The following is a 57,671-nucleotide window of genomic DNA, read 5'->3' as shown; positions in this document are numbered from 1 at the left end:
CGACGGAGCCGTCGGCCCCGGCTTGCACGTTGTGCGGGGACTCCACCCCGGTCAACGTCGTGACGACTTCGTTCGTGGCCGCGTCCAAGACAGTGAGACTGTCGCCCTCCTCGTTCGCCACCCACACCGTTCCGGTCATGCCCCCACCGCTCGAAGGAGCGGAGGCGGTCGCCGTGGTGGCTTCCGGTGGTGTGCCGTTGGAACAGGCCGCCAGGCCAACCATCATTAGAACAGCCAGACTGGTGACGGCGAGCCGTCGATTCATCAAGATCCTCACTAGACCTTTCGGGTCGAACCAATTAGGAGAAGAATTGTGGCGGACCGAAGATGTGGAGCGGGATTGACGTGTGATTAAAAGCCTCGACGCCACGGACCTCCAGTCCTGTCAGCACCCATCGGCTTGAGAACGCCCCCTTGGCAGTAGGACTCAACACGATCCTACGGTGATCAAATCGTCGCCCTTAAACTCAGCGACCAAACCTGTTTCGGCCCGATCTTCACCAAATCTTCAATGATAGGTCGGGATGCTCGACGACACCCGTCACGAGACCTCCCGGCTGAGCTGCCAGGTCGAGTGGTCGGAGGACCTCGACGGCGCCGCGGTCACCATCGCCCCCCGAGTGGTGACCCACCGGAACCTCTGAGCCCTCGAATATCGAACGCATATCGGTCACACCGTGCTCTACCTTCCGAGTACACCGGTCCAAGACGGATCGGCTACGCATCCCTCACAGCACTGGCAGCAGGCCTTCCACCCTTCCGGGGAACCCTCGAAGGTCGGAAGGTTTCAGGGAGAAGGAGCAGGCTCGGTGCACTCCCCCAGGCCTGCTCCGCCTGGCCAGCGCCCCTCCCCCGGCACGATGTGACTGTCTTGAAGCAGGCCTTCGGGACAGCAGTCTCTCGATCCACTACGGGAAAGACTTCATGAAATCTTCATCGTTACCTGCTCCTTATCGCTTCCCCGTGACCTAGACTGACCCTATACCCTAGGAGGGTATAGAAGAGGTGAGGGCCGTGAGTATTCAGGGCTGGGTGTTGGTGGTTGTGGTGGTGGTCGTTAGTGCCGTGTTGCTCTGGTTCTTCTTCGGTCCGAAGAAAACTCGCCGGGCCGAGCTGGAGGCCGGGGTGCAGACGGTCACCGTGACGGTCAAGGGCGGGTACAGCCCGGACCTGATCCAGGTGGCCCCCGGAGTGCCGGTCCGGCTGGTCTTCGACCGGCAGGAGACCGGGGACTGCTCCTCCCGGGTGGTCATCCCGGATTTCCAGATCAACCAGCCGTTGCCCGCCTATGCGCGCACGGCCGTGGAGTTCACCCCCACCGAGCCGGGCGAGTACGGCTTCGCGTGCGGGATGAACATGCTGCACGGCCGCCTCCGCGTCGTCAACGAGCACGACAGCACCTCGCCGGCCCCGATCTCGGCGGCACCGGCTCACGCCGCGGGCACGGCCACCCACGGCGACGCCGCCTCCACAGGGCCGACGCGCACCACCGTGGCCGAGGTGACCCACGCCCGGATGGACCACGGTGCGCAGACCGCGCAGCTGACCATCCGCGGGGGCTACCACCCCCAGCTGCTGCGCGTGGCAGCCGGGGTGCCACTGCGGCTGGAGCTGCTACGGCAGGAGGACAGCGCCTGCTCGGAGCGGTTTGTGGTGGCCGATGCCGGGGTGGACACCGCGGTCCCGGCCTTCGGCAGCACCGTGGTCGAGATCCCCGGGCTACCGGCCGGGCGCCACGAGGTCAGCTGCGGGATGAACATGCTGCACGGCACCCTCGAGGCCCTCGAGGACTCGGCCGACGTCGAAGGCTCCACTGAAGGGGCCGGCGAGCACTCCCACGACCATGTCGTGGTCCAGGAGGACACCCGAACCTCTACGGCCCCACTGCCGGGGCAGGAGCCCCCGCACGGGCACGGCCCGGTGGAGGAGCCGGAGGACACCGAGGCGAAGGAGCGAGCGGCGGAGATCGCCGATCTGCGCCGCCGGGTGATCGTCGGGTCCGTGCTGAGCCTGCCGGTGGTGGCGGCGGTGATGGCCATGGAGCTGTTCGGCATGGCCTGGGTGCCGCCGGTGCTGATGAATCCGTGGTTGCAGCTGGCGCTAATCACCCCGGTGATGCTCTACACCGGTTGGCCCATCCACAAGACCGGGTGGCTGGCGCTGTCCCACCGCACCGCGGACATGAACTCGTTGATCACCTTGGGAACGATCGCCGCCTACAGCTACAGCCTGGTCGTGACCATCGCCCCGGGCCTCGTGCCGGCCGAGGCCCGGTACGTCTACTACGAGGCGGTCGGGGTGATCATCACCTTGATCCTGCTCGGGCGCCTGCTGGAGACCAAGGCCAAGGCCGGGACCGGGGAGGCCATCCGCACCCTGATCGGGCTCCAACCGCACACCGCCCGGGTCATCCGCGAGGGACAGGAGCGGGAGATCCCCTTGGGGGAGGTCGTGGCCGGCGACGTCGTCGTGGTGCGCCCCGGGGAGAAGCTGCCCGTGGACGGGCAGGTGCTGGAGGGCACCTCGGCGGTGGACGAGTCGATGGTCACCGGTGAGCCCATCCCGGTGACCAAGACCGCCGGGGACACCGTGATCGGCGCGACCATCAACCAGACCGGTTCTTTCCGCTACACCGCCACCAAGGTCGGCTCGGACACCATGCTGGCCCAGATCATCTCCCTGGTCCGGCAGGCCCAGGGCTCCAGGGCGCCGATCCAGCGGCTGGCCGATCAGGTCTCCAGCTACTTCGTGCCCGCGGTGATCCTCATCGCCCTGTGGTCCTTCGTGGTCTGGGCGCTGGTCGGTCCCCCGCCTGCGGTGGTCTTCGCCCTGGTGGCGGCCGTGTCGGTGCTGATCATCGCCTGCCCGTGCGCCCTGGGGCTGGCCACTCCGCTGTCGATCACCGTGGGCACCGGCAAGGGGGCCACCGCCGGGATCCTCATCCGCTCGGCCGAGGCCCTGGAGACGGCCCACAAGCTGGACACCATCGTGCTGGACAAGACCGGCACGATCACCAAGGGGACTCCCGCCCTGACCGATGTGCTGCCCGCCCCGGGCTTCACCGACGCCGAGGTGCTGGCTCTGGTGGCGGCGGTGGAACGCTTCTCGGAGCACCCTCTGGCCACCGCTATCGTCGCCGGGGCGCAGGAGCGCGGAGTGTCCGTGCCCGAGGCCACCGCTTTCGACTCCGTCACCGGCCAGGGGGTCCGCGCCCTGGTGGGCGGGCGCCAGGTGCTGGTGGGCAACCGGCGTCTGCTCACCGGGGCAGGCATCGACGCCGATGTGCTCACCGCCCCCGCCCAGGAACTGGCCGCGGACGGGAAGAGCCCGATGCTGGCCGCCGTCGACGGGCGCCCGGCCGGGGTGATCGGGGTGGCCGACACCCTCAAGGAGGGTTCCGTGGGGGCCGTGGCCGCGCTGCGCGACCGCGGCATCGAGGTGGTGATGATGACCGGGGACAACCGGGCCACCGCCGCGGCCATCGCCCGCCAGGTCGGCATCGACCGGGTGGTGGCCGAGGTGCTGCCCGAACACAAGGCCAGTGAGGTCAAACGCCTGCAAGACGAAGGGCGCGTAGTGGGGATGGTCGGGGACGGCATCAACGACGCCCCCGCCCTGGCCCAGGCCGATGTGGGCTCGGCCATCGGCACCGGCACCGACGTGGCCATCGAGGCCTCCGACATCACCTTGATCTCCGGGGCGCTGTCCGGGGTGGTCACCGCCGTGGACCTGTCCCGGGCCACCATGCGCAACATCCGCCAGAACCTCGTCTTCGCGTTCGTCTACAACGGCGTCGGCATCCCCATCGCCGCCGGTGTGCTGTACCCGTCCCTGGGCTGGACGCTGAGCCCGATGATCGCCGCGGCTGCGATGGCCTTGTCCTCCCTGTCGGTGGTGGCCAACGCCAACCGGCTGCGCGCCTTCACCCCTCGCCCCGTTCCCGACCTCGCCCACGCCCCCGTCACCACCGACCCGGTGGTGGAAGTCGGGCGCGAGGACACCACAAAACCCGGAACACCCCCAAGGGAGGAAGCCATGCCCGAGAACACCACAACGGTCGTCGACCCGGTCTGCGGGATGAACATCGACCCGGTCACCGCGGCCACCAGCGTCGAGCACGAGGGCCGCACTTACCACTTCTGCTCGACCCGCTGCGCCCAGTCCTTCCAGGACGCCCCGGCCAGATACACCAGCACCCAGTGAACGAGGCTGCGCCCGTAGCCCTGAAAGGAGCACGGGGGCAATACGTAGGACCACCAGGAGTCGCCATGGAACCCACCATCGACATGACAGCTGTGGTGCGGCGCCTGAACCGCATCGAGGGACAGGTCCGTGGCATCACCCGGATGGTCGAGCAGGACCGGTACTGCATCGATGTCCTTACCCAGGTCGCTGCGGTGTCCGGGGCCCTGCACGAGGTGGCGCTGGTCTTGCTGAAGGATCACATGAGCCGCTGTCTCATCCAAGCTGCCGACGCCGGCGGCCCCGCGCAGGAGGCCAAGCTCCAGGAAGCAGTGGACGCTATCGCTCGGCTGGTCCGTGGCTGAAGAAGAACTACTGATGAGGGTCGAACCGGCCAGAGCCTTCCGGAGCCGCCTGGCCCGAGCGAACCAAGGCACAGCTTGACTGCTTTGGCGTGGACCGTCTTGAGAGGCCGCCCACGGGCATGGGGATTCGCAAACACTCCGCAGAGATTCGTTTGATGAGAAAAGAGGACAGCATGAGCGATCACGAGACCACGGCCGTCATGGAGGTGCAAGGCGTGCACTGGGCCTCGTCGAAGGCCGTTGCTGAAGCCGCGTTGTCGCGCCGGCCGGGGGTGCTGCGAGTGGAGGCGAATCCTGTCTCCCAGACGGCCAATGTCACCTACGATCCCGGTCTGACCTCGATCAAGGATCTGACCTGGTGGGTGCGGGAGTGCGGTTACCACTGCGCGGGCCAGTCGGTGCCCGAGCACGTGTGCGACCCGCTTGAGGAGGACGGAACCGTCGCTGGACGGGCCGGTCACCGGGTCACCGGTGACCGGCCCGGATCGAGGCTGAACCCCACGGACCAAGGCGAGGACGCCCCCGCCGGACACGGGCAGCACGTTGTTCGTGACGCCCAGGAGGTCATGGGCCATGGCGGCGGTGGCATGTCGATGGAAGCCATGATCCGTGACATGCGCAATCGGTTCCTGGTGGCCGCCCTGCTGTCGGTGCCGATCACGTTGTGGTCCCCGATCGGGCGGGAGGTCTTGGGGTTCACGGTCCCGGCCCCGTTCGGTTTACGCGATGACGTCCTTGCGCTGATCCTCTCCCTGCCGGTGATTTTCTACTCGGCCTGGATCTTCTTCGACGGCGCCTACCGGGCGCTAAAGGCCCGCACCCTGGACATGATGGTCTTGGTGGCCGTGGGGGTCGGCGCCGGCTGGGTCTACAGCCTGATCGTGACATTGACCGGTGGCGGCGAAGTGTTCTACGAGGCCGCCACCGTGCTGGCCACCTTCGTGCTGCTGGGGCACTGGGTGGAGATGCGGGCCCGTGGCGGGGCCAACGACGCGGTCCGCACCCTCCTGGAGCTGGCACCCTCCAAGGCGCTGGTGATCCGTGACGGGAATACCGTGGAAATCCCCACCGCCGAGGTCATGCCCGGGGATCTGATGCTGGTACGCCCCGGCTCGAAGGTCCCCACCGACGGTGTGGTCGAGGACGGCGAGTCCGAGATCGACGAATCCATGGTCACCGGCGAAAGCCTGCCGGTGGCCAAGTCCACTGGCTCCGAGGTCATCGGGGCCTCGGTGAACACCACCGGGACCTTACGGGTGCGGGCGACGAAGGTCGGGGCGGACACCGCCCTGGCGCAGATCGTGGCGCTGGTCCAGGAAGCCCAGAACTCCAAGGCACCCGGTCAACGTCTGGCGGATCGGGCCGCGTTCTGGCTGGTGTTCGTGGCGCTGATCGGCGGATCCGGCACCTTCCTTGTCTGGTGGCTGGCCGGGGCCAGCATTGCCCAAGCAATCCTGTTTGCCATCACCGTGGTGGTCATCACCTGCCCCGATGCCCTGGGGCTGGCCACCCCCACCGCGATCATGGTGGGAACGGGTTTGGGCGCCAAACGAGGCGTGCTGTTCAAAAACGCCACGGCCTTGGAAACAGCCGCACGGATCGACACGGTCGTGATCGACAAGACCGGGACCCTGACCAAGGGCGAGCCGGAGGTCACGGACTTCATCACCCACGGGATCGGCGAGGACGAACTCCTGGGCCTCGTGGCGGCCGTCGAACGCGAATCTGAGCACCCGTTGGCTGCCGCGGTGGTGAACTACGCCGAGGACCGCGGCGTCCCGGCCCTGACTGCCAGCAATTTCCGCAACGTCCCGGGCCACGGCGCCGGGGCCACCGTGAACGGGCGGCAGGTTTTCGTGGGTAACCGCAAACTGATGGTGGCCGAGAGCGTCGACATCACCCCGGTGGCCGAACAGCGCGAGGCCCTGGCCTCGACCGGGCGCACCGCGGTGCTGGTGGCCGTGGACGGAGCGGCCGCTGGGGTGATCGCCCTGGCTGATGCCGCCCGGGAGACCGCCGCTCCCGCGGTGGCCGCGATGCACGAGGCAGGGATCGAAGTCGTCATGCTGACCGGTGACAACGAGGCGACCGCGAAGCGGATCGCCGCCCAACTGGGCATCGACACTGTCATCGCCGAAGTCCTACCCGAGGACAAATCCGCCAAAGTGGCGGAACTGCAAGCGGAGGGCAAACGGGTCGCCATGGTCGGGGACGGGGTCAACGACGCCCCGGCCCTAGCCAAAGCCGACCTGGGCATCGCCATCGGCGCCGGCACCGACGTGGCCATTGAAACCGCCGACGTGGTGCTGATGCGCTCCGATCCGTTGGACGTGCCGATCGCCCTGCGGATCGGCGCTGGCACCGTGCGCAAAATGCGCCAGAACCTCACCTGGGCCATCGGCTACAACGTGGTCGCCCTGCCGATCGCCGCCGGGGTCTTCTACCCGGCCTACGGCATCATGCTCAGCCCGGAGATCGCGGCGATCTCGATGTCGGGCTCCAGCGTCATCGTGGCGGTGAATGCCTTGCTGTTGAAGCGGCTGCGGTTGCCGGAACCGCCGGAGTCGACGTCGGCAGCCCGGGTCCAACCAGGCCTGGCCCCCGCGGGAAGCCGGTAGGACAGCTCCGGCGCCTGGCGATGACCATGCACTGTTCGTGCGAGATGAAGGGGAAGAACCTGATGACGACTCCCAAGACAACGCTCCCTCCCCCGGTGGCACAGGCACCGCTGAGCGAGGAGGAACTGGACCGGCTGGACGCATGGTGGCGGGCGGCCAACTACCTGTCGGTGGGGCAGATCTACCTTCTGGACAACCCACTGCTCAAGGAGCCACTGTCCCTGGAGCACATCAAACCCCGGCTGCTGGGCCATTGGGGCACCACCCCTGGGCTGAATCTGATCTACGCGCACCTGAACCGGGTAATCAAGGCCCGAGCCCTGAGCGCGATGTACGTGACCGGACCAGGCCACGGCGGCCCGGGGCTGGTGGCCTGCGCGTACCTGGACGGGACCTACAGCGAGGTCTACCCGGACATCGGCCGGGACGCCGACGGGCTACGGCGTCTGTTCCGCCAGTTCTCCTTCCCTGGCGGGATCCCCAGCCACGTGGCCCCGGAGACCCCCGGATCCATCCACGAAGGCGGGGAACTGGGCTACTCGCTGATGCACGCCTACGGGGCGGCCTTCGACAACCCCGACCTGTTGGTGGCCTGCGTCATCGGCGATGGGGAAGCCGAGACCGGGCCGCTGGCGGCCAGCTGGCACTCTAACAAGTTCCTCGACCCCGTCCACGACGGAGCCGTCCTGCCGATCCTGCACCTGAACGGCTACAAGATCGCCAACCCGACCGTGCTGGCTCGCATCCCCGAGGAGGAGCTGATGAGCCTGCTGCGCGGATACGGGCACGAACCGTACCCGGTCAGTGGGAGCGATCCGGTACAGGTGCATCAACGGTTCGCGGCCGTGCTCGACGAGGTGCTCCAGGAGATCCGTCGCATTCAGGACCAGGCCCGGGAGGGCACCGTAACGGAGCGCCCGCGGTGGCCTTTGATCGTGCTGCGCACCCCCAAGGGGTGGACCGGGCCCGCGGAGGTGGACGGGTTGCCCACCGAGAACACTTGGCGCTCCCACCAGGTGCCCCTGTCGGGTCTGCGGGAGAACCCCCAGCACCTGCGCCAGCTGGAGGAGTGGTTGCGTTCCTACCGGCCCGAGGAACTCTTCGACGCCGACGGTGCTCTGGTCCCGGAACTGGCCCAGCTGGCTCCGGAGGGCGCCCACCGGATGAGTGCGAACCCGGTCACCAACGGGGGCACCGTGCTGCAGCCCCTGCGGCTGCCAGATTTCCGGGACTACGCCGTCGATGTCCCCTCCCCGGGCACGACGGTTCACGAGGCCACCCGGGTGCTGGGCACCTGGTTGCGGGACGTGATCCGGGACAACCCGCGCACCTTCCGTCTGATGGGACCCGACGAGACGGCCAGTAACCGGCTCAACGCGGTCTTCGAGGTCACCGACCGGGTCTGGCAGGCGCAGATGCTGCCCACCGACGAGGGGCTGGCTCGCTCCGGCAGGGTGATGGAGGTGCTATCCGAGCACCTGTGCCAGGGGTGGCTGGAAGGATATCTACTCACCGGCCGGCACGGGTTTTTCTCCTGCTACGAGGCGTTCATCCACATCGTGGACTCCATGGTGAACCAGCACGCCAAGTGGTTGAAAGTCGCCACGGAGATCCCGTGGCGCCGGCCGATCGCCTCGCTGAACTACCTGCTGACCTCTCACGTGTGGCGCCAGGACCACAACGGCTTCTCCCACCAGGACCCCGGCTTCATCGACCACCTGGTCAACAAGAAAGCCGAGATCGTGCGCGTCTACCTGCCCCCGGACGCCAACACACTGCTGTCGGTGGCCGACCATTGCCTGCGCAGCCGCGACTACATCAACCTCATCGTCGCCGGCAAGCAACCGGCCCTGTCCTATCTGTCCGTGGACGAGGCCGCATTGCACTGCCGACGCGGTGTGGGCATCTGGGAATGGGCCGGCAACGAAGCACCAACCTCTCCCGGCACCGCCCCATCCGCAGGCAACCAGCCGGGCAGCGCCCCGGTGCTGCCCGATGTGGTGATGACCTGCGCCGGGGACGTCCCCACCCTGGAGATCCTCGCGGCCGTGGATCTGCTGCGCCAGCATTTGCCAGACTTGGTCGTGCGTGTGGTCAACGTGGTGGACCTGATGCGCCTGCAACCGGCCAGCCAGCACCCGCACGGGCTGCAGGAGGCGGAGTTCGACGCAATCTTCACCACCAGCCGTCCCGTGGTCTTCGCCTACCACGGCTATCCGTCCCTGATCCACCGGCTGACCTACCGCCGGACCAACCACGGCAACTTCCACGTACGCGGCTTCCAGGAGGAGGGCACGACGACCACCCCTTTCGATGTGGTCATGCTCAACGACCTGGACCGGTACCACCTGGTCATCGACGTCATCGACCGGGTTCCCGGCCTAGCCGAGGCAGCCGCCCCGCTGCGGCAGCGCATGCTCGAAGAACGGTTGTGGGCCCGCGCCTACACCCGGGCCCACGGAGAGGACGACCCGAGGATCAGCGGCTGGCGCTGGCCCTACGCCCCGGCCAACGCCAGCGACCCAAGCGGACAGGGATGCTGCTGATGCGCCTGGAGCACCTCGTGCCGGCCCTGGCGAGCACGGACCAAGGGTATCGTGCGGTCATCTTCGACATGGATGGGGTCGTCACGGACACCGCCGGGGTGCACGCCCGGGCCTGGAAGGCCCTCTTCGACGAGATCCTCCCCGCCCTGTCCCCCACAGTGCAGGAACTCTTCGACGCGGACACAGACTACCGGGCCTACCTCGACGGGCGCCCCCGCCGGGACGGGGTGCGCACGTTCTTGGCCGCCCGCGGGCTCAGCGTACCCGAGGGCGGGCCCGGTGACGGTGCGCAGATGCTCACCGTCCATGGGCTGGCCGCCCGCAAGCAGGAGCTCTTCGCCGCGGAGCTGACCCGGCAGGGAGTCAGGGCGTTCCCCGATGCCCTGGTGGTGTTGCGCGCACTGGTCTCCCGGGGCGTGCCCACAGCCCTGGTGACCTCCAGCCGCAACAGTGCCTCGGTACTGGAGGCGGCCCGGGTGGGGCACCTGTTCACCGTGCGCGTCGACGGCACCGACGCGCACCGGCTGGGGATGCCGGGCAAACCGGATCCGGCCGTCTTCCTGGAAGCGGCCCGCCGCCTGGAGGTAGCACCGGCCGAGGCCGTGGTGATTGAAGACTCCACCGCCGGGGTCACCGCCGCCGCCGCCGGGGGGTTCGGCCAGGTGGTGGGGGTGGACCGGACCGGGAATGCCCATGAGCTGACGGCAGCCGGTGCCCACCTCGTGGTGGAGGACCTCCGGAGGGTGCCGCTGGTACCTCTGGCCGAGGACGGTCTGCAGATGGAGCATCGAGGGCCGTGGTGCGGCGGGGCGGTCACCGCCGCGGCCGACGGGTGGCGACTGGTCTATGACCGGTTCGATCCGGTCCAGGAGGGTACCCGGGAGGCCCTGTGCACGCTGGGCAACGGGTACTGGGCCACCCGCGGGGCGGTACCGGGCAGCACCGCCGACGGGACCCACTACCCCGGGACCTACTTCGCCGGCGTCTACAACCGCCGCACCACCGATCTGGCCGGGCACCAGGTCGAGACAGAGCACTTGGTCAACGCCCCCGACTGGACGTACCTGAGTGTGCGCCCGGCCCAGGGGACCCTGTTGCATCCGGGGTGCCCGGAAATGATCGCTCACCACCAAGTCCTGGACCTGCGCCACGGGGTGCTGACCCGCACCAACCGCTACCGTGACGCCACCGGTCACACCACCCGGGTCACGTCGCGTCAACTCCACAGCCTGGCACGTCCGTATGTGGCCGCCCTGGAGGTCACAGTGGAGGCCGAAGACTGGTCCGGGGAACTGATCGTCGAGTCCACCGTCAACAGCGCGGTGTCCAACCGCAACGTGATCGCCGATCGCGAGTTGGCCAACGAACACTGGGGTCCGGTGGAATCCCGGGAGCTGGACGCAGAAACGGTGCTCTGCCAGGCGACCACCACCCAGTCCGGCATCACCGTGGCCACCGCCGCCCGCACCCGGGTCTTCCCCTGCTCCGCCCAGACCGGCCGGCGCCTGGCCACGCGCCATGGCCATGGCCATGGCCATGAGATCACGCTGATGTTGCGCCCCGGACAGCCGGTGACGCTGGAGAAGACCGCGGTCGTGGCCACCTCCCGAGACCGGGCCCTGTCCACCCCTGCCCTGGACGTGGGCTCGAAGATCGATGAGGCACCCAGGTTCGCTCTGCTGCTGGCGGAACAGGGGACGGCCTGGGCGGAGCTGTGGGATCGCTTCGGCATCGACCTGGAGGCCGGGGCTGCCCAGGAGCTGGCGTTGAACCTGCACCTCTTCCACGTGCTGCAGACGGTCGCGGCAACGGGCCCGGACCTGGACGCCGGCCTGCCCGCCCGTGGGTTGCACGGCGAGGGATATCGCGGCCACATTTTCTGGGATGAGCTCTTCGTCTACCCCATGCTCACCCTGCGCCGCCCCGAACTGACCCGGTCCTTCCTGCTCTACCGTTATCGACGCCTCGGGGCGGCCCGGGCAGCGGCCCGTCAAGCAGGGCTGGAGGGGGCGCTGTTCCCGTGGCAGTCCGGTAGCGACGGGCGGGAGGAGACGCCGACGGCGCTGTTCAACGTCCGCAACGGACAGTGGATGCCGGACAACTCCCATCGGCAGCGCCACGTCGGGTTGGCCGTGGCCTACAGCGTGTGGCAGTACTACCAGGCCACCGACGACATCGGCTTCCTCACCGACTACGGCGCGGAGATGATCATCGAGGTGGCCCGGCTGGTCAGCAGCCTGGCCGTCCACGACCCCGTCGAGGACCGTTTCGACATCACGGGGGTGATGGGCCCGGACGAATATCACGACGGCTACCCGGACGCTCCGGGCCAGGGGGTGCGCAACAACACCTACACCAACGTCTTGGCCGCCTGGGTCCTGGCCCGCGCCGGGGAGATCGTCGATTTGCTGGCCGGCCACGACTGCGACCCGTTGTGGCGCCAGCTGCATCTGCAGCACCAGGAAATCGACCGCTGGAACCAGATCAGCCGTCGAGTGCGCATCCCCTGGCACGCGGACGGCGTCATCAGCCAGTTCGAGGGCTACGAGGATCTGGAGGAGTTCGACTGGGCGGCTTACCGCGCCCGCTACGGCAACATCGGCCGGCTGGACCTCATCCTCCAGGCCGAGGGCGACTCCACCAACCGCTACAAGCTCTCCAAACAGGCCGACGTGCTGATGCTCTTCTACCTGTTCTCCGCCGAGGAACTGCGGAACCTTCTCGCCCGCCTGGGCTACACCCTGCCCCCGGAGCTCATTCCCCGCACGATCCGCTACTACCTGGCCCGCACCAGCCACGGCTCGACGCTGAGTCGGCTGGCCCACGGCTGGGTGCTGGCCCGCACCGATCGGGCCCGGTCCTGGGCCCTGTTCGAACAAGCCCTGCAAGCTGACCTCGCCGACACGCAGGGCGGGACCACCCGCGAAGGCGTTCACCTCGGGGCCATGGCCGGAACCGCCGACATGGTGATGCGCTGCTACGGGGGCGTGGAGATCCGGGAGGAGGCCCTGTGGCTGCACCCGGTGCTACCGGATGGGCTGGGCGCGGCCTCCTTCCAGCTCAGGTACCGGGGCCAGCCGATCAGCATCAGCCTCAGCCGGCACACCATGGCGATGCGTCTTCATCCCTGTTCGGCCGCACCCATCCGGGTGTGCGCCGAAGGCCTGGAGAGAACTCTGCGCCCCGGTCAGGTCTGGGAGGTGCCGCTCACCCCAGCATCATCCCCGGCCCAGCCAGGCGGTTCCAGCGGGTGCACTACCTCCACGGTGGGGAGCCGAGACGATGACTAACACCCACGCCGAGCGGTACCAGCAGATCACCGAAATCCTGGCCCGTCACGGACTGGGCTTCCTGGTGGGGGCGGCAGGCCTGCAACGGTGGGTGCCTTTCGAGCGCGGTCTGCTGGGGCACGAACAGCGCGCGGAACCGTACACGAACCCCGAGCACCTGCGCCTGGCCCTGGAACAACTGGGACCGGTCTTCGTCAAGCTCGGGCAGGTGCTGTCGACCCGGGCTGATCTGCTGCCCGAACCGTACCGGCAGCAACTGTCCCTGCTACAAGACTCCACACCGCCGGTGCCCGGGCGGATCATCACGGACCTGATCGTCGGCGAGCTCGGTCACGCCCCCTCGGAGCTATTCGCCGCCTTCGATGAAGAACCTCTGGCCAGTGCATCCCTGGGGCAGGCCCATGCGGCCCGCCTGGCCGACGGCACCGAGGTCGTGGTCAAGGCGCGTCGACCCGGGGTCGCCGCACAGGTCCAAGAAGACCTGGAGATCCTGCAGAACATGGCCGCCCGGGCCAGCCGCCATTGGGAGGCCGCCGCCGACTACGACCTGACCGGCATTGCCGAGGAGTTCGCCACCACGCTGCGGGCGGAACTGGACTACCTCACCGAAGGACGCAACACCGAACGTTTCGCGGCGAACTTCGCCGACAACGACACCATCCGTGTCCCCCGGGTCTTCTGGGAGACCACCACCTCCCGGGTGTTGACCCTGGAACGGATGCACGGGCTGAAGATCAACGACCTGGCGGGGCTCGATGCCACCGGGACCGACCGTGCGGCCCTGGCGACCCGCGCGACCGGTGCGGTGGCCCAGATGGTGTTCCGGGACGGCTTCTTCCACGCCGACCCGCACCCGGGCAACCTCTTCGTCGAACCCAACGGGCGCATCGCCCTGATCGATTTCGGCATGGTCGGGGACATCGACGAGCAACTGCGTGACCGCCTCGGAGCGCTGCTGCTGGCCCTGGTGCGCCAGCATCCCCGGCGGATCGCCACCGCCCTGGTGGAGCTGACCACCTCCCGCCGCCCCGTCAAACTCCCCGCCCTGACCGAGGACCTGGCCCCCGTCGTCGCCCTCTACTCCGGGCGGACCCTGGGTGAGGTCAAGGTGGGGAACCTCATCAAGGAAGTTCTCGCCATCCTGCGCCGTCACCACCTGCAGTTGCCACGGGAGCTCTCCTTGTTGCTGAAAATGCTGCTAATGGCCGAAGGTATGGGGACGACGCTGGACCCCCAGTTCCAGCTGGGTGAAGTCCTCCGCCCGTACGCCCACGGGCTGGTGCTGGAGCGCTACTCCCCCTCCGCCATCGCCGGACGCCTGTCCCAGGCAGGGGCCGATGTCGTGGATCTCACCGCTGAGTTGCCCGAGCAGCTACGCCGCGTCCAGGCCATACTCGAGGCCGGGGGCCCCGAACTGCACCTGCGCACCGTAGAACTGGACCCTCTCATTGACCGCCTCGAGTCGGCAGGCCAACGGTTAGGCCTGGCGATCCTGGCGGCCGCCTTCGTGCGAGGACTCGGTGATCTGGCCGCAACGGACCCGGTGCGGCGCCGATCCTGGCAACTACCGGTGCTCAGCACGGGTCTGGGCGCGACCGGCTCCCTGGGCGCCTACCTGGCCTGGTCGGCGCACCGGCAACGACGCCGCCGGCCCTGACCGCGGACCAGTACCCATCCACACCACCGACCACCAGCAATCCCTTCCACGAAAGGAACCATCATGGACCAGACCATACGAGTGGGCGTCAACGGCTACGGGGTGATCGGCAAACGCGTGGCCGATGCGGTCACCGCCCAACAGGACATGGAACTGGTCGGGGTCAGTGACGTGATCTCCGACTACCGGATCACCGCCGCCGTCTCCCGCGGCATCCCCGTCTACGCCTCCACCACCGAGGGCGTCGCGGCGATGCGCTCAGCAGGCATCACCCTGACGGGGGAACTGCATCAGCTCCTCGACGCCGTGGACGTGATCGTGGACTGCACCCCGGCCAAGATCGGGGCGAGCAACCTCGAGCACTACCGGGCCCACGGGGTCAAGGCCATCTTCCAGGGTGGGGAGAAGCACGCTCTCACCGGCCACTCCTTCGTCGCTCACGCCAACTACGCCACCGCCCTCGGCCGGGACACCACCCGGGTGGTCTCCTGCAACACCACCGCCACCGTCCGTACCCTCACTGCCCTGAAGGACGTCGGGTTACTGACCAAAGCACGCGGGGTGCTCATCCGCCGGGCCACCGACCCCTGGGAATCCGATCACTCCGGGATCATGAACACCATCGTCCCAGAAACGGCCATCCCCAGCCATCAAGGACCCGACGCCCAGACGGTCGTACCGGACCTCGACGTGGTCACCATGGCCGCCAAGGGCGCCCACACCCAGAATCACCTGCACTACTGGACCATCGACCTCACCCGCCCCGCCACCTCCGAAGAAGTCCTCGAGGCGCTGAGTGCCATGCCGCGCATCGCCCAGGTCCGCAGCAGCGACGGGATCGTGGCACCCAACAGCACCATCGAGCTGATGCGAGACCTCGGCCGGCCCCGCGGGGACATGTACGAGGTCGCCGTGTGGGCCGACATCCTCACGGTGCGCGGCGAGGAACTGTTCTGCACCTACACCGTCGACAACCAAGCGGTGGTCATCCCGGAGAACATCGACGCGATCCGGGCCCTGGCCGGCACCGTCACCGACGGGGCCGAATCCATGAGCCGCACCGACACCTCCCTGGGCGTGCGCGCCGACTTCCTCACCCCCGCACCGCACCCGGACCGCATCTACCCTACGGCGAGGGCACGGACGTGAGCGCCGCAAAGACCTTCCGAATCGTGGTCGGGGTGGATGGTTCCCCCGAGTCTTTGAGGGCGTTGGAGTGGGCGGTCGCCGAGGCCCGGTTGCGCCAGGGGCAGGTGCATGTGGTGACCGCCTGGCAGCACCCGGCCATGGTGGTCGGCGACGACGACCATGACTGGGATCCAACCAGATACGAAGCGAGGGCCCGGCGACTCCAGGACGAAGCGCTGCGCAGCGTCCACGCCGGTCCGGAGGACATCACCGGGGAGGTGGTCCCAGGGCAGCCGGCCGCCGTGCTGCTCGAGGCCTCCACCGAGGCCGATCTGCTGGTCGTGGGCTCCCACGGTTACGGCGGCTTCACCGGCCTGCTGCTGGGTTCGGTCTCCAACCAGGTCGTCCACCACGCCCGCTGCCCCGTACTCGTCGTCAAACCCAGACGCCAAGGCCGGCTGTAGCGCCCGGACCGCCCCTCGCACCCCGGGTCACCGGACCCAAAGGGGAGGGATCTGGCGACTGACTGCCCGCCGGCAGGGTCGACGGCGTGGCGGCTCATGGTCCCCGGCGAGCCCTGCCCGGGACCGTGGTCAGCACTAACGAGACCAGCACGATCGCCGCCCCCAGGGCGCTCCACATGGTGGGCCGTTCCCCGGGCAGCACCGCCGAGACCGCCATGCCGATCACGGGCACCAGCAGAGTCCACGCACCAAGCAGGTCCAGCCGCGCAACCTGGGCCTGACGGAACCACGCAACAAAGGCCGCCGCGGTCCCGATCAGTGACAGGAACCCCAGCGCCAGCACGAACCGGGGTGTCCACGTGATGGCCGGGGCGCCTTCAACCACAGCGGCCAGCACCACCAGCAGGAGACCGCCGAGCACAAAGTGCCAGGCGATGGCGACCAGCAGATCCGTCCCCGACAGCCGTCGAGCCATCAGCGTTCCGGCGGTGATGGCCACCGCCGAGAGCAACGACAGCCACGCCCCTTGCCCGCCGCCACTGGCCACCCCCACCAGCACCAACCCGGTGAATCCGACCACCAGGGCCGCCGCCGTGCGCACGGACACGGCCTCACCGTAAAGCCACCAGGCCGGCAAAAGGATCAGCAATGGTTGGGCATTCGACAGCACCGCTGCCGCCCCCGTGGCCAAACCGGCGGTCCCAGCGAACATCGCGGCAAAAGCCACGGTCACATTCACTACCGCCATCGCCGTCAACAATCCCCAGACCCGATCCCGCGGCCACAGGGGCCGCCCCTGCACGGCGGCGACCAGCAGCAATGCGGCCCCGGCGATCAGTGCGCGCATCGCCGCGAACCACAGCACCGGCGCATCTTGCAGCCCCCACCGGATGGCCACGAAACACAAACCCCAGGCCGTGGTGACCCACAACATGGTTCCCACTCGAGGGGCTCCCCGGCTCGGAGTCACGTGCGTGCTGCTCAGAATCATGCCGCCTGTCGGCGGAGCCGGGGGACGAACCGCGGCACCCGGCGGGCGTAGTCCTGGTACGCGGTCCCGAACTGCCGGGTCAGCACTTGTTCCTCTTTGCGCCCCAGACGCCAGTAGACGACCACCAGCACCGGGAACATGAGCAGGGTCAGCACGGTGGGCGACTGGAGTAAGAAGCCCACCATGACGGCCAAGAACCCCACGTACTGTGGGTGCCGGAGGCGCGCGTACGGGCCGGTAGTGGCCAGACGCCCTTCACGCTGGGCCGTGTAGAGCACCCGCCACGCCCGGTACAACAGGTACAACCCCACCCCGATCACGACGTTACTGAGCAGGTGCAGGGGGTTCAGATGGGGGTCCCCCTCCCACCCGAACAGCTCCTGCCACAGGTGCCCGGAAAGGTGGTCCAAGGACTGCTGGCCGGGCACCCGCTCGCCCAGCCAACCCGAGAGCAAGAAGATGGTCAGCGGGAAACCGTACATTTCCGTGAACATCGCCACGACAAACGCCGAGAACCCGCCCAAGGCACGCCAGTCCAGCTTGGTCTTGGGCTGGACGAAACTGGCGGCAAAGACGATGAACACCAAGGAATTCAGGGCCACCAACCACCACAAGCCATACCCGTACTCAGCGGACATCGCCGGCCCCTTCCTGATCGGGACGACCACCGTGTCCCGAAGTACGGCCCGACGCCCCATGCCCGCTGTGACCTCCATGGCCTCCATGGCCAAAGAGGTGCATCACGAGCATGGCCGCCCCGAACACATACGGTAACGAATCCAGCACGTGCACCCAGTGATTGGTCAGCAGGTAGATCACTGAGCCGATCACCAATATCACGACGCCGGCGCGGAGACGCGCTTTTTGCCGCATTCTTTTAATGTCGGACTCACCGTTGGAGCTGTGGTGGTGTGACATAGCCGTTGTCCTTCGAAAGCAATGGTGCGGGTTTCCGAGACGTGGTTCGGAGGCTTTCCGCAAGAGGGGTTCATCTTCCGTGTCGGGTCAGTGGAGTGCGGGGCGAGTCCCGTCCCCCACCACGGCGCGACCAGCTCCCTTGGCGGCCATACTGACGAGTCGTTCCAAGGGCCCTTGCCCGAAGGCGCGCTGCCAACCCACCGCGAACAGGGCAGCCAGGAGAAGATAGGCCAGGAACCAGATCTCGGGTTGGTCGTAGTGCAGCTCGAAGGACAACAGCACCAGCTGGACCGAGTAGAGGGTCAGGGTCATCGCCCCCATCGCCGACAGAGGTAGCAGCCACGGCCCAATCGTGCGGGCCAGGAGAAGGAAGGTCCCGAGCACGGCCAGCCCGATCCCCAGGCTCCAGGCAATGGCCAGCGGCATGTTCGCGTGCGGGGTGGTGACGGCCAGCCACCACCCGGTGCTGGTGGGCAGCCCCTCGTCGGTTCCCCACACGAGGATCTCATCCACCACTTCCTCGCTCTGTTCCGGGACGCTGGGCAACAACTGGTGGTAGCCCTCGGCAACGTAGAGCAGAACGTAGGAGCTCAGGTAGGCGAATGCGGCGAGCCCGGCCCCTATCAACACCAGCGAGGTTTGGACCTGCACATTGCGCAGGTTCAGACGCCCCAGGGCCAGTCCGGTCAGCAGGTACGTCATGTACGGCAGGGCCGGGTACGTGCCGGTCAGCAACAGCTGGGCCGCTGTCGCCCCGGGAACGGTGACCACGTCGTTGAAAGTGGGGTTGTAGGCGGTGAACTCCGGCAACCGGCCCCGCAGGATCTGCATCAGCACCGGTGCCACGACTCCGAAGAGCATCGCGCACATGACCAGGGTCACGGGGCGTAAGTGGAGGAAGGGAATGGTCAGCAGGAAGAACACCCCGTAGTAGACCAAGATGTTGACGGCCGGGGGGTCTTTAGGCATCAGGTACCCGATGGACATGCCCACTGCGGCAATCAGCAGGGCCCGGACCGCCACCCCGACCCGGGCGGCCGTCATCGACTGCCCCTGCCGACGGGTGCGTCCACCTGTGCCGAAAGCCAGCCCCACCCCGGCCAGCAAAGCGAACAACGCCGCCGAGTCCCCGGCGAAGAGGATCCAGGACCAGGTCGGCTCGTGTGTCTCCTCATTGGAGGCGGGCAGGAAATGGATGGCGGTCAATCCGATCAGCGCCAGCCCCCGGGCAGCGTCGATCGCGACCAGCCGTCCCCGCGTGGGGGAATCCTCTGGAGGAGTGGCCCGGTCGGGGGCTTCGGTTCTATGGCGGTCGCTCATCGCTCTCCTCGTCACTGTCCTCGTCGTCTGCAAGGCCGCCCGGTCCGTGGCGGAATCCGCTGTTGCTCCGCGGCAAGGGTGTGGATGGTGCCGGTCACAGCAGTTGCTCGACGGTGTTTCCTCCGTCGGTGATGCGCAAGACGGTGGAGCCAGCCACCAAAAGGGTCTCCACCGCCCCGCCGCCGGTCATGCTCGCCCCCAGGGCGGTGACCTCCCCGAAGGCTTCCCCGGTGGCCGTCCAGGTCAGCCCGGAATCGTCGCTGATCAGCAAGCGGCCGCCAGGCCCAGCACCCACCACCGTGTGATCATCGGCCCAGGCCACCAGGGACATTAACTGCGGGGTGTCCATGCTCGTCCAGGTGGCCCCGCCGTCGGTGGATCGCAACAGGCCCTCCTCAGTAGTGGCCAGCGTCGCCCCGCCACCCGGAGCGATGGCCAGGGCCATCGGGGCGGAAGGGATCGCGACGGTCTCCCAGGTGCGCCCGTCGGTGCTGGTGCGCAGTTGCCCGTCGAAGGCGAGAATCCGATCCGGGCCCGCGGTCAGGGCGTGGAAGTCCGACTCCCCGGCCCGCGACAGCACGCTCCAGGTCTGGCCCCCGTTGGTGGATTCGACCAGTCCCAGCGGCTCGGGCAAATCCACCCCGGGGCCGGGGTGACCGGAGGCCAGGTAGCGTCCGCCACCGGTGGAGGTGAAGCCCATCAAGTCCACGGTCGGGCCGACTTGGGTCAGTTCCTTGTTCTCCAGCAGGAACAGGCCTTGGTGGGTGGCCAGCAGGATCACCCCGGTGGCCGTGTCCCGGGTGATGGCGTGCACGTGGGTGATGGCGGTGCCGCCGTCGTTGCCGGAAGAGGACGAGGACTCCGACTGTGGTGACTGTGATGAGCAGGCGGTGACAGCCCACCCCGTCCCGGCGACCAGGCCGGCGGAGAACAAGGTGCGTCGGGTGACAACGGTCATGGGCGGTATTTCAGCTCGGTCGTCATGCCGGCCTCGGCGTGGTAGATGTTGTGGCAGTGGATCAGCCAGTTCCCGGGATTGTCCGCCTGCAGATCGATGGCCATCGACTGCATCGGGGCGATCAGGACGGTGTCCTTGCGCAGGCCGTTGGGCAACGCGAAGGTGTGCCCGTGCAGGTGCAGGGGATGGGCCATCATCGTGTGGTTGGCCACGTCGAGCCGCACCCGCTGTCCCTCTTGAATCTCCAGTGGGTCGTGCTGCCCGTAAGGGGCCCCGTTGAATCCCCACTCGTAAGGATTCATCTGTCCGGTCATGGCCAGCTCCAGGCGCACATCGGGTTCCCGGGCCTCGAGCCGGGCGCTGTCGGCAGGTTTCAGCTCGGCACCGACCAGCACGGGCTTGTCCAGTTCCGCCGGTCGCACGGACGGCGACGGAGCGGCACCGGAACCGGTGCGCACCAGACTCATGGCCTGCCCCTCCTTGCCCAGCGGCACGGCCACGAACGGGAAGACACCGTCGGTCAGGGTGACGGTCGCATCGTAGCGCTCCCCCATGCCCAGATAGAGGGCATGGGTGTCCTGCGGCTGCACGGGGAACCCGTCGGTGTGTGTGACCGTCATCCGGTGCCCGCCCAGGGCGACCGTGAAGATGGTGTCCGCAGCAGCGTTGATGATCCGCAGCCGCACCCGTTGGCCCGGCTTCGCAGTGAGCACCTCCGGGGCAGCCGGCACCCGCCCATTGACCAGGTAGTGCGGGTAGGCCACGTCCCCGGCGTCATCGCCGTACGGGGAGTCACCGGCGCCCATGCTGCCGTGATCCATGCCAGCCATGCCCTCCGAGGAACCAGAAGACATGTCCATGCCCTCCATGCCCTTCATGCCCTTCATGCCGCCCATGGTCCCGTGGTCCATGCCACCCTCCCCTGAGGAGGTCAGGGTGGTCAGGATGTCGTCGGGGGTCCGGCCGGTGCCGTCGACCCAGTCGTCGAGGACCAGGATCCACTCGTGGTCGTAGTCCCCGGGTTCCTGGGGGTCATCAATGATCAGTGGGGCATACAGGGCGCGGTCCAGCTGGACCCCGACGTGCGGGTGGTAAAAATAGGTGCCCGGATCCGGGGCGGTGTAGTCGTAGGTGTAGGTGGCACCGGCGGCGATCGGGTCCTGGGTCACCCTGGGCACCCCATCCGCTGCCTGGTCCAGGGCGATCCCGTGCCAGTGCACGGTGGTCTGCGCCGGCAACTGGTTGTCGACGGTGATCCGCAGACGGTCCCCGGCGGTTGCGCGGATGAGCGGACCGGGGGCGCTGTCACCGTAGGCCCATGTCGACACGGTCGGCCCGCCCAGGTCTAGGCGCACCGGCCGGGCGGTGAGCGTCTTGGCGACAACGCGCTGACCGGCGCCCGCAGAGGCAACCCCGGACCCCGTGCCGGCCGTGGAGGAGATGGAAGGAGCGGAGCAGGCCGCCAGGGCCCCGGAGCCGAGCAGGCCCAGCCCACCGACCACCAGGCTTCTGCGGGAGAGGGTGTTCATGAATTCCTTTCCGAGTCATCAGGCAAGATGGGGATCAACAACCATCTTCGGCGGGTCAGGAGCAGAAAAGAGTCCGATTCCCTTGAAGATTTGACGAAGATTGTGGAGAATCCGGTCCCCGGCGGCGATCTGCCCGAGGCGACGGGGGACACTAGGAGGCATGACTTCCGGCACCGACTCCGCGGCCCCAGCCGGGCGTGTGCTCGTGGTGGACGACGAGAAACCCCTGGCCCAGATGGTCGCCACCTACCTGACTCGGGCCGGCTTCGATGTCGCCGCCGCCCATACCGGCCCCGATGCCCTTCAAGCCGCCCGCACCCGGGAGCCCGACGTCGTCGTCCTGGACCTGGGGCTTCCCGGGCTGGACGGGATTGAGGTGTGCCGCCGACTGCGGGCCTTCTCGGAGTGCTACGTGCTGATGCTCACCGCCCGCGGAGACGAAGAGGACAAGCTGGCCGGGCTGGAGGTCGGGGCCGATGACTACATCACCAAGCCCTTCAGCGTCCGTGAGCTCGTCGCCCGGGTCCAAGCGGTGCTGCGCCGGCCCCGCACCACGATCGCACCACCGGAGCCGGAGCGAGTGGTCGGGGATCTCGTCATCGACCTCGCCACCCACGAGGCCCGGGTGGCCGAGACCCCGGTGGCATTGACCCGCACCGAGTTCGATCTGCTCGTGGCCCTGTCCGCCCGCCCGCACCAACCGCTCTCGCGCCGTCAGCTCATCGACACCGTCTGGGACCCGGCCTGGGTGGGCGATGAGCGGATCGTGGACGTGCACATCGGGCACCTGCGCCGCAAGCTCGGCGCGGACCCGAGCCGTTATATCGACACCGTGCGCGGAGTCGGTTACCGGATGGTGGCCCGATGAGCCCCCGGCGTGAACGCGGGTTGGCCTCTCGGTTTCTGGGCGCCCAGTTGCTGGTGGTGGGCACCAGCATCGTGGCCGCGATCGTGGTGGCCTCCCTGGTCGGCCCAGCGCTGTTCCACGATCACCTCGTCATGGCCGGGCACCCCGAGAGCTCTGCGGAACTGCTGCACGTGGAGCGGGCCTACCGCGACACCAACCTGATCACTCTGGCCGTGGCCCTGGCCACCGCTTTGATCTGTGCGCTGCTGGCCACCGTCTGGCTCTCCCGCCGCATCCAGACCCCGCTGGGGAAGCTGACCGAGGCGGCCAAAAGGATGGCCCGCGGCCGCTACGACACCCGGGTCCCGGCCATGGGCGCCGGGGCGGAAGTGGACGCCCTGGCCACTTCGTTCAACACTATGGCTGAGCGGCTGCAGCGTACCGAGGACACTCGACGCCAGATGCTCTCCGACCTGGCCCACGAGATGCGCACCCCCATCTCCGTGCTCACCGTTTACCTCGAGGGCCTCCAGGACGGGGTCATCGACTGGGACACCACCACCAGCGACGTCATGGCCGAGCAGATGGCTCGGCTGACCCGGCTGGTCGAAGACATCAACGATGTCTCCCGCGCCGAGGAAGGCAGGTTCGTGCTCGACCGTGCGGAAGAGTCGGTGACCGACCTGCTCCAGGCCGCCGGCGACGCCGCGAAGGAAGCCTACGCGGCCAAGGGCGTCACCCTGGAGATCGAGGCTACGGAACCGGCGGGGACCGTGGCCGTGGACCGGCAACGCCTTGGACAGGTGCTGGGCAACCTGCTCTCCAACGCCCTGCGCCACACCCCGCCCGGCGGTACGGTGACCATCAGCGCGGGCGGGCAGGGCCCAGAAGACGTCGCCATCCGCGTCACCGACACGGGCGAGGGCATATGCCGTGAACAGCTGCCGCACGTCTTCGAGCGCTTCTACCGCGGCGACACCGCCCGGGACCGCGACCACGGCGGCTCCGGGATTGGCCTGACCATCTCGAAAGCCCTGATCGAGGCCCACGAAGGCGCTCTCACCGCCCACTCCCCCGGGCCCGGACACGGAACCGTGTTCATCGCAACACTGCCACGCCACAACCACGACAGGGCAGAGCAGGCAATGATCACCCCCTGAACCCAACCGCCTTGATATATACCCCTACGGGGTATATATCTACCTGTTGGACGCGATCCCCCTTGCCGAAAGGCACTATCCCTATTCGAAGGAGCCCGCCGTGACCGATGCGACCAATCTCAGACTTCCTCTCGTTTCCACCGGTTGCGCCTGCTGCGCACCGCCTGCCGCACAGGACGAACCAGCCTCAACCAACCCTCGGGTGGCCTTCGGCGTGAGCACTGCAACGACTTACCAGGTGGAGGGCATGACCTGCGGCCACTGCGCTGGGCGAGTGACCGATGCCCTGACCGCCCTGGAGGGCGTCCAAGACGTAGAGATCGACCTCGTAGCCGGCGACACCTCCGTCGTCACCGTGACAAGCCAACGACCGATGTCGACTGAAGCCGTCCGATCCGCCATCGAGGAGGCCGGCTACACGCTGGCCACTTCCTGACCGCCCCGGGGCCTCCCCGCACCCCAGCCCATCCCCAACGTAAGGACATATTGTGAAGCGTTCCACCACCCTGACCACCCTCGCCCTGACCACCGCCCTGGCCTTGGTCGGCTGCGGCACCGGTGCCGAAGAGAGCACCGAGACCGCCCCGGAAACCGCCGCCCCGGCCACCTCCAGCGCCCAGGCCACGAGCACCACTTCGGCTTCCGGTGAGGCGATTGCCGCTGAGCACAACGACGCGGACGTGATGTTCGCCCAAATGATGATCCCCCACCACCAGCAGGCCGTGGAGATGAGCGAGATGCTGCTGGCCAAGGACAACATCCCGGACAACGTGCGCGATTTCGCCCAGGGCGTGGTCGCAGCCCAGGGCCCGGAAATCGAGCGCATGAATGCCATGCTCACCGCCTGGGACGAGGAACCCATGAGCGAGTCTGGAGGCATGGAAGGCATGGACCACGGGTCCGGGATGGACGGGATGATGAGCGAGGAGGACATGGCCGCCCTCGAGGAGGCCCAGGGTGTCGAGGCCGCTCGACTGTACCTGGAGCAGATGACCGTCCACCACGAAGGCGCCGTGGACATGGCCCGCGACGAGGTCGACAATGGCGAGAACCCGCAGGCCGTGGCACTGGCCCAGCAGGTCATCGAGGATCAGGAGGCCGAGATTCAGGAGATGGAGACCATGCTCCAGGAGTTGCCCGAGCAGTCCTGACCCGCACACACCCGGGGGCCGCCGTGTCCGCGCGGCCCCCGGACACCGAGCCGGCCAAGGAACACCGTCATGGTGTGGCACATGGACTGGGCCTAGCCCTGCTGACTCCTGAGCATGGTTGTGCTGGCAAGGCGTTCGCTGGGACCGCAGGCTCCAGCACCCGACAGGGCGGCTCCGTTTCGCCGCCGATCAGCGCGGGACCTCGCCGGGCCCACGAGACCCTCAAGGAGCGCTTCGCCTGCGAGGAGACCACCACCGGGACGCACGATGAACGGCACTGAGCCCTCGGGGAGGGCCATCGGTGAGCCCGCTGACGCGCCGATGGAACCGACCCGGCGATGGATCAGCGACGGCGAGACGGCCCCCGAAGGAGGCAACGGCCTGGTGGAACCTCAGATGCCGGCTACGCCGAGGCGATCGGTACGGTGGACGCGGCCACCGCCTCCCGGGTCCCACACCCCCTCGAGGGGGTGTGGGGAAGGTGTCCGTGGACTTCACCCAGCACACCGAGGGCTTCTACTTCCAGGAGAGCAACTCCGACCTGTCCTTGGCTCGGCAGCTGCCGTATGCGCTGCGGTTGGTCGATGCGGCCATGGCTCGGCCCGAGGCGGCGGTGCGGTTGAGTGTCCAGCGGCTGTCCTCGGCCCTGGAGCAGCTCGGATCCGAGATCAAGGAGGACTTCGTGGGCACCGGGGAGAACCCCGGTGAGGTCTTCACCGCCTATGCCGGCGAGCACGGCCAGAGCACGCGGACCTGAGCCCGGTCTCCCCGGCCTCCCGCACGGGGCGCCCACGGGGCAGGGGCCGCCGGACCTACATGGTCCCGGGGCTCTCGAGGGCGGCCCACAGGACACCGGCCAGGACGCCGATTCCCAGGCTCGCGGTCGCGGCGACCCCGGCGGTGGCGGCCGGCCAGGCGGCCGCCCCGCCGCCTCCGGGGAATCCCGCGGCCTGCTGGGCGGGTGGGGCGAATACGGGGGCGAACCAGCGCAGGTAGTAGAAGAGGCTGAGGACGCTGTTGAGCACCACCACCAGGGCGAGCCAGCCGTGCCCGCCGTCCCAGGCGGCGGTGGCGGTGGTGAGCTTGCCGACGAACACGGCCAGCGGCGGGGTCCCCACCAGTCCCAGCAGCGCCACGAGCAGGACCAGCCCCAGGCCGGGGCGGGCGCGGGCCAGGCCCCGGTAGTCGGTCAGTTTCCGGTGCTCGGGCAGGGCGGCGGTGACGGCGAAGGCGGCGACGTTGGTGAGCGCGTAGGCGGCGAGGTAGAACAGCAGCGAGGGCAGGGCCAGGTCGCTGCGCCCGGCCGCGGCCACGGGCACGAGCAGGAACCCGACCTGGGCCACCGTCGACCAGCCCAGCAGCCGGCGGGGGTCGGTCTGCCAGTAGGCGGCGAGGTTGCCCAGGAACATCGAGGCGGTGGCCAGCAGCGCCGCGACGAGCAACCAGGAGCCGTCCCCGGCGGAGACCGTGGCCACGAGCCGGTACACGGCGACCAGCGCCCCCACCTTGGGGACGGTGGTGAGGAACGTGGCGGCGGTGGCCCCGGTGCCCTGGGCGGCGTCGGGCACCCAGAAGTGGAAGGGCACCCCGCCGGCCTTGAAGAGCAGCCCGGCGAGCACGCCCAGCACGCCCGCGCCCACGGCTGCTGCCGGGGCGGCGGGCAGCGCGTCCCGGAGCAGGGCGTAGTCGGTGCCGCCGGCCAGGGCGTAGAGCACGGTGACCCCGAGCATGAGCAGGATCCCGGACAGCGCCCCCATGAGGTAGGTCTTCATGGCGGCCTCGGCCCCGGCGCGGCCGCCGGTGAGGCCGACGATCCCGTACAGGGGGATGCTGGCCAGCAGGAACCCCACGATCAGCACGAGCAGGTCGGTGGCCCCGGCCAAGACCATCACCCCGGTGGTGGCCAGCAGCAGCAGCGCGTACGTGTCCGACTCCCGCGGGGACCCGGCGATCTCCCCGGAGGCCACCCCCAGCACCAGCAGGGTGGTCAGCGCTGCGATGACCCGGGCGGCACCGGTGGCGGTGTCCACGGCGAACGTCCCGGAGAACGCGCTCTGTTCGGGCCCGGTCATCGCAACCACGGCGGCGACCGCGGCGCCCAGCAGGGCTAGGACGGCGACGACGCGGGCGATCCATTGCCGGTCGCGGGGCAGGAACGATCCGCCCAGCAGCACCACCAACCCACCGATGAAGACGACGATTTCCGGCAGTAGCAGCATGGGCCGCATCTGCATCGAGGCCTCCACCGGCTACCGTCCCACCAGGCTCACGAGGGCACTCGAGGCCGGCTCGACCACCTCGAGCAGCACCCGGGGCAGCACACCGATGAGCAAGGACAGGGCCAACAGGGGACCCACCGACCACAGCTCCCGCCCCTGGAGATCTGCGAACCCGGGGGTGTGCCCGGCCGCTGGGCCGGTGAAGACCCGCTGCAGGGCCCGCAGGAACAGCGCGGCGGTGACCAGGATGCCCGGCAGGGCGATCGCGGTGACGGGGGCGACCGCGATGCTGCCGGCGAAGATCTGGAATTCGGCGATGAACCCGGAGAACCCGGGCAGGCCCAAGGAGGCGAAGGCCCCGGCCGCGAACAGTGCCGCGTAGCGCGGTGCCGGGGCGGCCAGCCCGCCGTAGGAGCCCATGTCGTAGGTCCCGGCCCGGTCCTGCATCACCCCGGCCAGCAGGAACAGCGCGGCGGTGATCAATCCGTGGCTGACCATCTGCACCACCGCCCCGGTGACCGCCACGGACCGGGCCTGGGCGGCGTCCTGAGCCAGGACGCCGACCGCGCCCAGGGCCAGGACGATGTAGCCCATGTGGTTGACGGAGGTGTAGGCGATCATCCGTTTGAGGTCCGTCTGGGCCAGGGCCACGAACGCCCCGTAGAGCACCGAGACGATGCCGACGGCCACGATCACCCAGGCCCAGGCCCGCCACGCTTCAGGCAGGATCGGCATGGCGATGCGCACGAACCCGTAGGTGCCCATCTTCAGCAGCACCCCCGCCAGCACGGCTGAGCCGGTGGCCGGGGCGTCCGTGTGGGCCGGGGGGAGCCACGTGTGGAAGGGGACGGTGGGGGTCTTCACGGCCAGCCCCACCAGGATCGCCGCGAGCACGAGCCCCCCGGTGAGTCCGTCCCCCTGGAGCGGGGCTGTGGCGACGAGCTCGGGGATGTCGAAGGTGTGGGGTGCGGCGGCCACGTAGAGGCCGATGAAGCCCAGCAGCAGGGCCAGGGAGCCCAGGAAGGTGTAGAGGAAGAACTTCAGCGCCGACCGAGCCGCGTCCCCGTGGCCCCACCCGGCGATCACGAAGTACATGCCCACGATGGACAGGTCGAAGAAGACGAAGAACAGGATGAGGTCGGCCGCCACGAACACCCCCAGGCTCACGCCCTGCAGGAACAGGAACAGCGCCGCCTGCACGCGGGGCCGGTCCGTGTCCCGAACGGCATAGAGGGCACAGGCCAGGAACACGACGACCGTCATGGCCAGCAGCGGCAGGGAGAGCCCGTCCACGCCCACGTGGTAGCTGCTGTTCACCCCGGGGATCCACGGCACCTGCTCCTCGAAGGCCAGCCCGTTGGGTCCCGGGTCCTCGTACCCGGCCCACAGCACGCCCACGAGCAGCAGCTCCACGACGCTCACCGCCACCCACGCCCACCGCGCGGCCGCGGCCCCGATCGAGGGGACCACGGCCAGGACGGCGGCGGCGGCCAGGGGCAGGAAGACGATCAGGCTCAGCATGTTCATCCCATCACGGCGTAGACGGACCAGGCCACGACGCCGACGGCGAGCACCGCGACGGCCTGGAGGAAGTACTGGTGGACTGCCCCGGTCTGCGGGGCCCGGGCCAGCTGCCCGAGCCGGCGGACCCGGCCGGCGAGGCCCTCGACGGCGCCGTCCACGACGTCGTCGTCGAGCCGGGCCGCACCCCGGCCGGTCGCGTCGGCGGCGTGCGCGGTGGCCTCGACCCCGGTGTCGAGGGCCCGGTCGTCGAACCGGGCCGCGGCCCGTGCCAGCACCGGGACGGCCCCGGCGGCGGCGGTCACGGCCCGGTCCAGGACGAGGTCGTCGAACCGGGCCAGGGCGTGCGCCAGGCCCAGTGAGGGGCGGACGACGACGGCGTGCGCGGCGGCCTCCAACCCTAGCCACCGCACGGCCCATCCCGGCTCGGGGACGCGCACGCGCAGCATCAGCAGCAGGACGACCAGGGCGATCGCGGCCGAGACCAGCAGCTCGACGGGCGCCACCGCGCCGTGCCCGCCCAGGGCCCCGGCGAGGCTCCGGCTGACCGGGGGCAGGGCCAGTATCCCCAGTACGGCCGCGCCGGCGGCGAGCACGAGAAGCGGGGCCTGCTCCAGCGGCCCCACCTTCCCGGTGCCCCCTTCCGCGGCCTCGGCGCGAGCACCTCGGTGCCAGATCGTCCACAGGACCTTGCCCGCGTAGGCCGCCGACAGGGCCGCCGCCACGAGCCCGGCGGCGTAGAGCCACGCCGAGGCCTCGAGGGCGGCGGCCAGCACCGCGTCCTTGGTGGCCCACAGGGACAGTGGGGCGATCCCGGCCAGGGCCAGCGCCCCCACGGTCGCGCTCACGCCCACGACCCGCCACCGGCGGCCGGCCCCGCGCAGTGCCGCGAGCTCCTCGGTGCCCAGGGCCGTCAGCCACGCCCCGGCGGCCAGGAACAGCAGCGCCTTGGTGGAGGCGTGGGCCACCAGGTGGGCCGCGCCGCCGCTGACCGCGCCCACCCCGGCGGCCAGCACGACGAAGCCCAGCTGCGCCACCGTGGACGCCGCCAGCAGCTGCTTGAGCTCCCGCTGGGCCAGCGCCACGAACCCCATCAGCACCGCGGTCACCGCCCCGATCCACGCCGCGGCCGGGCCCGCCCACCCGGTGGAGGCCAGCAGCGGCTCCACCCGGAGCAGGAGGTAGCCGCCCATGGCGACCATGGCCGCGGAGTGCAGCAGCGCGCTCACCGGGCTGGGGCCCTTCATCGCCCCGGAGAGCCAGAAGGAGAACGGCAGCTGCGCGGCCTTGCCTAGGGCCGCCACGAGGATCCCGGCCGCGATCACGTGCCGCCACGGGCTCTCGGCGGCCGGCAGGGCGGACAGGGCCATCCCGGCGCCGCCGGCCAGGGCGGCGCCGGCGGCGACGTAGAGTCCCAAGTCCGCGGTGCGGGTCGTGATGAAGGCGGTGAGTCCGGCCGAGACGCGGTCGGCGTCCCGCCACCAGAACCCGATCAGGGCGTAGGACGTGGCGCCCATCAGCTCCCAGGCGAACAGCAGCGCCGGCAGGCTCGCGGCCGTGACCGTGGTCAGGGCCGCGGCGGCGAAGAGCAGCATCAGCCCGTGGAAGCGCGGCCGTGCCGCCCGGATGCTGCCGGCCGCGAAGACCAGCACCAGGAGCGTCACTCCCGCGACCATCGGGAGGGTCAGTGCCGCGAGGGCATCGGCCTCCAGCGCGAAGTCGGCACCGGCCACGAACGGATACGCCAGGGCGGGCCGCGCCAGGGCGGCGACCGCCGCGAGCACCGTGGTCACCGCGGCGGTCGCCACCGCGACCGGGGCCGCGGCACGCTCCGCCCGGGTGAGGGCGAGCACCGCCCCCACGGTGGCCGGGAGCACCACCACGGCCAGCAGGACGGCCTGGGCCGCGGTCATCGGGAGAGCTCCTCGGCCATGTCCGTCATGTCGGTCTGGCGCCTGCGGTGCAGCAGCGTGGCCACGGCGAAGCCCATGGCCATCTCCACGGTCATGGCCGCCAGGACCACCAGCAGCAGCACCTGCCCGGAGGGGTCCGGGGCGAGGAACCACCAGAAGCCCGCGGCGGCCAGGAGCACCCCGTTGATCATCAGCTCCAGGCCCATCATCACCATCACCACCACCTGCTGGGACAGGGCGCCGTAGAGCCCCACCGCGAACAGCGCGGCGGCCACGACCAGCACCGCTTCCAGGGTCATCGGCCCACACCCCCCGGCTGGGGATCATCGGCCGGGCGGCGGCGCAGGTCGTCGCCGAACCGGTCGTAGCGGGTGCGGTGGGCGGCCAGGACCACCCCGGCCACGATGGTGGCCACCATGACAGGGCCCACCACGGCCATGACCAGCATCTTCTCGCCCATGATCTCCAGGCCCAGCGCGTGCGTGAGGTCCTCGGGCGGGACACCGCGCCGCTGCGGCCACGGCACGAGCAGCGCACCGGCGGCCAGCAGCACGAAGACCCCGGCCGAGGCGACGATCGCGGTCTTCTTCCCGTGGGTCATGTCCATGGGCATCAGCGCCGGGTTCATGCCCATGAACATCACCATGTAGACCGCCATCACCGCCATCTCCATCACCATCATGAGGATCGTGATGATCCCGAGGTAGCTCTGGCCCAGCAGCAGAATCTGCACCCCCACCGCGATGAACGACAGCGCCAGGGCATAGGTGGCCCGGGCCATGGAGTCCACCACGAACACAGCTGCCCCCGCGGTCACGGCCACCACGGCGAGCACCCAGAATACGATTCCGACCAGCACGGCTCAGCCCTTCCAGACGACGACGAGGGACACGACCAGGTCCTGGAGCACGGCGGCCGGGAGCAGGACCATCCACCCGATCTCCATGAACCGGTCCGGGCGCAGCAGCGGAAGCTTCCGCCGCAACCACACGAGCACCGCGAGCACGGCCACGGTCTTCACCAGGACCCACGCCCAGCCGGGCAGGACCGGCCCGGCCCCGCCCCCGAGGAACAGCGGCACCGAGAAGGCGGCTCCGGCGGTCAGGAACAGGTAGCGCCCGGCCTGGAGGACGAGGCGGTCGACCCCCGAGAGCTCGGCCAGCACGCCGCCGCCGATGTCGGCGGCCAGCGCCGGGGCGAACGGGCCCCACACGGAGAAGCCGGTCACGCCGATGAGGAACACGAGGAACGCCACCGGCATCCAGACCACGAACCACACGCCGTCCTGGGCCGCCGCGACATCGCCCACGGCCAGGCTGCCGGCGGCGATCGCCGGGGCCACCAGCGCGAACATCAACGGCAGCTCGTAGGCCAGCCCGTGCGCCAGGAAGCGGTAGCCGCCCACCAGGCCGTGGGCGGAGTTCGCACCCCAGCCGGCCAACCAGACCAGCGCCCAGACCATGACGTCCACGGTGTTGAACCACACGACACCGACGTCCAGGTCCGCCAGCGTCCACTCCCCCAGCGGGATCACCGCGATCATCAGGAACGCCCCGACCAGCATGCCCGCGCCACCGATCCGCCACAGCAGGGTGTCCGCGGCCACGGTGCTCCGGCGCCGCTGCCGCAGCAGCCTCGCCGCACGGCCCAGCGGCGCGCCCCATCCGCCGCCGGTGCCCTGCGCCCGGGCCGAGAGCGCCGCATCCAGCGCCACGGCGAAGAAGGCCAAGCCGCACAGGAGGATCCCCGCCAGCACGGCCCATCCTCCGGGGACGGTCGTCACCACGCTCTCAGCCATGCCCCACCGCCTGGACGGCAGGATGCGGATCGAGATCCAGGCTCGCCACGGCCAACCGCACGGAGCCCAGCTCCAGCCCGGTCACCAGGTCCGGCACCACCGCCCAGGGCACCCCACCGTCCTCCGCCGGGGTGGGCTCCGTGCCACCGGCCTCGGCCCGGATCCGTTCCACGCGGGACAGCAGCCGGTCGTGGGCGTCCCCGCGGCAGTGTCCCGGCAGCCCGTGGCGCTCGAGGCCGGCCCGGTCCAGCAGCAGGACGCCCCGCAGCGACGACCGGAGCAGCCAGGACCGCCGGACCGTCCGATCCAGCCGCTCGACGGCGTCCCGGGCGGCGTCCTCGTCACCGCACAGCAGGGCGTCCCGGGCGCGGCGGGCGCAGGCCGCCGCGTCCTCGACCCCCGCGAGAGCCAGCAACGCCATGACCTGGTCGCACCGCACCACCGCCGCCGGCGCGGGACCGGCACTTGGTCCGGCTGCTCCGGCGCCGTCGTCCTCGTCGTCGTTCCTGCCGTCCACCATGGAGGCTTCGGCGTTGACCACGACATCCCCCTGCAACGAGCAGCGCAGCACGAGCCCGGCCGGCCAGAACGGCAGCACGGGACCCAGCGGCAGATGGAGGACGTCCATCTCCAGTCCGTCACGGTCCTCCCCGCCCTCGGCCAGCGGGATCCCCTCCGGAGCCATGTCCATCCCACCGTGCCCGCCGTGCCCGCCGTGGTCCATCTCGCCGTGGTCCATCTCGCCGTGGTCCATGCCCCCGTGACCCCCATGATCCGCGTCCTCGGGGATCTCGGGTTCCTGCGCCCGCTCCTGGGCGTCCGTCCGGTGGTGCGGGGTGTCGAGAAGGAGGGCTGCGGCGGCGTCGAGGGCGGAACCTACAGTTCCGGGCGAGGTGATGTCGGCGCGGACGCGGGGACCGGGCATCTGCTCCCAGAGCCGGTCCACCAGCTCGGAGAGTTCGGGGCCGGGTGCACCGCACACTGCGAGCACGTCCGCATCCGCTGGTGTCCACGCCGGTCGCCACCCACGGCGGAGCAGCTGGTGCTCGACCTCCATCCGGGTCGCCCAGTGCCCCGGGACCTCGACGACGAGGACCCGGGTGGCCCGGACCGCGAGCCGGGCGAGAGCACCGCTCAGGCCCATCGGAAGGCTCCTTCGCGCCAGGCCCAGGCCACGGCGACGAGCAGGGCCCCGAGGAACAGGAACATCTCCACCACCGCGGAGATCCCCTTCTCGATCACGACCACCGCCCACGGATACATGAAGAGCATCTCGACGTCGAAGGCCAGGAACACGATTGAGGCGAGGTACCAGCGGGCGTGGAATCGGGACAGCGCGTGCTCCTGGGGCATCCACCCGGATTGGGCGGGCAGAACCGTCAACGGCTCGGCGGTGATGACGGCAGCGCGGTGGAGTGCATAGAGGAGAACGACGACCGACAGCGCCACCAGGGCCATGGCCACGATCCCGGAGTACACGATGGTCTCCCCTTTCGCGCGGTCGGAACATCGAAGTCTGTCGTTGATCGGTGGGGGCCACCCTAACAGGTGGCCCCCACCGATCGCGCTGTTTCAGTTCGGTGATCAGCCGCGGCCGGCGAGCCAAGTGCGGAAGTCCGCGACCTGGGCCTGTTGGGTGGTGATCCCCGCGGTGGCCGCCACTCGCAGCTGCGGGTGCACGGCACGGGACTGCGGCTCCAGGAACTCGATGATCCCGCTCTGGTGGTGCGGAATCATCTTTTGCACGAAGGCGACGTCGAAGTCCTCACCGGCCTCCACGGCCGAGAGTTCCTCGATCATCATCTGGGTCTCCTCCTCCAGGATCTTCATCTCCTCCTGGGCTTCTGCCGGGGCCTGAGCCATGGCCTCTTCCGGGGTCAGCCCGTACCACTCCTCCAGCCACCGGGTGAACTGGTCGATCTGGTGCTCCTGGTTGGCGATGATGTTCTCCGCGTGCGTGCGGATGTCCGGGCTGACCCCCCGCTCAAGCTCCAGCTGGGACATCTCGATGGCGGCGCGGTGGTGCGGGATGATCTCGGCCAGGAACGTGATTTCCAGCTCTTCGCCCTCCAGGGTGGCCAGGGTCTCGCCGAACTCGTAGGCCGTCGGCGACGTCGGGTCCGGCTGCAGCATTTCCGCTTGGGAGTGGGAGGAGACGGGGGTGGCCTCTCCGTGAGCGAAGACCGGGGCGGTTGCTCCGCCCAGCAAGGTGGCAGCGAGGGTGAGGCTGGATGCGGCTGCGGCGATACGGCGGCCGCGGGTGAGGGTGGGAAGCATGATCAGGTCTCTCTTTCGGTGCGAACAGGCCCGGAGGATGAACCCGGTTCAACCACTAGATAGGCGGCCTCGGGCGGACCGTGGTTCGCCACGGTGGGAGGCACGAACCCGTCTGCAGTGCCGGAGACGGGGGGAGAGGAAACCAGGCGGAGCACTCGGGCCGGGCGTCCGGCCGAGTTTCCTCTTGCACCGGTGGGTGCCGCTCAGCGGCCTCCACCGGTCAATGGTGCACATCAAGTGCCGAGGGCCCGCAGCCCGGGTCGGCCCCCGTTCAGCGGGTCATTCGTAGCGTGTGAGGATGTCTTGCATCTGGGCGATCTCCTCCTGCTGGGTCTCCACGATGGTGGCGCACAGGTCTTGGATCTCGGGGTCGGTGATGTTCGATTCCTGGCAGACCAGGATGGCCCGGGAGTGGTGCGGGATCATCGACTTCAAGAATCCCTCGTTGCCCACTCCGACCTCGGCGCGCCCGAAGAGCAGCGCCGCGACGAACAAGGCGATGAAGCCGATGAGCAGGGCGATGTTGAGCTTGGTGTTCTGGAACATCGACCACATGCCCACGACCATGAGTATGGCCATCGCGGTGACCATGATGAACGCCATGTAGAGGTTGCTGGGATTGAAGTAGAAGTGGTCCCAGGTGCGGATCATCGACATCGTCAACACCCACATCAGCCCGAGGTTGACCAGCAGGATGGCCGCGAAGATCCAGTACATCCGATTCGAGGTGCCGTGGTGGCCGGCCTTGTCTTCGTGGCGCTGGTTGCGAGCACTCGCGTTCGTTGTCATTGTCCTCGTTCCTCTGGTGACTTCCTCGTGCATCAGGTGCATCACCCGGGCGGCAGGTGCGTCATGGCGGTGCCCTGACCCCTAGAGGTCCGGGATCCACCCGTAGCGCCGATCCCAGCCGGCCACGGGCCTTCTCACCGCCCCCGCCGCCCGGATGATGGGTCAGCGGGAGGTTCTGCTCAGCCCAGGGAGGCGACCAGCTCGGCGCAAGCCGCCTCACAACGCCGGCAGGCCTCGGCACAGATCCGGCAGTGCTCGTGCATGTCCGCGTGCTGCTCGCACTCATCGGCGCACGCCTTGCAGGCCATCTGGCAGGCCTTGATCGCATCCAAGGTGATGTTCGCGTCGTAGCCGGTGTGACGTGAGAGCACTCGCCCGGTGGCCTCGCACAGGTCCGCGCAGTCCAGGTTGGTGCGGATGCACTTGGTCAGCTCCGCGACCATGTCCTCGGACAGGCAGGCATCAGCGCAGGCGGTGCAGGTCTGGGCGCACTCGAAACACGCCTCGATACAGGCGGCCAGCTTCTCCTTGTCCACCCCACCGAGGTCCTTCGGGTAGGTCTCCAGCATCGCGCTCACGTGATGGGTCATGGCTTGCTCCTTCGTCGGTTCAACAGGAGACGAACCGGCCGGAGCCAGCCCGCCATGCCATCGACAGTAGACTGCCTTTTCCATGTGACGCGACCCAAAATCTTGAAGATTTGATGAAGATGAACACCTCAGCGGTGCGCAACTGCATCCCATCGACTGGTTTTTTGCATCGATGCAGCGGGCCGAATATAGAGATTCCGTGAAGAAATCCCGTCGTGCATCTCGAAATGGCGCCCCGAGACCTTTCCAAACTGTGAGCCACCTCGAAAGTTCCCTCACGAAGCCTTGGTGTTTGCCCATGAAACACTGGAGACTACGCGTAGTCCCAAGTCTCTTGCCGTCGTCGACTGTGTCCAGCGAAATGCGCGCCACGATGCCATTTTGCCCAGTCAGACCGGCCCTAATCCGCCAATAGCTGCGTGACGAGTTCAGCTGGGCGACGAACCTATCTCTTCCGGAACGCGCCTTCCCGGGCCCAGGAGCCCGGCTTCTCAGCCCCGACCGAGGGAAGAAACCGGGTTGTGATCTAAACGTGACACTTTCGTTATGGATGGGCTACTGTCCACTGCGTGCCGCTGATCGATCTGGTCGGCGCCCTCGTGCACATCGCCGAATTCTGCCGGTGCCCGGGGTCCCTGAAGAGAAATCGCTTGGCAGAAGCGGGGGAACCATTTTCGGTCCCGGTGACCCGGGACCTAGGGGTTAAGTCGCCCAGGACGTCTGCGTCCGGAGCGGCCGGGTGTCTCCCACCCGCATCCGACAGCTCACCTCGTAGGCAAAGGGAGGAACACACCCATGACTATTTTCAAGCGCAGCACTGCCCGCCACCGCGCCGAGACCACCTCGCACCTGGTGCGTACCACCACGATCGCCGCTGCCGCCGGCGCGGCTGTGATCGGCTCCATCGCCCCGGCCCAGGCCTACGCCGAGATCCCCGCGGGCACCGCCACCGCCTACTCGGCCCCCGCGTCCGCGCTGACGACCTACTCCTCGACGGCCACCCAGGCCGTCGTTGCCCCGCAGACCGTCTCCACCGCCTCCACCCAGGCCCCGTCCGCTCCTGAGCAGAGCGCTTCGACCGCGACGGTGTCCACCCAGTCGGCGGACATCACCGAGATCACCGGCGCCTCCGGGATCGTGGGCACCGCGATGCAGGGCGCCGGCACCGGCTACGTCTGGGGCGGGACCGCCTTCGGCGCCTGGGACTGCTCCGGGTTCACGAAGTGGGCCTACGCCCAGAACGGCATCGAGATCCCCCGCACCAGCTTCCAGCAGATCGCCGCGGCCACCCCCACGGCTACCCCGCAGCCTGGGGACCTCGTCTCCCAGAACGGCGGGGCCCACATCGGCATCTACATCGGCGGCGGCAAGATGATCTCCGCCCTGAACCCCACCCAGGGCACCTTCGTCCACTCCGTCAACGCCATGCCGGTGGACGGCTACTACACCTACCGCTGAGCCGGCCCGCCCTCCGCAACGACCGGAATCGTCGCGGAGGGCCCCGGTCCTCGCCCCGGTTGCACAAGAGAATCCCCGCCTCTCAAGTGAGTTTTTCGTCCACTGCGGGCACCACACCTCTCCTCCACTCACCCGCCGTGCGCGGTGCTCCCGATCCGGGGCCCGCTCTGCCGGACACCGTGACACCCTGCACCCCTGACCGGGGTAATCCGTGCTGTCACCACACCGTTCCGACAGATCCGCCCGGCCCGCCAGAAAGCCCGCTGAACTCCTCATGACTCGTGACCTGACCTCCTCGAATGGCCTCGGCTCGCTCCTCACCGGCAAGGCCCGCACCGTGGCCGCCGTCGCGGCCTTCTCCGGCCTGGCCCTGGCCACCACCGTCTCCGTGCAGGCAACCCCGACCTCGGATGCCTCCACCGACGCCCCGCTGTCGGCCGTCGCTGCCGCCACCCCCACCGCAGCGCCCACCGTGTCCCTCGAGCCGGTCGCCCACGTAACCACAGCCGAAAAGAAGACCAACCAGAAGAAGACCGAGAAGAAGGCGGAGCAGAAAGTCGATGCCCCGGTCGTCGCGGCACCCGCCGTGGCCGCTCCGGCACCGAAGGCCGTGGCCGCCCCGGCCCTCGCACCCGCCCCGGAGCCAGTCGTCCAGGAGCCAGTCGTCCAGGCGGCCCCGAAGCCTGTCACCGCACCCGCCCCGGTGGCGTCCCCCGCCCCGAAGCCGACTGTGCAGGCGGCCCCCAGGCCCGCCGCCGCTCCCGCCCCAAAGCCGGCCGTGCAGGCTGCTCCGGCCGCCGAGCGCACGGTCACCCCGCAGAGCTCATCCTCCGGCAAGGGCGCGGCCATCGCCTCCGCGGCCATGGGACAGCTCGGCGTCGGACAGGACTGCACCGCAGCGGTGAGCAACGCCCTGCGGGCCGCCGGGATCAACTTCCGCGGCTGGCCGGCTGAATACTTCACGCTCGGCACTCAGGTCTCCGCCGGCCAGGCCCAGCCCGGCGACCTCGTCTACTACGCCGACGGCGGCATGGGCACAGCCCACATCGGCGTCTACATCGGCGGCGGCAAGGCCGTCCACGGCGGCTGGAACGGCGGCAGCACCGTCGTCGACAGCGTCAACGTGGGCACCGGCCCCGTCTACATCCGCGTGCGCTGAGCGCACGCCAGCACAGTTTCCGGGTGCGCGGTTCCTGGTCGGCCAGACAGGTTCCGCGCACCCGGTTTCCGCATCTGGAGGCACCTTTGAGCATCGAGCAGCTGGCCACCGTCGTGTCGACACCCCGGGAGCACCCCAGCAGGGTGGCCTGCGCTCCACCGCGTCGCTGTCGACGATGACCCCGTCCGCTGTGACGCCGGGGGCTCCAGTGTTCTCCTGATGACAGGACCGGCACAGCCCCCAGACCACCCTCCAGCGGCCAACACCCTCAGCTCCGGCAACCCGGAGAAGTCGGCCCGTCGAAGGCGAGAAGTACAGAGAACCGGAACGAGAGGCACCGGGAACTGTTGGCGTGGCGGCGTTGAGAGTCCACCACCGCCTTCGGTCGCCGTTTTCCGGGGCAGAGTGCATGAATTGACCCATATCCTCCCGGCTCTCCCGCAGACTGGTCTCCAGGACAGGGCCACGGCACCGACCAGCACCGGTTTGCGGTCTGAGGCCGCTGGACTGGCCGTGGCGCTGCTTGATGGTCAGGCTCTCGCCCCTTCCCAGCTCCGGCCGGTGGGACCACTGGCCAGATGGCCCCGTCCCGACCGATGTGTGGCGGAAGGAGCGACATGTGCACGTGGACGGTGGCAGCGACACTGAGAACCTCCGTCCGGGTGGAAGGTCCCTTGGCGCAGTCCCTGAGGCAGGCCCTCACGGTCTACGACGGTAGCCTGCGAAGCTACGGGCCAGGAGGCGTTTCCCTCACTATGCACGTGGAGGCCAGCACCAACGCCACGGCCTATGTTGCGGCCCTGTCCGCTCTGGCGATCGACGTAATGCCGTGGGTGGCCGGAGCGGATCTGGCGGATCTACGGGTGTCCGCCTCCGCGCACCATTGGCAGGGCCCCAAGACCCTCCTTCCCGGCCGACCTACCCCCACCTCCCGGCATCACTCTGCCCCTGCTCCCCCACCATGCCCGCAAAAAGGAGGCCCAGGTTCTTCCGGCCCGCGGGGTGAGAAACCCGAGGCGCCGCATCCATGACGTCACCCGCACCATGGCCGGGCGAGACATCTCGTGCCCCGGCACGACGGCCATGTTGCACCAGCCCCACCACCCCATGCCCCGAACCTCAGGCACGGTCCCACCCACTGATTAAGGAGCCCACATGCCCACGCCCCCGACCGGCCGGATCCTGGTGGTCGACGACGAGACCGACCTGGCGCAGCTCGTCGCGGGATATCTGCGCAAGGCCGGGCTGGAGGTCGCCGTGCGCCACGACGGCACCGAGGCCGTGGCCGCGGTGCGCGATTTCACCCCGGACGTGCTGGTGCTGGACCTCGGGTTGCCCGGGATCGACGGAATCGAGGTGTGCCGTCAGGTGCGGACCTTCTCGGACTGCCACGTGCTGATGCTCACCGCCCGCGACGACGAAGTCGACAAGATCGTGGGCCTGTCCGTGGGCGCCGACGACTACGTGACCAAGCCCTTCAGCCCGCGCGAACTCGTGGCCCGGGTCCAAGCCATGCTGCGCCGGGCCCGCCCAGGAGATGCCGAACCCACTGCAGGCTCCCAGCACAGCCAGCAGGCGCTGGTGATCGGGGAGCTGGTGGTGGAGGAGGACTCCCGCCAGGTGCACCTGGCCGGGGAACCGGTGGCGTTGACGCGGATCGAGTTCGACCTGCTCCTGTGCCTGGCTGCCCGCCCACAGCTGGTGCTCTCCCGCCGGCAGCTGGTGGAGATGGTCTGGGACACGCACTGGACCGGGGACGAGCACCTGGTGGACGTGCACATCGGGCGGATCCGCAAGAAGCTCGGCGACGAAGCCACCAACCCGCGGTTCATCCACACCATCCGCGGGATCGGCTACCGGATGGGCACCGGACGATGAGCGCCACCGTCTCCGAGCGCACCCACCGCTGGTCCTGGAGCCCGCTGACGGTGCGATTGATGCTGGCCCAGACCGCGGTGCTGGCCATCGGGCTGATCATCGTGGTGATCACCGCGGTCCTGGTCGGACCGAGGATGTTCCACCACGAGCTCGTCGAGACCGGACACGCCGATGAGGCCCTCGGGCTGGTGCACCTGGAGGACGCCTTCCGCTCGGTGAGTCTCACCGCCCTGACCATCGGAGGGCTCCCGGCGCTCTACCTCGCCGGGATGCTCACCTTCTACCTCTACCGCACCATCGGGCGGTCCCTGGCCTCCTTCAGCGCCGCCGCCGGCGAGGTGGCCGCGGGCAACTACGACGTGCGTGTCACCTCCACCGGACTGGGCCCGGAGTTCGACTCCCTGGCCTCCTCCTTCAACGACATGGCCGCCAAGCTCGACGCCGTGGACACCACCCGGCGTCAGATGCTGGCCGATCTGGCCCACGAGATGCGCACCCCCCTGGCCAGTCTCAAAGGACACCTGGAGGGCATCGAAGACGGAGTGGTCCAGTGGGATGAACGGACCACCAGCATCCTCTACGCCCAGATCACCCGGCTGGAGCGACTGGCCCGCGACATCCGCCAGCTCACCGCCGCTGAGGAAGGTATGACCCACCTGCAACTGACCCCCCAAGACCCCAGCCGGCTGGCAGCCCAGGCGGTCGCGGCCGTCCAACAAGACGCCGCCGCCCAGGACATCTCGGTGACCTCCATCAGCACCGGCATGGAGGTCACACCGGTGCTGGTTGATCGGGAGCGGATGGGACAAGTGCTGGGCAACCTGCTGGAGAACGCCCTGCGCCACACCCCGCCCGGAGGCGCCGTCACCGTGCACACCGACTACGCTCCGGAGGCGGTCACTGTCACCGTCACCGATACCGGGGAAGGCATCAGTGAGGAGCATCTCCCGCACGTGTTCGAGCGCTTCTACCGCGCCAACACCGGCCGGGAAGCTCACCGCGGAGGCTCTGGCTTGGGGCTGGCCATCAGCAAGTCGCTGGTTGAGGCCCAGGGTGGGTCCCTGGAGGCCACCAGTGAGGGCCCCGGGCGCGGGACCAGCTTCCGGATCCGCTTGCCCCACCACACGCCCACGGACTGACCGCAGCGGCATCGCCAGGCCGGTCTGCCTGCGACGGCGGCGGGCGTGGCCCGTCATGTCGTTGCTGCCTGCGCTTCCTATCCGTGGCCGTTCTTGGCCGGCCCGCCCAGCACCAGCCGGCGGGTGCCTTTCACACTGGTGCTGACCACCTTCTCCAGCGGCCCTTGTCCCAGGCCCCGATGCCAGGCCACCGCGAACAGCGCCGCGACCGCCAGGTGGACCATGAACCACAGGTAGGGCAGCTCGTAGTGGATCTCGAAGGACAGCGCCACCAGATGGGCGGTGTAGAGGGTCAAGGTCATCACGCCCATCGCCGACAGCGGCAGCAACCATTTCCCGATCTTCGGGCCGATGAGCAGGAAGACTCCCAACACCGCCAGGCCCACCCCCAGACTGGCCGCGATCGCCAGCGGGGTGTTGGTGTGCGGGGTGGCGATCGCCAGCCACCACGCGGTGTCCGTAGGCAAGGAATCCGGCCCCCAAACCAGCACATCATCCAGCTCGTGCTCGCCCATCGAGGAGGCATCCAACAACTGCTGGTAGCCGCCGAAGGCGTAGAGCAGGACATAGGAGGTGACCCGGGCGAAGATCGCCAGCCCCACTCCCACCACGACCAGTCGAGCTTGAACCTCCGTCCTGCGCAGGTTCAACCGCCCCAGCCCCAGCCCCACCAGCAGATAGGTCATGTACGGCAGGGCCGGGTAGGTCCCGGTGAGCAGCAGCTGGGATGCCGTGGCACCGGGCTGTGTCAGCAGATCCGTGAACGTGGGGTTGTAGGAGACAAATTCGGGCAACACATCTTGGAGGCCCTGCATCAGCAGCGGGGACACCACCCCGAAGATCGCCGCAGAGATGAACAGGAACTTCGGACCTGCGTGCAGGAACGGAATCGCCAGCAGGAAGAACACCCCGTAGTAGATCAAGATGTTGTAGGCCGGCGGGTCCTCCGACATCAGTGTGCCGATCCACAGTCCCACGATCGCGATCAGCATCGCGCGCACCACCAGGCCGATCCGGTCAGCGGTCATTGTCCTGCCCTCGTGCGGGTGCCGCCCCCCGGAGGTCAGTGCCAACCCCACCCCAGCCAGTAGGGCGAACAGGGCCGCCGAGTCCCCCGAGAACAGCCGCCACGACCAGCTCGCCTCTCCGGTCTCCTCGTTCCAGGCCGGCAGCAGGTGAATGGCCATCAGCCCGATCAGCGCCAGCCCTCGAGCCGCATCGATCCCCACCAACCGGCGCGTGGGCCGGACCACCGCGTCTGCGAGACCCGCCGGCGGATGCTCTCCCATTCTCGGTCCACTACTCATCATTCCCCCTGTTGACAACAACGTCCCGGTGCATCCGGGACCGTCCTGCCCTCAGGGTGGTCCTCCCACTTGGAGTGCCCGTCGCGGAATTCTCAAGAATCCATAAAGACTTCAGGATCCATGGAGCGCAGAGGTGCTCACTCCTACGGTCACCACACGAAAGGAGAAAAGGGAATCACAGCACAGAACCCGCGGGGCCCCTTGGGGGCCTCGCGGGTTTCCGCGCCCCGGACCGGGTCCACGCTTCACCTGAATAATGACGGGTGCCCCGGCCCTGGGGAGCAACACCGGGGCACCCGTATGCCCGTACACGGGCCGATGAGAACGGGGGGTTCTCAGGTGCTAACTATGCCTTCGTTGACTCGGAAAATCAGTCCTCAAAGCACCTCAAAGAGCAAGCTTCAGGAAATCTTCATGTTGTCTTGAGAAAAGCTCAACAAGCGACTTCGATATCAATAAAGGGAGTCAGAGCTGAGCAAAGGGAACGCCGCCGTCTCGTGTGCCCGTGGCACTGGCAAGCACCCCAGGTCGGGCCCACGTGGTCTCCACCGGCAGGCCAGCGCATGGATCGAGCACCACGGAACCCGCCGCGACCATACCGCCTCGCCCCTGACCTGCCACCACTTTCCCTCCCACGGCAACACTTGACAGATGTACCCCTGGGGGGTACACCTGTACATACACATATACCCCCCCAGGGGTAACTAGTCGGGAAGGACGGGACCATGACGACCACTCAGTTCCAGGTGACCGGGATGACTTGCGGGCACTGCGCGATGTCGGTGCGTGAGGAGGTCCAGGAGGTCGCGGGCGTGACCGGGGTGGAGGTCAGCCACCAGAGCGGCCAGCTGACCGTCACCAGCGATCTGCCGGTGGACGAGGCAGCGGTCGTCGCCGCGGTCGAGGAGGCCGGCTACCAGCCAGCGCGGTCGGCGTGAACGCCGCCGCACGGCTAGGGGCCTACGCAGCGGGGCTGGCGGTGGTGTTCACCGGGGCCTTCGCGGCGGCCGGGGCCGTAGTGCCAGAGACGACAGTGTCGGCCTGGACACAGCAGGCGGAAGGAACCCAGATGGCCCAGCACACCGACAGCGGCCAGGACCCGGTCGAGACCACCTCCGGCAGCCACGCGGAACACACTCCCCAGGGCGTGAGCAGGGAGCAGAGCGGCTACCTCCTCCAGGAGGTCTCCGCGCCGGGGACCACCGGGGACGCCGGGGAGCTGTCATTGACGATCACCGGGCCCGACGGGGCCCCGGTCACTGAATTCGAGACCTCCCACGGGAGACAGATGCACCTGATTGTGGTGCGCTCCGATGGCACCGGGTTCCGTCACGTGCACCCGGTGATGGATGAGGCCGGGCGCTGGTCGCTGCCGTGGCAGTGGGAGGCGGCCGGCACCTACCGGGTCTACGCCGACGTCGTGCCGGCCGGTGCGGAGCAGAATTTGACGCTGACGCGCACCGTGGATGTGGCCGGAGCCTTCACCCCGGCCGCCCCGGAGGCGACCGCCACCGATGAGGTCGATGGGTTTCAGGTCTCGGTGGAAGGCGACCTGTCGGCCGGGTCCACCTCGGATTTGACCATCAGCGTCACCCGGGACGGACAGCCGATCACCACCTTGGAGCCCTACCTGGGTGCCTACGGGCACCTGGTCGCGTTGCGCGCCGGGGACCTGGCCTACCTGCACGTCCACCCCGAAGGTGCTGAGCCGGTCGCCGACGAGGTCTCCGGGCCCGACGTCGAGTTCGCCACCACGGCCCCAACCCCGGGCCGGTACTACCTCTACTTCGACTTCCAGGTCGACGGGCAGGTCCACACCGCCCAGTTCGCCCTCGACACCACCGGGGCAGCTGACACCAGGCCCTCGGCTGGCGCTACAGCTGAGGGCCACGGCGAGCACTGACCCGTTCCCGGCCCACCACTGAGAGCGTCGCGACCGGATCGGTGGCGCCCCTATCGAGAGAAAGAAGCACCGCATGTCTGCATCCTCGGCCCAGCCGCAGTCACTGGGCACCGACGTCGAGCTCGAGATCGGTGGGATGACCTGCGCCTCGTGCGCCAACCGGATCGAGCGCAAGCTCAACAAGCTCGAGGGCGTGAGCGCCAGCGTCAACTACGCCACGGAGAAGGCCCGCGTCAGTGCCCCGGCCGGCTACGACCCGCAGGCGCTGATCGCCGAGGTGGAGAAGACCGGTTACACCGCAGCGCTACCAGCACCTCGGCAGGCCGACCCCGGTGTGGCAGTGGCCGAGGAGGCAACGGCGGAGGACGTCGAGCTGCGTACCCTGCGGCAGCGTCTGATCGGGGCGGCGGTTCTCGCGGTGCCGGTGATTGCGATGGCGATGATTCCCGCCCTGCAGTTCGACTACTGGGGCTTCGCCTCCCTCGTGCTCGCCGCGCCCGTGGTGGTGTGGGCCGGCTGGCCCTTCCATCGGGCCGCGTGGCTGAACCTGCGCCACGGCACGGCGACGATGGACACCCTGATCTCGATGGGCACGACTGCGGCCCTGTTGTGGTCGATCGTGGCACTGTTCTTCGGCACTGCCGGTCAGCCCGGGATGGTGCACCCCTTCGAGCTGACCATCTCCCCCTCCCACGGGCTGGGGAACATCTATCTCGAGGTCGCCGCGGGTGTGATCACCTTCATCCTGCTCGGGCGTTACTTCGAGAAGCGCTCTAAGCGCCGGGCTGGGGCGGCCCTGCGCGCCCTGCTGGAGCTTGGGGCCAAGGACGTCGCTGTCCTGCGCGAGGGACGCGAACAGCGCATCCCCATCGAGGATTTGGCCGTGGGGGATGAGTTCATCGTGCGCCCCGGGGAGAAGATCGCCACCGATGGGGTCATCGTCTCCGGCACGAGTGCTATCGACGCCTCCATGCTCACCGGTGAGTCGGTACCGGTGGAGGTCACCGCAGGGGACGCAGTCACCGGTGCCACCGTCAACGCCGGCGGCCGGCTCGTCGTGGCCGCCACACGGGTCGGTGCGGATACGCAGTTGGCGCAGATGGCCCAACTGGTCGAGGACGCCCAATCCGGCAAGGCCGAGATCCAGCGTCTGGCCGACCGGGTCTCGGCCGTCTTCGTACCCATCGCGATCGCGATCGCCGTGGCCACGCTCGGTGCGTGGATCGGCGCCGGGTTCCCCCTTGCGGCCGGCTTCACCGCCGCGGTGGCGGTGCTGATCATCGCCTGCCCCTGCGCCCTGGGCCTGGCCACCCCGACCGCGCTGCTGGTCGGCACCGGCCGGGGCGCCCAGATGGGCGTGCTGATCAAAGGACCCGAGGTGCTGGAATCCACCCGGCGGATCGACACGATCGTGCTGGACAAGACCGGCACCGTCACCACCGGCAAGATGACCCTCGCCGAGGCGATCCCCGCCCCCGGCGTGGACCGGGCCGAGCTGCTGCGCCTGGCCGGGGCCTTGGAGAACGCCTCCGAGCACCCCATCGCCCAGGCCATCGCCACCGGTGCCACCGCTGAGGTGGGAGACCTGCCCACACCGGAGACTTTCAAGAACATTGAAGGCCTCGGGGTCCAGGGCATCGTCGAGGGCCACGCCGTACTGGTCGGCCGGGAGGCCCTGCTCGCCGAATGGGCCCAGCACCTCGACGACGAACTGCGCCAGGCCAAGCAGGCCGCCGAGGCCCAAGGCAAGACCGCGGTGGCGGTCGGCTGGGACGGGCAAGCACGCGGCATCCTCGTAGTCGGCGATGAGGTCAAGCCCACCAGCGCCCAAGCCATCGCCCAGTTCAAGGAGCTCGGCCTGACACCGGTGCTGCTCACCGGGGACAACCAGGCCGTGGCCGCCCAGGTCGCCGCAGAGGTCGGCATCGACCAGGTCATCGCCGAGGTGCTCCCGAAGGACAAGGTCGACGTCATCGCGAAGCTCCAGGAGCAGGGCAAGACCGTGGCGATGGTCGGTGACGGCGTCAACGACGCTCCCGCCCTGGCCCAGGCCAATCTCGGCCTGGCCATGGGCACCGGCACCGACGTGGCCATCGAGGCCGCCGACATCACGCTGGTGCGCGGGGATCTGCGGGCCGCCGCGGACGCGATCCGGCTCTCCCGACGCACGCTGAGAACGATCAAGACGAACCTGTTCTGGGCCTTCGCCTACAACACCGCGGCCATCCCCCTGGCCGCCTTCGGACTGCTCAACCCCATGCTCGCCGGGGCTGCCATGGCCTTCTCGTCCGTCTTCGTGGTCACCAACAGCCTGCGCCTGCGCTCCTTCACCAGCCAGGCAATCAATCAACAGCCGTCATCGGCGGCCCCGCGCCTCCGCACGCGGCAACCGGTCGAGGCCTGAACCCACCCACCGATCGAAAGGAACAACCGTTATGTGCCACCACGACGAGCACACTCATCACCATGGGCTCGCGAACGGCCACCAAACTGGGGTCTCCGGCGACGAGACGGCCGAGTGCCCGGTGATGCCCGGCAACCAGGTCGTCAAGGCCGACGCCGAGGCCGCAGGGCTCGTCCGCGACTACCAGGGCCAGCGATACTGGCTCTGCTGCCCCGGTTGCGGCCCCGCCTTCGACGCCGACCCCGCCAGGTACGCGGCCGCCTGACCCTACTCAGTACTCCTTGGGCCGGCGGCTCCGGACCAGCTCCACAGCCGGCCCGGAGCCGCCGGCCCCTACGACACCCACAGAAAGATAAAGACACCACCATGGACACCACCCCTGTCCCCGAGGCCACCGACACCGAGTGCCACACCACCCACGGCTACATCAGCGACAAGGACCGCTACCTCGCCCGCCTCAAGCGCATCGAGGGCCAAGCCCGAGGCATCCACCGGATGGTCGACGAAGAACAGTACTGCATCGACATCCTCACCCAGATCTCGGCCCTAACCTCCGCACTACGCAACGTCGGACTCGGATTGCTCGACGACCACATGAAGCACTGCGTCTTGGACGCCGCTCAACTCGGCGAGGACGCTGCCGAGGCCAAACTCAAAGAAGCCTCCGACGCCATCGGCCGCCTCGTACGCTCCTGACACAGAGCCGACCCCGCCCACTTCTTCCCGGGATACGATCAAAACTGCGACCGGCAAAGATGCGATCGCCTTGGCATAGATCCATTCCAATAGTTGCGACAAGAGTCGGCAGCCCGGCAAACGGATTCACGACGGCGTAGGCCTCTCCAGAAATCCTGCTGCCATGTTCTAGCGTTCGCCACGGTACGAGACCCTGATCAGAGCATCCCGGCCATGTTGCCGACCAGAACGTTTCCTCCAGTACCAGGTGCACCCCAGGGTCGGACCGTGAGACCGTGTGGAGCACCCAGGGGCGGGCAGGCCCGTGACGGCTGCGCCTGGCGGAGAAGGACTGCCCCTGCGCGGCGAAGCCCTCCGGACCGATGCCCGTCCGGACGACGCACAACCGACGATGGAGCGCACCATGCAGATGGGACTCGTAGGACTGGGCAAGATGGGCGGCAACATGCGCGAGCGGCTGCGCCAGGCCGGGCACACCGTGGTCGGCTTCGACACCGATCCCGGGCTCTCCGACGCCGCAAACCTCACCGCCATGGTGGAGCAAATCGACAGCACGCCCCGCGTCGTGTGGATCATGGTGCCGGACACGGTGGTGGACACCGTGATCGACGAGCTCGCCGGAGTGCTCGGCAAGGGGGACGTGATCATCGACGGCGGCAACTCCCGGTGGATTCACGACGGCCCCCGCGCGGAGCGACTGGCGAACCAGGGCATCGAGTACCTGGACTGCGGAGTCTCCGGCGGTGTGTGGGGGATCACCCAGGGCTACGCTCTCATGGTGGGCGGGGACGAAAGCACCGTGGCCAAGGTGCAGCCGATCTTCGACTCCCTCAAGCCCGCGGGCGAATTCGGCTTCGTCCACGCCGGCGAGCACGGTGCGGGCCACTTCGCGAAGATGGTCCACAACGGCATCGAGTACGCGATTATGCAGGCCTATGCCGAGGGCTGGGAACTGCTCGAGGCGGCCGGTCACGTCCGCTCCGTGCGGGAGACGTTCAACTCCTGGCGCGAAGGATCAGTAATCAAGTCGTGGCTGCTCGACTTGGCAGTGAACGCCCTGAACGAGGACGAGCACCTGGACCGGCTCAAGGGCTACGCCGAGGACTCCGGGGAAGGCCGGTGGACGGTCGAGGCCGCCCTGGACCTCGCCGTGCCGGTGCCCAACATCTCCAACGCCCTGTTCGCCCGCTTCGCCTCCCGGCAGGATGAGGCCCCGGCGATGAAGATGATCGCGGCGATGCGCAACCAGTTCGGCGGGCACACGGTCCGGGACGTGGACGCCGCCCCCGAGCACGTCGAGTCCGCTCCCGGGGAGGAGCCGGCGCACCCCTCGGAGCAGTGAGCCCGGCCGTTCCCTACGGGCCGGCTGGAACTGCACCCCACGGTGCCACCACGACCCCAGCCTTGCTGGATCGACTGCGCCGCGGCGGAGAACAAGGACGCCATGGTGGTCACCTCCGGGACCGCGGAGCAGTACGGGCTCACGAGCATCGCGGACCTGGCGGAGGTGTGCGGGGAGCTGGTGATCGCGGGTCCGCCCGAGTTCGCCGAGCGCGCCTACGGCCTCGACGGCCTGGAGGAGAAGTACGGCTGCGTGCCCGAATCCTTCGAGCCGATCAACGACGGCGGCTGTCAGTGTCCGAAGTCGACTGCACGTATACCCGAAGTCCTCTGCACACGCTAAGCCCGGTGGTGTGGCTTTCGCCTTCACGGGACCGGGGTTCTGTCGATGCTCCGTTGGAGGTCTCCGCATCTGGGGATGCGGCCAGGCCGCGCTGGCTGACGCTCCGTAAGCCGATCCTTCATCGGGAAGAACCCAGAGGCGTTCGGTCCAGTCCCGGCAGCCGCTTCCCATCGGTCGGCGAAGGGGTTCGTTGATCAGGTCCAATGCGAGGGCTGCAACGATGAGGGGTGCTGGTCGACGGGTGCGAAGGTCGAAGGTCCCGTCCTTCCCGGCGTGCGGATCATGCACGGGGCCGGACGGCCCCGACGATGAGATCGTTTACTCGCGAGACGAGCCCGCCGATCAGGTGATCATGGAAACGCCGACCCGCCCACAGATCGACCTCCGGCTCACCAGTCCTGCCGGGTGGGGGAGATGATCAAGTCGTTGACGGTGACGTTCTCAGCCTGGTTCAGCGAGTAGACGACGGCAGAGGCGACATCGCTTGGATCGATCGCTACCTTGTTCATCTCCTCTGCAGCCTTGCGCCCTTCGGGGTCGTTGACCTTGTCCACCCATTCGGTGTTGATCACACCGGGGCTGATCGTGCTCACTCGGATGCCATGATTCACGCCGAGGTCCTTGCGCATCGACTCGGTCATCGCCTGGATGAAGAATTTCGTCGAGCTGTAAACCCCTGCGGAGGGATCGGCGCGGTGGCCGACGATGGAGTCCATGTTCAAGATCTGGCCGGAGCCCTGTTCGAGCATCGTCGGAAGGACGCCGGCAATCATGTAGAGGTAGCCCTTGACGTTCGTGTCGATCATCTTGTCCCAATCATCGACGGCGAGATCGGACCATTGAGAGAACAACATCAGCCCGGCGTTGTTGACCAGAATGTCGATCGCTCCATACGTGTCGAGCGTGAACTGGGCCAACTCGGCGGTATTCTTTCGAACAGTGACATCGGTGGCGTAGCTGGTCGCTTCGCCGCCAGCGCTACGGATCTCAGCGACCAAAGAGTCGAGTCGATCGACATTGCGGCCGACGGCAACGACTTTCGCGCCTTCTGCGGCGAGGGCCTTAGATGTAACTGCTCCGATGCCAGCCGAGGCACCGGTGACGATGATGGTCTTGGCGTCGAGGTGATTCATTCTTGATCCTTTCGTCTGCGCATAGTGCTCTGGCACACGTTCACGAAAGCCCTTTTGCTGGTCAATAGGCGTTGAACGTGCTGGACATAAACCAACTGCGCTCGAGGCTGACTGACAGTCCGCTCCACAGGCCACTGCCCGCCTAGGCGGGCATGCGCAGGACGGGTTTGACTACCTGGCCTGATTCGCTGTCCTGGATCGCCTGGTTGATGTCGGCGAAGTCGTAGAAGCGGATGAGCTTATCGATGGGGAAGCGGCCTCGTGCATGGAGATTCATCAGATACTCCAGGTTCAGCGGTGCGGGGCCACCGCCCCCTAGGACGCCGACGATGCGCTTGCCGTACTCCACGATGTCCTGGTGATACAGGTCCATCTTGTCCGTCGGCCTGGAGGCCCCGGCTGCGCCGCAGACGCCGTGCACGCCCAGCACGGCGACGGCTTCGACCATGAGGTTCCGGTTCGTGGCCTCGACCGAATAGTCCGCGCCGCCGCCGGTAAGGTCACGCACCGCGTCGATCGTGTCGTCGCTTGAGACCAGGGTGTGGGTGGCGCCGAGTTCGCGTGCCAGTTCCAACCTGTTGGGCTCCGTGTCGACCGCGATGATCGTCACGGCGCCGGTGAGCTGGGCGGCCATGATGGCACCGAGCCCCACGGCGCCGGCGCCGAACACAGCGATGCTGGTGCCGGGTCGCGGCTGCAGCTCTTCGAGCACGGTGCCGGCGCCGGTGCTGATACTGCAGCCGAGCGGGCCCATCAGGTCGTGGTCGACGCCCTCGGGGACTTTGGCCAGTTGGCGTTCGAGCGCGATGGTGTGGGTCGACCACGAGGATTGTTGAAAGAACCGCCCGGATATCGGAGATCCGTCCAGGCGCTGGAAAGGGGTGGAGCCGTCCAAGCGGTACCCCTTGTATCGGAGTTGCTCACCCTCCAGGCAGTAGATCGGGCGGCCGCTGCGGCAGTGCACGCACTGACCGCAAAACGGGAACCCCATGACGACGCGATCGCCGGGTTCCACCAACGTGCAGTCCTCACCAACCGCCTCGACGATACCGGCGCCTTCATGACCCAATACACTGGGCGTGGGATACGGGTTCATGGGCATCTCGTCGTGCAATACATGCCTGTCGGTTCCGCAGACCCCGCAGCTGGTCACGCGAATCAGAACCTCGTCGGCACGCGGTCCCTCGAGTTCCAGGTCTTCGATGCCGACCTGGTAGGGACCCTCCGGGCTGTCTTTCTTTTCCATGATCGCGGCCTGTACACGCATGTCATCTCCTCAGTACTCGAACTGTCTCCGCGTCCCGGTCCACAGTGGACCTAGCGACACTTTGTGCCTGAGTTGCGGCGGCCGAATGCCAGCACACCGGCCGCTGCTACTGCGCCAGCGGCCAGCATCTTCGCCCGCGGGTGTGTGGCCAGCCAGGTGTAGGTGCTCCGGCGTCCGGGTCTGGGTAGTCCGCCCCGGCTGCGGGCGTCGTTCGTGGGAGCATCGAAGTTGCCTGCCACGTTCGTTGCAGGCTTGTCCGTGCGCGAGGCCGGGATGGCGAAGCGCGCCATAGCCACGTCAAGAACACCTGGGGCGACGGCCTGGATCATCGCTTGGAGCTTGACGGCTCCGCCGGCGAGCAGATCCCGGACCGGGTGTTCGGCGGCGTAGACCACACAGTCGGCGACGCTCGACACATCATAAAAAGGCGGGGGAGCCTTCGGCATCACATCGAGCTTGTTGCGCGCGTTGGTGAAGAACGGGGTATCGATGACACCAGGCTTCACGCTCGTGACAGAGATCGGGATGCCATCTGCCATCAGTTCCCGGCGCAACGCGTCCATGGCCCCTTCCCCGGCGTGTTTGGAGGCAGCGTAGGCGCTGTGTAACGGCAGGGACACGATGCTCTCAACCGAGGAAACGGAGATCAACGCGCCACCGCCAGCACGTCGCAGCGCGGGCAGGGCGGCCAGACTGCCATGGATCTGTCCCAGGTAATTGACCTCCATCACCCGACGGAACTCTTCCGGTGTGATCTCCCAGAACTTGCCGTAGATGAGAATCGCGGCGTTGTTAACCCAGGTGTCGATACGCCCGAACTGCTCCTCGGCGAGGTCGGCGACCTTCTGCACCTGTTCGAAGTCACTTACGTCGCACACTGCGTGGATCGCTTCCCCGCCGGCGCTCTCGATCTCGCGCACGAGTGACGCAAGCGCGTCCTCGCCACGGGCGACCGCGACCACTTTGGCTCCGGCTTTGCCCAGACGGATCGCAGATTCGCGACCGATTCCGCTCGATGCGCCGGTAACTACGACCACTTGTTCATTCAAGGGTTTTAGTTTCATGTCTGTATTCCTCGATCTGACACGCCTGAAAGCCTGCACAAGTCCGTGATGTTATGGGTGTTAGAACTCCAGGACGAGTCGCCCCCGGACGCCGCCCGCCTCTTGGCGGCGGTGTGCCTCAGGTGCCTGGTCCTTGGGGAAGGTGTCGGCCACCTGAAGTGTGACTGTGCCGTCCTCGGCATGCTGACGAAGCGCATCGAGTTTGCCGGGTGCTCGGGAGTAGTCGGCGACCCAGATGGGTTTGAACGTGATGTCCCGTTCAGCCGGTTCGTCGTGTCCGCGCACCGTGATGATGGTGCCCCCGTCGCGAACGGCCGGTACGATCTTCTCGAGCATGAGCGCACCGTCGATCACGCCGTTCACACCGTCGGGGTACTGCTCTTGGAGCAGCCGAGGGAACTCATCTCCCCGACGAAGCACGAGATCGGCTCCAAGTCCGGCGACGCGTTCTTCGTCGTCCTCTTTGGCATCGGCGACAACGGTCAGACCGTCCTTCTTCGCCAGTTGAATGGCATATCCGCCCATCGTTCCGGCCGCTCCGGTGACCGCGAGCACACTCCCCGCCTCAAGTGCGAGGGTGTCCAGTGCCAGGCGGGCGGTGAGCCCATTCATCGGCAACGTGGCCGCCTGGACGTGGTTGAACCCGCGCGGTGCGAGGGCGACCGATTCGATGGGCACAACGATGTGTTCCGAGTAGGCGCCGTGGGTCCCGGAGGGGGTGACGATTGCCATCACATGGTCGCCAACACTGAGATCGGTCTCAACGCCGTCTCCGATCTCCTCGAGCACGCCGGCGGCATCCATCCCGGGCACGTGCACTCCGGGCTCCTCATCGCTGCTGCCTATGCTCTTGCCGCTGCGCAGCGACGTGTCGGTCGGATTCACGGACGCCGCATGGACGCGAATCCGGACCTCACCCTCGCTCGGCGACGGATCGGGAAGGTCGATGACCTCCAGCACTTCAGGCTCACCTGGCTGATGAAATCCGACTACTCGCATGGCAAAGACCTCCTAGCGTTGAAGAACTACGTCTGGTTCGAGCGTACGCGGGCTACTACGTCACTGCGACCGTCTGTCACGCGTATCCAGACTGATCGTTCACCAGATTGAGGGGACCGCTGGGTCGACGGAACGACGCGGCACGACGGGTCCTTTCGGTCCAGAGGTCGCCCCTGATGCAGCCGTGAAGTCCTTTTGACCAGCCCCGGCCGCAGACCGGGGCGAAGGTCCCCCGAGTTGTCCGCAGTCACACCGCACACCTTTCCTGCCGCCGCACCGATCGCGGGCACAGAGCATCTCGAAGCACTGAACGGACCGGTCGACCGACCGCTCGGTGTCCCGATTGCGCCGGCCGGCCCGTGAGGGCCGAAGGCTCAGGGCACCGTGACGACGATCTTTCCGACCTGCCCTCCCGCCTCCATATATCGATGCGCCTCCGCGATCTCGTTCAAAGCGAACGTTCTGTCGATGGCGGGCCGGAACGATCCGTCAGCCAGACCGCGGAGCACGAAATCGACGGCAGCTCGCCGACGCGCCTCGTCGTTGGTGACCTCAAAGAGCTGATAGCCCCGGACGGTGAGGTACTTGCCCAGCACGTCGGGGACCGACAGCGGGGTGGTCTCGTCGTTGAGCAGGCCATACAGGATCATGGTTCCGTGGGGAGCAGCAGCGGCCGCGAAGTCAGCGAATCCGGGACCTCCCACCGGATCGAAGACAACCCGGGCCCCGGTGCCGTCGGTCAGGTCCCGCGCTCGTGAGACGAGATCCTCCTCGTCAGTCACGATGACAAAGCTGGCACCGGCATCGAGCAGTGCCTGACGCTTCGCGGCTGTACGCGTGACAGCCACGGGAGTCGCGCCGACAGATCGGGCGACCTGTATCGCTGCGAGCCCGACACTGCTCGAAGCCGCATTGAGCAGGACCGTTTCGCCGGCACTCAGACCCGCGATGTCGATCAACCCGCCGTACGCGGTCACATACGGCATCCAGACCGCAGCGGCTTCCTCCCAGCTCAGATCGGCGGGATGCTTCACCACGGCGTGACCGGGAGCCACCACGACCTCTCCGTGGACTCCGTACTCGGTCAGCTGGAAAGCTGGCACCACACTGACTGCGTCCCCTACTGCGACATGATCGACGTCAGACCCGACCTCTCTCACCGTGCCAGCTGCCTCATAGCCGATCCCGGAGGGCAGTACAGGATCGACGACGTACTCGCCTTTCCGGAAGTCCACTTCAGCTCTGTTGATGCCCAAAGCCGCAACGTCGATGACCACTTCAGACGGGCCGGGGACGGGTGCCTCCAGCTCGTCCAGCCTGAGGACTTCCGGGCCACCGGTTTCATGAAATCGAACTGTTCGCGTCATGGGCCCACGCTTCCATAGGACGTCAAGCTAGACAACTCCCGGAACTCGGAGCAGCCCGGTACAGGGATGTACGTGCAAGCAGAACACGAAGCAGGTGCCCGAAAAGGAACCAACTACAGGCACGGTGCGCATCAACACCCGTTACTACGCTTGCGAGGGAGCGGCCGTCCCGGTAGGTCCGTCCTGTCCTCGTCACCGGCGGGGCGGGGCCGGTATACGGCGCCGACGGGGCTCGGTTCCTTCTACCGTCGAGCGAGGACTTTCTTGCCATCGTCTCGGAGCTCCCCGGCGGGTGAGACATGGCGGTAGAGGGTCTGGCGGCTCACGCCGAGCTCGGCACAGAGGTCTCCGACGTGGGTGTCGGGCTTGCCCAGGGAGGCCATGGCGAGGCGAAGCTTGGCGGGCGTCATCTTGAACGGCCGCCCACCGGTGCGACCGCGGGCGCGGGCGGCGACCAGGCCGGCGGTGGTGCGTTCGGAGATCAGTTCGCGTTCGAACTCGGCCAGGGCGGCGAAGATGCCGAACACCAGCTTGCCGGAAGCTGTGGTGGTGTCGATCGCGGCTCCCTGACCGGTAAGGACCTTCAACCCGATCCCGCGCTCGGTGAGGTCGTGGACGATGTTGACCAGGTGGCGCAGGTCCCGGCCAAGCCGGTCCAGCTTCCACACCACCAGCGTGTCCCCATCACGCAGTCCCTTCAGACACGCGGTCAGCTCGGGCCGGTCGTCCTTCTTCCCTGATGCCCGATCCTCATACACCCGCTCGGGGTCGACGCCTGCGGCGATGAGGGCGTCGTGTTGCAGGTCGGTCGTCTGGGATCCGTCAGCTTTCGAGACCCGCGTGTACCCGACAAGCATGGCGCTCTCCGTTCGTCACATATACGACCGTTTACGTGACAGCACCGGTGCCGCCAACTCGCTGGGATGTGACTGTTAACTTCGTTTGGCGGGTTTTCGCAGCTTCATGTGGCGGCCTGCCGTCGCTGAACTTGTTGCTACCTAAATGCACCACTTAGAGGCCAAGGTTGGCCACGACGAATAGATAAAGGCGTAAAAGAGGGTATACCCGTGTGGTGGCCTTGGATGCAGCGTGCTGGTTACTCAGTCAGAAGGCTTTCACCTTTGGCGTCCAGGAGTTGTTCGATCTCGTGCATCTCAGCGGTTTGGATGTCGATCATTTGTTGGGCTAGGTCCACTAGAGGTTGGTAGCCGCCGTTGTCGATTTGGTCGTGGGTCATGGCAATGGCCCCTTGGTGGTGGAAATGCATCAGCTGGAGAAATCGGGTGTCTGCTTCCTCGCCCGCAAGTGTTTCCAGTTGGTCCAGCTGTTCTGGGGTGATCATGCCATTGGCGATGTGGGGGGCATGATGTGCCATCAGGTCGTGTTGGTCCCATTGCTCAGCCCAGCCGACCATGCTGTCGATTTCTTCTTGTTGGCCGACTTTGATCCGGTCGGCTAAGTCCGCGGTGGCTGCGCTGGTGCCCTCGGCGGTCAGGATGATCTCACTCATGTCCACGGCTTGTTGATGATGTGGTGTCATCATCGCCACAAAGTGCAGGTCCACCTCGTTGACTTCTGCGGGTTGATTGGCTCCGGCTGTCACTGCGACACCATCCATATCGGTCTGAGGGGCGTTTGTGGCGTCTTGGTCTTGTCCGGCGCATGAGACCACACTGGCCCCCAGTACCGCAACGGCAATCAAGCCGGTGATGCGGCGCCGTAGTGGTGTTCCTGTCATGAATGGAGCCTTTCCACGACTGAAGTATCTGACGTAGCGTCCAAGATAGGACTACCCCCTCAGGGTACCGTCGGGGCGTTGAGGACGTGTCCGTTGTGCTCAAGGTGTCTTCCACGCAGCGCCCTGGGGTCGAGACCCCGGTCCAGCTCAGGTTGGGAGCAGGTCAGTTGTCAAGCCCCGAGTTTTGTAGAGGGATTTCTATCTGGAAATTGATGTCAATGCTCGAGCAGGCTGCTCCGCGTGG

Annotated in this window: 50 protein-coding genes and 1 riboswitch (1 of these 51 running past the window's edge); of the genes, 24 read left to right on the top strand and 26 right to left on the bottom strand. The window is 68.0% G+C overall.

Annotated features, from left to right (window positions below):
• On the bottom strand, positions 1–265 hold the beginning of the coding sequence (locus tag EWV37_RS13585; RefSeq protein ID WP_129702225.1) for a YVTN family beta-propeller repeat protein. The gene continues 863 nt to the left of window position 1, outside the view; only the first 265 of its 1,128 coding nucleotides appear in the window; the start codon lies at positions 263–265; its stop codon lies beyond the left edge, outside the window.
• 749 nt (positions 266–1,014) lie between these two features.
• Here EWV37_RS13585 and EWV37_RS13575 point away from each other — a divergent pair.
• From EWV37_RS13575 to EWV37_RS13540, 8 genes are all read left to right on the top strand, one after another.
• Positions 1,015–4,203 (top strand): heavy metal translocating P-type ATPase, encoded by a 3,189-nt coding sequence (locus tag EWV37_RS13575; protein ID WP_238663278.1) that lies wholly within the window; start codon positions 1,015–1,017, stop codon positions 4,201–4,203.
• Positions 4,204–4,268: 65 nt separating this feature from the next.
• Positions 4,269–4,547 (top strand): metal-sensing transcriptional repressor, encoded by a 279-nt coding sequence (locus EWV37_RS13570; protein ID WP_129702213.1) that lies wholly within the window; start codon positions 4,269–4,271, stop codon positions 4,545–4,547.
• Positions 4,548–4,720: 173 nt separating this feature from the next.
• Positions 4,721–7,165, top strand: a complete 2,445-nt coding sequence (locus tag EWV37_RS13565) for a heavy metal translocating P-type ATPase (protein WP_129702211.1) — start codon at positions 4,721–4,723, stop codon at positions 7,163–7,165.
• Positions 7,166–7,227: 62 nt separating this feature from the next.
• The gene (locus EWV37_RS13560) at positions 7,228–9,711 is read left to right on the top strand and encodes a phosphoketolase family protein (protein WP_129702209.1); all 2,484 of its coding nucleotides are present in this window, start codon (positions 7,228–7,230) and stop codon (positions 9,709–9,711) included.
• Positions 9,711–13,001 carry a beta-phosphoglucomutase family hydrolase gene (locus EWV37_RS13555; RefSeq protein WP_109269463.1) on the top strand — a complete coding sequence of 1,097 codons (3,291 nt, stop codon included), beginning with the start codon at positions 9,711–9,713 and terminating at the stop codon, positions 12,999–13,001. The genes EWV37_RS13560 and EWV37_RS13555 overlap by 1 nt, the downstream gene beginning before the upstream one ends.
• Entirely contained in the window at positions 12,994–14,658 is a 1,665-nt protein-coding gene (locus EWV37_RS13550; RefSeq protein ID WP_109269445.1) for an ABC1 kinase family protein, read from the top strand. The genes EWV37_RS13555 and EWV37_RS13550 overlap by 8 nt, the downstream gene beginning before the upstream one ends.
• Positions 14,659–14,721: 63 nt before the next feature.
• Entirely contained in the window at positions 14,722–15,807 is a 1,086-nt protein-coding gene (locus tag EWV37_RS13545; protein ID WP_109269444.1) for a type II glyceraldehyde-3-phosphate dehydrogenase, read from the top strand.
• Positions 15,804–16,250 (top strand): universal stress protein, encoded by a 447-nt coding sequence (locus tag EWV37_RS13540; protein ID WP_109269443.1) that lies wholly within the window; start codon positions 15,804–15,806, stop codon positions 16,248–16,250. Before EWV37_RS13545 ends, EWV37_RS13540 begins: the two co-directional genes overlap by 4 nt.
• A gap of 94 nt (positions 16,251–16,344) precedes the next feature.
• Here the strand turns inward: EWV37_RS13540 and EWV37_RS13535 are convergent, their stop codons facing one another.
• The 6 genes from EWV37_RS13535 to EWV37_RS13510 all read right to left on the bottom strand — a co-directional run bounded on the left by EWV37_RS13535 (position 16,345) and on the right by EWV37_RS13510 (position 21,966).
• Positions 16,345–17,184, bottom strand: coding sequence for a DMT family transporter (locus tag EWV37_RS13535; RefSeq protein WP_238663279.1), 840 nt, complete (start codon positions 17,182–17,184; stop codon positions 16,345–16,347).
• A 53-nt stretch (positions 17,185–17,237) separates the two neighbouring features.
• Positions 17,238–17,879, bottom strand: coding sequence for a methyltransferase family protein (locus EWV37_RS13530; RefSeq protein WP_129702205.1), 642 nt, complete (start codon positions 17,877–17,879; stop codon positions 17,238–17,240).
• On the bottom strand, positions 17,869–18,159 hold the full coding sequence (locus tag EWV37_RS13525) for a DUF2933 domain-containing protein (protein WP_202976222.1): 291 nt from the start codon (positions 18,157–18,159) through the stop codon (positions 17,869–17,871). The genes EWV37_RS13530 and EWV37_RS13525 overlap by 11 nt, the downstream gene beginning before the upstream one ends.
• An 87-nt stretch (positions 18,160–18,246) precedes the next feature.
• Complete coding sequence (locus tag EWV37_RS13520; protein ID WP_109269441.1) at positions 18,247–19,479, bottom strand: heparan-alpha-glucosaminide N-acetyltransferase domain-containing protein; 1,233 nt, start codon at positions 19,477–19,479, stop codon at positions 18,247–18,249.
• Between the two features lie 94 nt (positions 19,480–19,573).
• Complete coding sequence (locus EWV37_RS13515) at positions 19,574–20,437, bottom strand: F510_1955 family glycosylhydrolase (RefSeq protein ID WP_109269440.1); 864 nt, start codon at positions 20,435–20,437, stop codon at positions 19,574–19,576.
• On the bottom strand, positions 20,434–21,966 hold the full coding sequence (locus EWV37_RS13510) for a multicopper oxidase family protein (protein ID WP_129702203.1): 1,533 nt from the start codon (positions 21,964–21,966) through the stop codon (positions 20,434–20,436). The genes EWV37_RS13515 and EWV37_RS13510 overlap by 4 nt, the downstream gene beginning before the upstream one ends.
• Positions 21,967–22,126: 160 nt before the next feature.
• Here EWV37_RS13510 and EWV37_RS13505 point away from each other — a divergent pair, with 160 nt between their 5' ends.
• The 5 genes from EWV37_RS13505 (at position 22,127) to EWV37_RS13485 (ending at position 25,881) form a co-directional block, all read left to right on the top strand.
• A complete protein-coding gene (locus EWV37_RS13505; protein WP_129702201.1) occupies positions 22,127–22,834 on the top strand; it encodes a response regulator transcription factor in 708 nt (235 codons plus the stop codon).
• Positions 22,831–23,973, top strand: coding sequence for a sensor histidine kinase (locus EWV37_RS13500; RefSeq protein WP_129702198.1), 1,143 nt, complete (start codon positions 22,831–22,833; stop codon positions 23,971–23,973). The genes EWV37_RS13505 and EWV37_RS13500 overlap by 4 nt, the downstream gene beginning before the upstream one ends.
• Positions 23,974–24,073: 100 nt before the next feature.
• The gene (locus EWV37_RS13495; protein WP_129702196.1) at positions 24,074–24,409 is read left to right on the top strand and encodes a heavy-metal-associated domain-containing protein; all 336 of its coding nucleotides are present in this window, start codon (positions 24,074–24,076) and stop codon (positions 24,407–24,409) included.
• A 52-nt stretch (positions 24,410–24,461) separates the two neighbouring features.
• Entirely contained in the window at positions 24,462–25,124 is a 663-nt protein-coding gene (locus EWV37_RS13490; RefSeq protein WP_129702194.1) for a DUF305 domain-containing protein, read from the top strand.
• Positions 25,125–25,611: 487 nt separating this feature from the next.
• On the top strand, positions 25,612–25,881 hold the full coding sequence (locus tag EWV37_RS13485) for a hypothetical protein (RefSeq protein ID WP_193554323.1): 270 nt from the start codon (positions 25,612–25,614) through the stop codon (positions 25,879–25,881).
• Between the two features lie 55 nt (positions 25,882–25,936).
• On the opposite strand, the gene EWV37_RS13480 is transcribed toward EWV37_RS13485, so the two are convergent.
• From EWV37_RS13480 to EWV37_RS13430, 11 genes are all read right to left on the bottom strand, one after another.
• Entirely contained in the window at positions 25,937–27,358 is a 1,422-nt protein-coding gene (locus tag EWV37_RS13480; RefSeq protein ID WP_193554322.1) for an NADH-quinone oxidoreductase subunit N, read from the bottom strand.
• A gap of 15 nt (positions 27,359–27,373) precedes the next feature.
• Complete coding sequence (locus tag EWV37_RS13475) at positions 27,374–28,864, bottom strand: complex I subunit 4 family protein (protein WP_129702192.1); 1,491 nt, start codon at positions 28,862–28,864, stop codon at positions 27,374–27,376.
• A 2-nt stretch (positions 28,865–28,866) separates the two neighbouring features.
• Positions 28,867–30,777 carry a proton-conducting transporter transmembrane domain-containing protein gene (locus EWV37_RS13470; protein WP_129702190.1) on the bottom strand — a complete coding sequence of 637 codons (1,911 nt, stop codon included), beginning with the start codon at positions 30,775–30,777 and terminating at the stop codon, positions 28,867–28,869.
• A complete protein-coding gene (locus EWV37_RS13465) occupies positions 30,774–31,076 on the bottom strand; it encodes an NADH-quinone oxidoreductase subunit NuoK (protein WP_010534530.1) in 303 nt (100 codons plus the stop codon). The genes EWV37_RS13470 and EWV37_RS13465 overlap by 4 nt, the downstream gene beginning before the upstream one ends.
• Complete coding sequence (locus EWV37_RS13460) at positions 31,073–31,636, bottom strand: NADH-quinone oxidoreductase subunit J (RefSeq protein ID WP_129702188.1); 564 nt, start codon at positions 31,634–31,636, stop codon at positions 31,073–31,075. The genes EWV37_RS13465 and EWV37_RS13460 overlap by 4 nt, the downstream gene beginning before the upstream one ends.
• 3 nt (positions 31,637–31,639) lie before the next feature.
• Positions 31,640–32,575, bottom strand: a complete 936-nt coding sequence (locus EWV37_RS13455) for a complex I subunit 1 family protein (protein ID WP_029603322.1) — start codon at positions 32,573–32,575, stop codon at positions 31,640–31,642.
• Positions 32,568–33,719 (bottom strand): hypothetical protein, encoded by a 1,152-nt coding sequence (locus EWV37_RS15735; protein WP_238663276.1) that lies wholly within the window; start codon positions 33,717–33,719, stop codon positions 32,568–32,570. The genes EWV37_RS13455 and EWV37_RS15735 overlap by 8 nt, the downstream gene beginning before the upstream one ends.
• On the bottom strand, positions 33,710–34,054 hold the full coding sequence (locus tag EWV37_RS13445; protein ID WP_019310385.1) for an NADH-quinone oxidoreductase subunit A: 345 nt from the start codon (positions 34,052–34,054) through the stop codon (positions 33,710–33,712). The genes EWV37_RS15735 and EWV37_RS13445 overlap by 10 nt, the downstream gene beginning before the upstream one ends.
• A 105-nt stretch (positions 34,055–34,159) precedes the next feature.
• Positions 34,160–34,852, bottom strand: coding sequence for a DUF305 domain-containing protein (locus tag EWV37_RS13440; RefSeq protein WP_129702186.1), 693 nt, complete (start codon positions 34,850–34,852; stop codon positions 34,160–34,162).
• Positions 34,853–35,131: 279 nt separating this feature from the next.
• On the bottom strand, positions 35,132–35,641 hold the full coding sequence (locus tag EWV37_RS13435) for a DUF305 domain-containing protein (RefSeq protein ID WP_129702184.1): 510 nt from the start codon (positions 35,639–35,641) through the stop codon (positions 35,132–35,134).
• A gap of 179 nt (positions 35,642–35,820) precedes the next feature.
• Positions 35,821–36,231, bottom strand: coding sequence for a four-helix bundle copper-binding protein (locus tag EWV37_RS13430; RefSeq protein WP_129702182.1), 411 nt, complete (start codon positions 36,229–36,231; stop codon positions 35,821–35,823).
• 597 nt (positions 36,232–36,828) lie between these two features.
• A riboswitch (cyclic di-AMP (ydaO/yuaA leader) is annotated at positions 36,829–37,021 on the top strand.
• Between the two features lie 5 nt (positions 37,022–37,026).
• On the opposite strand from EWV37_RS13430, the gene EWV37_RS13425 reads away from it, so the two are divergent.
• From EWV37_RS13425 to EWV37_RS13410, 4 genes are all read left to right on the top strand, one after another.
• Positions 37,027–37,689 (top strand): C40 family peptidase, encoded by a 663-nt coding sequence (locus tag EWV37_RS13425; RefSeq protein WP_129702180.1) that lies wholly within the window; start codon positions 37,027–37,029, stop codon positions 37,687–37,689.
• A 274-nt stretch (positions 37,690–37,963) separates the two neighbouring features.
• The gene (locus EWV37_RS13420; RefSeq protein WP_129702178.1) at positions 37,964–38,848 is read left to right on the top strand and encodes a C40 family peptidase; all 885 of its coding nucleotides are present in this window, start codon (positions 37,964–37,966) and stop codon (positions 38,846–38,848) included.
• Positions 38,849–40,003: 1,155 nt separating this feature from the next.
• The gene (locus tag EWV37_RS13415; protein WP_129702176.1) at positions 40,004–40,726 is read left to right on the top strand and encodes a response regulator transcription factor; all 723 of its coding nucleotides are present in this window, start codon (positions 40,004–40,006) and stop codon (positions 40,724–40,726) included.
• Positions 40,723–41,865, top strand: a complete 1,143-nt coding sequence (locus EWV37_RS13410; protein WP_238663275.1) for a sensor histidine kinase — start codon at positions 40,723–40,725, stop codon at positions 41,863–41,865. Before EWV37_RS13415 ends, EWV37_RS13410 begins: the two co-directional genes overlap by 4 nt.
• Before the next feature lie 77 nt (positions 41,866–41,942).
• On the opposite strand, the gene EWV37_RS13405 is transcribed toward EWV37_RS13410, so the two are convergent.
• The gene (locus EWV37_RS13405; protein ID WP_129702174.1) at positions 41,943–43,154 is read right to left on the bottom strand and encodes a heparan-alpha-glucosaminide N-acetyltransferase domain-containing protein; all 1,212 of its coding nucleotides are present in this window, start codon (positions 43,152–43,154) and stop codon (positions 41,943–41,945) included.
• A 743-nt stretch (positions 43,155–43,897) separates the two neighbouring features.
• On the opposite strand from EWV37_RS13405, the gene EWV37_RS13400 reads away from it, so the two are divergent.
• The 7 genes from EWV37_RS13400 to EWV37_RS13370 all read left to right on the top strand — a co-directional run bounded on the left by EWV37_RS13400 (position 43,898) and on the right by EWV37_RS13370 (position 49,859).
• Positions 43,898–44,110, top strand: a complete 213-nt coding sequence (locus tag EWV37_RS13400) for a heavy-metal-associated domain-containing protein (protein ID WP_129702172.1) — start codon at positions 43,898–43,900, stop codon at positions 44,108–44,110.
• A gap of 131 nt (positions 44,111–44,241) precedes the next feature.
• The gene (locus EWV37_RS13395; RefSeq protein ID WP_338032831.1) at positions 44,242–45,075 is read left to right on the top strand and encodes a heavy-metal-associated domain-containing protein; all 834 of its coding nucleotides are present in this window, start codon (positions 44,242–44,244) and stop codon (positions 45,073–45,075) included.
• Positions 45,076–45,148: 73 nt separating this feature from the next.
• Positions 45,149–47,479: a heavy metal translocating P-type ATPase gene (locus EWV37_RS13390; RefSeq protein WP_129702168.1), complete on the top strand. Its 2,331-nt coding sequence runs from the start codon at positions 45,149–45,151 to the stop codon at positions 47,477–47,479.
• A 31-nt stretch (positions 47,480–47,510) separates the two neighbouring features.
• A complete protein-coding gene (locus tag EWV37_RS13385; protein ID WP_129702166.1) occupies positions 47,511–47,744 on the top strand; it encodes a YHS domain-containing protein in 234 nt (77 codons plus the stop codon).
• Between the two features lie 101 nt (positions 47,745–47,845).
• Positions 47,846–48,175 carry a metal-sensitive transcriptional regulator gene (locus tag EWV37_RS13380; protein ID WP_129702164.1) on the top strand — a complete coding sequence of 110 codons (330 nt, stop codon included), beginning with the start codon at positions 47,846–47,848 and terminating at the stop codon, positions 48,173–48,175.
• A gap of 304 nt (positions 48,176–48,479) precedes the next feature.
• On the top strand, positions 48,480–49,517 hold the full coding sequence (gene gnd, locus EWV37_RS13375) for a phosphogluconate dehydrogenase (NAD(+)-dependent, decarboxylating) (RefSeq protein WP_238663274.1): 1,038 nt from the start codon (positions 48,480–48,482) through the stop codon (positions 49,515–49,517).
• A 42-nt stretch (positions 49,518–49,559) separates the two neighbouring features.
• On the top strand, positions 49,560–49,859 hold the full coding sequence (locus EWV37_RS13370; protein ID WP_338032830.1) for a glycine betaine ABC transporter substrate-binding protein: 300 nt from the start codon (positions 49,560–49,562) through the stop codon (positions 49,857–49,859).
• Positions 49,860–50,248: 389 nt separating this feature from the next.
• On the opposite strand, the gene EWV37_RS13365 is transcribed toward EWV37_RS13370, so the two are convergent.
• The 7 genes from EWV37_RS13365 to EWV37_RS13335 all read right to left on the bottom strand — a co-directional run bounded on the left by EWV37_RS13365 (position 50,249) and on the right by EWV37_RS13335 (position 57,427).
• Positions 50,249–50,992, bottom strand: coding sequence for an SDR family oxidoreductase (locus tag EWV37_RS13365; protein WP_129702162.1), 744 nt, complete (start codon positions 50,990–50,992; stop codon positions 50,249–50,251).
• 142 nt (positions 50,993–51,134) lie between these two features.
• Positions 51,135–52,259: an NAD(P)-dependent alcohol dehydrogenase gene (locus tag EWV37_RS13360; RefSeq protein WP_129702160.1), complete on the bottom strand. Its 1,125-nt coding sequence runs from the start codon at positions 52,257–52,259 to the stop codon at positions 51,135–51,137.
• A 50-nt stretch (positions 52,260–52,309) separates the two neighbouring features.
• On the bottom strand, positions 52,310–53,323 hold the full coding sequence (locus tag EWV37_RS13355) for an SDR family oxidoreductase (protein WP_129702158.1): 1,014 nt from the start codon (positions 53,321–53,323) through the stop codon (positions 52,310–52,312).
• A gap of 60 nt (positions 53,324–53,383) precedes the next feature.
• Positions 53,384–54,322, bottom strand: coding sequence for an NADP-dependent oxidoreductase (locus EWV37_RS13350; protein WP_129702156.1), 939 nt, complete (start codon positions 54,320–54,322; stop codon positions 53,384–53,386).
• A 374-nt stretch (positions 54,323–54,696) separates the two neighbouring features.
• Entirely contained in the window at positions 54,697–55,689 is a 993-nt protein-coding gene (locus EWV37_RS13345; protein WP_129702154.1) for a zinc-dependent alcohol dehydrogenase family protein, read from the bottom strand.
• 242 nt (positions 55,690–55,931) lie between these two features.
• On the bottom strand, positions 55,932–56,546 hold the full coding sequence (locus EWV37_RS13340) for a recombinase family protein (RefSeq protein WP_129702152.1): 615 nt from the start codon (positions 56,544–56,546) through the stop codon (positions 55,932–55,934).
• Between the two features lie 239 nt (positions 56,547–56,785).
• Positions 56,786–57,427 carry a DUF305 domain-containing protein gene (locus EWV37_RS13335; protein ID WP_110123104.1) on the bottom strand — a complete coding sequence of 214 codons (642 nt, stop codon included), beginning with the start codon at positions 57,425–57,427 and terminating at the stop codon, positions 56,786–56,788.
• Between the last annotated feature and the right edge of the window lie 244 nt (positions 57,428–57,671).

This window comes from Kocuria carniphila, from assembly GCF_004136555.1.
GTDB lineage: Bacteria > Actinomycetota > Actinomycetes > Actinomycetales > Micrococcaceae > Kocuria > Kocuria carniphila.
The sequence above is the reverse complement of the archived record's forward strand: the minus strand, read 5'-3'. Positions and strand labels throughout refer to the sequence as shown.

Bases quoted from the DNA above. Each gene is read 5' to 3' on its own strand.
- EWV37_RS13570 (WP_129702213.1), top strand. From the start codon at position 4,269: ATGGAACCCACCATCGACATGACAGCTGTGGTGCGGCGCCTGAACCGC.
- EWV37_RS13565 (WP_129702211.1), top strand. From the start codon at position 4,721: ATGAGCGATCACGAGACCACGGCCGTCATGGAGGTGCAAGGCGTGCAC.
- EWV37_RS13560 (WP_129702209.1), top strand. From the start codon at position 7,228: ATGACGACTCCCAAGACAACGCTCCCTCCCCCGGTGGCACAGGCACCG.
- EWV37_RS13555 (WP_109269463.1), top strand. From the start codon at position 9,711: ATGCGCCTGGAGCACCTCGTGCCGGCCCTGGCGAGCACGGACCAAGGG.
- EWV37_RS13550 (WP_109269445.1), top strand. From the start codon at position 12,994: ATGACTAACACCCACGCCGAGCGGTACCAGCAGATCACCGAAATCCTG.
- EWV37_RS13545 (WP_109269444.1), top strand. From the start codon at position 14,722: ATGGACCAGACCATACGAGTGGGCGTCAACGGCTACGGGGTGATCGGC.
- EWV37_RS13535 (WP_238663279.1), bottom strand. From the start codon at position 17,184: ATGTTGTGGGTCACCACGGCCTGGGGTTTGTGTTTCGTGGCCATCCGG.
- EWV37_RS13530 (WP_129702205.1), bottom strand. From the start codon at position 17,879: ATGTCCGCTGAGTACGGGTATGGCTTGTGGTGGTTGGTGGCCCTGAAT.
- EWV37_RS13525 (WP_202976222.1), bottom strand. From the start codon at position 18,159: ATGTCACACCACCACAGCTCCAACGGTGAGTCCGACATTAAAAGAATG.
- EWV37_RS13520 (WP_109269441.1), bottom strand. From the start codon at position 19,479: ATGAGCGACCGCCATAGAACCGAAGCCCCCGACCGGGCCACTCCTCCA.
- EWV37_RS13515 (WP_109269440.1), bottom strand. From the start codon at position 20,437: ATGACCGTTGTCACCCGACGCACCTTGTTCTCCGCCGGCCTGGTCGCC.
- EWV37_RS13510 (WP_129702203.1), bottom strand. From the start codon at position 21,966: ATGAACACCCTCTCCCGCAGAAGCCTGGTGGTCGGTGGGCTGGGCCTG.
- EWV37_RS13505 (WP_129702201.1), top strand. From the start codon at position 22,127: ATGACTTCCGGCACCGACTCCGCGGCCCCAGCCGGGCGTGTGCTCGTG.
- EWV37_RS13500 (WP_129702198.1), top strand. From the start codon at position 22,831: ATGAGCCCCCGGCGTGAACGCGGGTTGGCCTCTCGGTTTCTGGGCGCC.
- EWV37_RS13480 (WP_193554322.1), bottom strand. From the start codon at position 27,358: ATGCAGATGCGGCCCATGCTGCTACTGCCGGAAATCGTCGTCTTCATC.
- EWV37_RS13475 (WP_129702192.1), bottom strand. From the start codon at position 28,864: ATGCTGAGCCTGATCGTCTTCCTGCCCCTGGCCGCCGCCGCCGTCCTG.
- EWV37_RS13470 (WP_129702190.1), bottom strand. From the start codon at position 30,777: ATGACCGCGGCCCAGGCCGTCCTGCTGGCCGTGGTGGTGCTCCCGGCC.
- EWV37_RS13465 (WP_010534530.1), bottom strand. From the start codon at position 31,076: ATGACCCTGGAAGCGGTGCTGGTCGTGGCCGCCGCGCTGTTCGCGGTG.
- EWV37_RS13455 (WP_029603322.1), bottom strand. From the start codon at position 32,575: ATGGCTGAGAGCGTGGTGACGACCGTCCCCGGAGGATGGGCCGTGCTG.
- EWV37_RS15735 (WP_238663276.1), bottom strand. From the start codon at position 33,719: ATGGGCCTGAGCGGTGCTCTCGCCCGGCTCGCGGTCCGGGCCACCCGG.
- EWV37_RS13440 (WP_129702186.1), bottom strand. From the start codon at position 34,852: ATGCTTCCCACCCTCACCCGCGGCCGCCGTATCGCCGCAGCCGCATCC.
- EWV37_RS13435 (WP_129702184.1), bottom strand. From the start codon at position 35,641: ATGACAACGAACGCGAGTGCTCGCAACCAGCGCCACGAAGACAAGGCC.
- EWV37_RS13430 (WP_129702182.1), bottom strand. From the start codon at position 36,231: ATGACCCATCACGTGAGCGCGATGCTGGAGACCTACCCGAAGGACCTC.
- EWV37_RS13425 (WP_129702180.1), top strand. From the start codon at position 37,027: ATGACTATTTTCAAGCGCAGCACTGCCCGCCACCGCGCCGAGACCACC.
- EWV37_RS13420 (WP_129702178.1), top strand. From the start codon at position 37,964: ATGACTCGTGACCTGACCTCCTCGAATGGCCTCGGCTCGCTCCTCACC.
- EWV37_RS13415 (WP_129702176.1), top strand. From the start codon at position 40,004: ATGCCCACGCCCCCGACCGGCCGGATCCTGGTGGTCGACGACGAGACC.
- EWV37_RS13410 (WP_238663275.1), top strand. From the start codon at position 40,723: ATGAGCGCCACCGTCTCCGAGCGCACCCACCGCTGGTCCTGGAGCCCG.
- EWV37_RS13405 (WP_129702174.1), bottom strand. From the start codon at position 43,154: ATGGGAGAGCATCCGCCGGCGGGTCTCGCAGACGCGGTGGTCCGGCCC.
- EWV37_RS13400 (WP_129702172.1), top strand. From the start codon at position 43,898: ATGACGACCACTCAGTTCCAGGTGACCGGGATGACTTGCGGGCACTGC.
- EWV37_RS13395 (WP_338032831.1), top strand. From the start codon at position 44,242: ATGGCCCAGCACACCGACAGCGGCCAGGACCCGGTCGAGACCACCTCC.
- EWV37_RS13390 (WP_129702168.1), top strand. From the start codon at position 45,149: ATGTCTGCATCCTCGGCCCAGCCGCAGTCACTGGGCACCGACGTCGAG.
- EWV37_RS13385 (WP_129702166.1), top strand. From the start codon at position 47,511: ATGTGCCACCACGACGAGCACACTCATCACCATGGGCTCGCGAACGGC.
- EWV37_RS13380 (WP_129702164.1), top strand. From the start codon at position 47,846: ATGGACACCACCCCTGTCCCCGAGGCCACCGACACCGAGTGCCACACC.
- EWV37_RS13365 (WP_129702162.1), bottom strand. From the start codon at position 50,992: ATGAATCACCTCGACGCCAAGACCATCATCGTCACCGGTGCCTCGGCT.
- EWV37_RS13360 (WP_129702160.1), bottom strand. From the start codon at position 52,259: ATGCGTGTACAGGCCGCGATCATGGAAAAGAAAGACAGCCCGGAGGGT.
- EWV37_RS13355 (WP_129702158.1), bottom strand. From the start codon at position 53,323: ATGAAACTAAAACCCTTGAATGAACAAGTGGTCGTAGTTACCGGCGCA.
- EWV37_RS13350 (WP_129702156.1), bottom strand. From the start codon at position 54,322: ATGCGAGTAGTCGGATTTCATCAGCCAGGTGAGCCTGAAGTGCTGGAG.
- EWV37_RS13345 (WP_129702154.1), bottom strand. From the start codon at position 55,689: ATGACGCGAACAGTTCGATTTCATGAAACCGGTGGCCCGGAAGTCCTC.
- EWV37_RS13340 (WP_129702152.1), bottom strand. From the start codon at position 56,546: ATGCTTGTCGGGTACACGCGGGTCTCGAAAGCTGACGGATCCCAGACG.
- EWV37_RS13335 (WP_110123104.1), bottom strand. From the start codon at position 57,427: ATGACAGGAACACCACTACGGCGCCGCATCACCGGCTTGATTGCCGTT.